59 protein-coding genes (2 of these 59 running past the window's edge) are annotated in these 55,459 nt (G+C 65.6%); 27 read left to right on the top strand and 32 right to left on the bottom strand.

Going from position 1 to position 55,459, the window contains the following annotated elements:
* The 12 genes from BT115_RS18860 to BT115_RS05835 form a co-directional block, all read right to left on the bottom strand.
* Positions 1–354, bottom strand: partial view of an ApeI family dehydratase gene (locus tag BT115_RS18860; protein WP_072321549.1) — the start only. It extends 819 nt beyond the left edge of the window; the window shows 354 of its 1,173 coding nt (coding positions 1–354); its start codon is at positions 352–354; the stop codon falls past the left edge of the window.
* A complete protein-coding gene (locus BT115_RS05885; protein WP_072321548.1) occupies positions 342–611 on the bottom strand; it encodes a phosphopantetheine-binding protein in 270 nt (89 codons plus the stop codon). The genes BT115_RS18860 and BT115_RS05885 overlap by 13 nt, the downstream gene beginning before the upstream one ends.
* Positions 608–1,396, bottom strand: a complete 789-nt coding sequence (locus tag BT115_RS05880) for a lysophospholipid acyltransferase family protein (RefSeq protein ID WP_072321547.1) — start codon at positions 1,394–1,396, stop codon at positions 608–610. The genes BT115_RS05885 and BT115_RS05880 overlap by 4 nt, the downstream gene beginning before the upstream one ends.
* Entirely contained in the window at positions 1,372–2,097 is a 726-nt protein-coding gene (locus BT115_RS05875; RefSeq protein ID WP_072322277.1) for a beta-ketoacyl synthase chain length factor, read from the bottom strand. The genes BT115_RS05880 and BT115_RS05875 overlap by 25 nt, the downstream gene beginning before the upstream one ends.
* Positions 2,094–3,320: a beta-ketoacyl-[acyl-carrier-protein] synthase family protein gene (locus BT115_RS05870; RefSeq protein ID WP_072321546.1), complete on the bottom strand. Its 1,227-nt coding sequence runs from the start codon at positions 3,318–3,320 to the stop codon at positions 2,094–2,096. The genes BT115_RS05875 and BT115_RS05870 overlap by 4 nt, the downstream gene beginning before the upstream one ends.
* Complete coding sequence (locus BT115_RS05865) at positions 3,320–4,546, bottom strand: beta-ketoacyl-ACP synthase (protein WP_072321545.1); 1,227 nt, start codon at positions 4,544–4,546, stop codon at positions 3,320–3,322. Before BT115_RS05865 ends, BT115_RS05870 begins: the two co-directional genes overlap by 1 nt.
* A 31-nt stretch (positions 4,547–4,577) precedes the next feature.
* A complete protein-coding gene (locus tag BT115_RS05860; protein WP_072321544.1) occupies positions 4,578–5,366 on the bottom strand; it encodes a glycosyltransferase family 2 protein in 789 nt (262 codons plus the stop codon).
* 8 nt (positions 5,367–5,374) lie between these two features.
* A complete protein-coding gene (locus BT115_RS05855; protein ID WP_072321543.1) occupies positions 5,375–5,644 on the bottom strand; it encodes an acyl carrier protein in 270 nt (89 codons plus the stop codon).
* Between the two features lie 348 nt (positions 5,645–5,992).
* On the bottom strand, positions 5,993–6,196 hold the full coding sequence (locus BT115_RS05850; RefSeq protein ID WP_072321542.1) for a hypothetical protein: 204 nt from the start codon (positions 6,194–6,196) through the stop codon (positions 5,993–5,995).
* 44 nt (positions 6,197–6,240) lie between these two features.
* Entirely contained in the window at positions 6,241–6,459 is a 219-nt protein-coding gene (locus tag BT115_RS05845) for a cold-shock protein (protein ID WP_072321541.1), read from the bottom strand.
* Positions 6,460–6,625: 166 nt separating this feature from the next.
* Positions 6,626–7,729, bottom strand: coding sequence for a Glu/Leu/Phe/Val dehydrogenase dimerization domain-containing protein (locus BT115_RS05840; RefSeq protein ID WP_072321540.1), 1,104 nt, complete (start codon positions 7,727–7,729; stop codon positions 6,626–6,628).
* Positions 7,730–7,921: 192 nt separating this feature from the next.
* The gene (locus BT115_RS05835; RefSeq protein ID WP_072322276.1) at positions 7,922–8,263 is read right to left on the bottom strand and encodes a YXWGXW repeat-containing protein; all 342 of its coding nucleotides are present in this window, start codon (positions 8,261–8,263) and stop codon (positions 7,922–7,924) included.
* A gap of 172 nt (positions 8,264–8,435) precedes the next feature.
* On the opposite strand from BT115_RS05835, the gene BT115_RS05830 reads away from it, so the two are divergent.
* The 4 genes from BT115_RS05830 (at position 8,436) to BT115_RS05815 (ending at position 14,841) form a co-directional block, all read left to right on the top strand.
* Positions 8,436–9,314 (top strand): alpha/beta fold hydrolase, encoded by an 879-nt coding sequence (locus BT115_RS05830; protein ID WP_083527382.1) that lies wholly within the window; start codon positions 8,436–8,438, stop codon positions 9,312–9,314.
* A 92-nt stretch (positions 9,315–9,406) separates the two neighbouring features.
* A complete protein-coding gene (locus BT115_RS05825; protein WP_072321539.1) occupies positions 9,407–12,859 on the top strand; it encodes a methylmalonyl-CoA mutase family protein in 3,453 nt (1,150 codons plus the stop codon).
* A gap of 46 nt (positions 12,860–12,905) precedes the next feature.
* On the top strand, positions 12,906–13,670 hold the full coding sequence (locus tag BT115_RS05820) for a hypothetical protein (RefSeq protein WP_143144466.1): 765 nt from the start codon (positions 12,906–12,908) through the stop codon (positions 13,668–13,670).
* 91 nt (positions 13,671–13,761) lie between these two features.
* Positions 13,762–14,841: a site-2 protease family protein gene (locus tag BT115_RS05815; protein WP_072321537.1), complete on the top strand. Its 1,080-nt coding sequence runs from the start codon at positions 13,762–13,764 to the stop codon at positions 14,839–14,841.
* A gap of 4 nt (positions 14,842–14,845) precedes the next feature.
* Here the strand turns inward: BT115_RS05815 and BT115_RS05810 are convergent, their stop codons facing one another.
* Complete coding sequence (locus BT115_RS05810) at positions 14,846–15,067, bottom strand: ubiquitin-like protein (protein ID WP_072321536.1); 222 nt, start codon at positions 15,065–15,067, stop codon at positions 14,846–14,848.
* A gap of 263 nt (positions 15,068–15,330) precedes the next feature.
* Between BT115_RS05810 and BT115_RS05805 the strand changes: the two genes are divergently transcribed.
* Positions 15,331–16,158: a DUF3014 domain-containing protein gene (locus BT115_RS05805; protein WP_177257383.1), complete on the top strand. Its 828-nt coding sequence runs from the start codon at positions 15,331–15,333 to the stop codon at positions 16,156–16,158.
* Positions 16,159–16,437: 279 nt separating this feature from the next.
* On the opposite strand, the gene BT115_RS05800 is transcribed toward BT115_RS05805, so the two are convergent.
* Complete coding sequence (locus BT115_RS05800) at positions 16,438–17,349, bottom strand: peptidylprolyl isomerase (RefSeq protein ID WP_072321534.1); 912 nt, start codon at positions 17,347–17,349, stop codon at positions 16,438–16,440.
* A 64-nt stretch (positions 17,350–17,413) separates the two neighbouring features.
* On the bottom strand, positions 17,414–18,832 hold the full coding sequence (locus tag BT115_RS05795; protein WP_072321533.1) for an aldehyde dehydrogenase family protein: 1,419 nt from the start codon (positions 18,830–18,832) through the stop codon (positions 17,414–17,416).
* 99 nt (positions 18,833–18,931) lie between these two features.
* On the opposite strand from BT115_RS05795, the gene BT115_RS05790 reads away from it, so the two are divergent.
* From BT115_RS05790 to BT115_RS05780, 3 genes are all read left to right on the top strand, one after another.
* Positions 18,932–19,819: a LysR family transcriptional regulator gene (locus tag BT115_RS05790; RefSeq protein ID WP_072321532.1), complete on the top strand. Its 888-nt coding sequence runs from the start codon at positions 18,932–18,934 to the stop codon at positions 19,817–19,819.
* Between the two features lie 120 nt (positions 19,820–19,939).
* Positions 19,940–22,171: a DUF5916 domain-containing protein gene (locus BT115_RS05785; protein ID WP_072321531.1), complete on the top strand. Its 2,232-nt coding sequence runs from the start codon at positions 19,940–19,942 to the stop codon at positions 22,169–22,171.
* A gap of 80 nt (positions 22,172–22,251) precedes the next feature.
* Positions 22,252–24,069: a glycoside hydrolase family 15 protein gene (locus tag BT115_RS05780; RefSeq protein WP_072321530.1), complete on the top strand. Its 1,818-nt coding sequence runs from the start codon at positions 22,252–22,254 to the stop codon at positions 24,067–24,069.
* A 7-nt stretch (positions 24,070–24,076) separates the two neighbouring features.
* On the opposite strand, the gene BT115_RS05775 is transcribed toward BT115_RS05780, so the two are convergent.
* Positions 24,077–24,376 carry a hypothetical protein gene (locus BT115_RS05775; protein ID WP_072321529.1) on the bottom strand — a complete coding sequence of 100 codons (300 nt, stop codon included), beginning with the start codon at positions 24,374–24,376 and terminating at the stop codon, positions 24,077–24,079.
* A gap of 96 nt (positions 24,377–24,472) precedes the next feature.
* Here BT115_RS05775 and BT115_RS05770 point away from each other — a divergent pair, with 96 nt between their 5' ends.
* Positions 24,473–25,069 (top strand): methyltransferase domain-containing protein, encoded by a 597-nt coding sequence (locus tag BT115_RS05770; protein ID WP_072321528.1) that lies wholly within the window; start codon positions 24,473–24,475, stop codon positions 25,067–25,069.
* Positions 25,070–25,072: 3 nt separating this feature from the next.
* On the opposite strand, the gene BT115_RS05765 is transcribed toward BT115_RS05770, so the two are convergent.
* Positions 25,073–25,846 carry a CPBP family intramembrane glutamic endopeptidase gene (locus BT115_RS05765; RefSeq protein WP_072321527.1) on the bottom strand — a complete coding sequence of 258 codons (774 nt, stop codon included), beginning with the start codon at positions 25,844–25,846 and terminating at the stop codon, positions 25,073–25,075.
* A 120-nt stretch (positions 25,847–25,966) separates the two neighbouring features.
* Between BT115_RS05765 and BT115_RS05760 the strand changes: the two genes are divergently transcribed.
* A complete protein-coding gene (locus tag BT115_RS05760) occupies positions 25,967–27,538 on the top strand; it encodes a TerC family protein (protein WP_072321526.1) in 1,572 nt (523 codons plus the stop codon).
* 213 nt (positions 27,539–27,751) lie between these two features.
* Here the strand turns inward: BT115_RS05760 and BT115_RS05755 are convergent, their stop codons facing one another.
* Positions 27,752–28,180: an MAPEG family protein gene (locus tag BT115_RS05755; protein WP_072321525.1), complete on the bottom strand. Its 429-nt coding sequence runs from the start codon at positions 28,178–28,180 to the stop codon at positions 27,752–27,754.
* Positions 28,181–28,282: 102 nt separating this feature from the next.
* On the opposite strand from BT115_RS05755, the gene BT115_RS05750 reads away from it, so the two are divergent.
* Positions 28,283–29,152 carry a KPN_02809 family neutral zinc metallopeptidase gene (locus tag BT115_RS05750; RefSeq protein ID WP_072321524.1) on the top strand — a complete coding sequence of 290 codons (870 nt, stop codon included), beginning with the start codon at positions 28,283–28,285 and terminating at the stop codon, positions 29,150–29,152.
* Between the two features lie 3 nt (positions 29,153–29,155).
* The gene (locus BT115_RS05745; protein WP_072321523.1) at positions 29,156–29,497 is read left to right on the top strand and encodes a YkgJ family cysteine cluster protein; all 342 of its coding nucleotides are present in this window, start codon (positions 29,156–29,158) and stop codon (positions 29,495–29,497) included.
* Positions 29,498–29,679: 182 nt separating this feature from the next.
* On the opposite strand, the gene BT115_RS05740 is transcribed toward BT115_RS05745, so the two are convergent.
* Positions 29,680–31,539 carry a DEAD/DEAH box helicase gene (locus tag BT115_RS05740; protein ID WP_072321522.1) on the bottom strand — a complete coding sequence of 620 codons (1,860 nt, stop codon included), beginning with the start codon at positions 31,537–31,539 and terminating at the stop codon, positions 29,680–29,682.
* A gap of 146 nt (positions 31,540–31,685) precedes the next feature.
* On the opposite strand from BT115_RS05740, the gene fghA reads away from it, so the two are divergent.
* Both fghA and rimJ read left to right on the top strand, forming a co-directional pair.
* Positions 31,686–32,534, top strand: coding sequence for an S-formylglutathione hydrolase (fghA, locus tag BT115_RS05735; protein WP_072321521.1), 849 nt, complete (start codon positions 31,686–31,688; stop codon positions 32,532–32,534).
* Complete coding sequence (rimJ, locus tag BT115_RS05730) at positions 32,531–33,085, top strand: ribosomal protein S5-alanine N-acetyltransferase (protein ID WP_072321520.1); 555 nt, start codon at positions 32,531–32,533, stop codon at positions 33,083–33,085. Before fghA ends, rimJ begins: the two co-directional genes overlap by 4 nt.
* Here the strand turns inward: rimJ and BT115_RS05725 are convergent.
* From BT115_RS05725 to BT115_RS05705, 4 genes are all read right to left on the bottom strand, one after another.
* Complete coding sequence (locus BT115_RS05725) at positions 33,069–33,509, bottom strand: hypothetical protein (RefSeq protein ID WP_072321519.1); 441 nt, start codon at positions 33,507–33,509, stop codon at positions 33,069–33,071. The two genes, rimJ and BT115_RS05725, sit on opposite strands and share 17 nt — an antisense overlap.
* Before the next feature lie 87 nt (positions 33,510–33,596).
* Positions 33,597–34,973, bottom strand: a complete 1,377-nt coding sequence (locus BT115_RS05720; RefSeq protein ID WP_072321518.1) for a DEAD/DEAH box helicase — start codon at positions 34,971–34,973, stop codon at positions 33,597–33,599.
* Between the two features lie 549 nt (positions 34,974–35,522).
* Positions 35,523–36,182 carry a class I SAM-dependent methyltransferase gene (locus BT115_RS05710; RefSeq protein ID WP_072321516.1) on the bottom strand — a complete coding sequence of 220 codons (660 nt, stop codon included), beginning with the start codon at positions 36,180–36,182 and terminating at the stop codon, positions 35,523–35,525.
* A gap of 51 nt (positions 36,183–36,233) precedes the next feature.
* A complete protein-coding gene (locus BT115_RS05705; protein ID WP_072321515.1) occupies positions 36,234–36,536 on the bottom strand; it encodes a hypothetical protein in 303 nt (100 codons plus the stop codon).
* A 122-nt stretch (positions 36,537–36,658) separates the two neighbouring features.
* On the opposite strand from BT115_RS05705, the gene BT115_RS05700 reads away from it, so the two are divergent.
* Both BT115_RS05700 and BT115_RS05695 read left to right on the top strand, forming a co-directional pair.
* Positions 36,659–37,915 (top strand): MFS transporter, encoded by a 1,257-nt coding sequence (locus tag BT115_RS05700; protein ID WP_072321514.1) that lies wholly within the window; start codon positions 36,659–36,661, stop codon positions 37,913–37,915.
* A gap of 31 nt (positions 37,916–37,946) precedes the next feature.
* Positions 37,947–38,435: an FKBP-type peptidyl-prolyl cis-trans isomerase gene (locus BT115_RS05695; RefSeq protein WP_072321513.1), complete on the top strand. Its 489-nt coding sequence runs from the start codon at positions 37,947–37,949 to the stop codon at positions 38,433–38,435.
* A 76-nt stretch (positions 38,436–38,511) separates the two neighbouring features.
* Here BT115_RS05695 and BT115_RS05690 read toward each other — a convergent pair whose 3' ends face one another.
* Positions 38,512–38,964 (bottom strand): organic hydroperoxide resistance protein, encoded by a 453-nt coding sequence (locus BT115_RS05690; protein ID WP_072321512.1) that lies wholly within the window; start codon positions 38,962–38,964, stop codon positions 38,512–38,514.
* 123 nt (positions 38,965–39,087) lie between these two features.
* Complete coding sequence (locus tag BT115_RS05685; protein ID WP_072321511.1) at positions 39,088–39,660, bottom strand: C40 family peptidase; 573 nt, start codon at positions 39,658–39,660, stop codon at positions 39,088–39,090.
* Positions 39,661–39,817: 157 nt separating this feature from the next.
* Between BT115_RS05685 and gorA the strand changes: the two genes are divergently transcribed.
* Entirely contained in the window at positions 39,818–41,179 is a 1,362-nt protein-coding gene (gene gorA / locus BT115_RS05680; protein WP_072321510.1) for a glutathione-disulfide reductase, read from the top strand.
* Between the two features lie 16 nt (positions 41,180–41,195).
* Positions 41,196–41,987, top strand: coding sequence for an N-formylglutamate deformylase (gene hutG, locus BT115_RS05675; protein ID WP_072321509.1), 792 nt, complete (start codon positions 41,196–41,198; stop codon positions 41,985–41,987).
* Between the two features lie 36 nt (positions 41,988–42,023).
* Here the strand turns inward: hutG and BT115_RS05670 are convergent, their stop codons facing one another.
* The 6 genes from BT115_RS05670 to asnS are packed head-to-tail and all read right to left on the bottom strand — an operon-like array spanning position 42,024 to position 47,289.
* On the bottom strand, positions 42,024–42,446 hold the full coding sequence (locus tag BT115_RS05670) for a RidA family protein (RefSeq protein WP_072321508.1): 423 nt from the start codon (positions 42,444–42,446) through the stop codon (positions 42,024–42,026).
* Complete coding sequence (locus tag BT115_RS05665) at positions 42,436–43,887, bottom strand: aldehyde dehydrogenase (protein ID WP_072322274.1); 1,452 nt, start codon at positions 43,885–43,887, stop codon at positions 42,436–42,438. The genes BT115_RS05670 and BT115_RS05665 overlap by 11 nt, the downstream gene beginning before the upstream one ends.
* Positions 43,888–43,894: 7 nt before the next feature.
* Positions 43,895–44,683 carry an SDR family oxidoreductase gene (locus tag BT115_RS05660; protein WP_072321507.1) on the bottom strand — a complete coding sequence of 263 codons (789 nt, stop codon included), beginning with the start codon at positions 44,681–44,683 and terminating at the stop codon, positions 43,895–43,897.
* Positions 44,684–44,715: 32 nt separating this feature from the next.
* Entirely contained in the window at positions 44,716–45,048 is a 333-nt protein-coding gene (locus BT115_RS05655; RefSeq protein ID WP_072321506.1) for a hypothetical protein, read from the bottom strand.
* Positions 45,049–45,051: 3 nt separating this feature from the next.
* Positions 45,052–45,870, bottom strand: coding sequence for a MalM family protein (locus BT115_RS05650; RefSeq protein ID WP_072321505.1), 819 nt, complete (start codon positions 45,868–45,870; stop codon positions 45,052–45,054).
* A gap of 15 nt (positions 45,871–45,885) precedes the next feature.
* Positions 45,886–47,289, bottom strand: a complete 1,404-nt coding sequence (asnS, locus tag BT115_RS05645) for an asparagine--tRNA ligase (protein WP_072321504.1) — start codon at positions 47,287–47,289, stop codon at positions 45,886–45,888.
* A gap of 120 nt (positions 47,290–47,409) precedes the next feature.
* Between asnS and BT115_RS05640 the strand changes: the two genes are divergently transcribed.
* The 9 genes from BT115_RS05640 to radA all read left to right on the top strand — a co-directional run bounded on the left by BT115_RS05640 (position 47,410) and on the right by radA (position 55,345).
* A complete protein-coding gene (locus BT115_RS05640; protein WP_072321503.1) occupies positions 47,410–47,736 on the top strand; it encodes a HesB/IscA family protein in 327 nt (108 codons plus the stop codon).
* A 224-nt stretch (positions 47,737–47,960) separates the two neighbouring features.
* A complete protein-coding gene (gene rpsF, locus BT115_RS05635; RefSeq protein ID WP_072321502.1) occupies positions 47,961–48,383 on the top strand; it encodes a 30S ribosomal protein S6 in 423 nt (140 codons plus the stop codon).
* A gap of 15 nt (positions 48,384–48,398) precedes the next feature.
* Positions 48,399–48,629: a 30S ribosomal protein S18 gene (gene rpsR / locus BT115_RS05630; RefSeq protein ID WP_029214018.1), complete on the top strand. Its 231-nt coding sequence runs from the start codon at positions 48,399–48,401 to the stop codon at positions 48,627–48,629.
* A 104-nt stretch (positions 48,630–48,733) separates the two neighbouring features.
* Complete coding sequence (gene rplI, locus BT115_RS05625) at positions 48,734–49,180, top strand: 50S ribosomal protein L9 (RefSeq protein ID WP_072321501.1); 447 nt, start codon at positions 48,734–48,736, stop codon at positions 49,178–49,180.
* A 164-nt stretch (positions 49,181–49,344) separates the two neighbouring features.
* Positions 49,345–50,760, top strand: a complete 1,416-nt coding sequence (locus BT115_RS05620) for a replicative DNA helicase (protein WP_072321500.1) — start codon at positions 49,345–49,347, stop codon at positions 50,758–50,760.
* Positions 50,761–50,815: 55 nt separating this feature from the next.
* Positions 50,816–51,565 carry an SGNH/GDSL hydrolase family protein gene (locus BT115_RS05615; RefSeq protein ID WP_072321499.1) on the top strand — a complete coding sequence of 250 codons (750 nt, stop codon included), beginning with the start codon at positions 50,816–50,818 and terminating at the stop codon, positions 51,563–51,565.
* Positions 51,566–51,722: 157 nt separating this feature from the next.
* Complete coding sequence (locus tag BT115_RS05610) at positions 51,723–52,691, top strand: CsgG/HfaB family protein (protein ID WP_072322273.1); 969 nt, start codon at positions 51,723–51,725, stop codon at positions 52,689–52,691.
* Between the two features lie 98 nt (positions 52,692–52,789).
* Positions 52,790–53,878 (top strand): alanine racemase, encoded by a 1,089-nt coding sequence (alr, locus tag BT115_RS05605; protein WP_072322272.1) that lies wholly within the window; start codon positions 52,790–52,792, stop codon positions 53,876–53,878.
* 78 nt (positions 53,879–53,956) lie between these two features.
* Positions 53,957–55,345 (top strand): DNA repair protein RadA, encoded by a 1,389-nt coding sequence (gene radA, locus BT115_RS05600; RefSeq protein ID WP_072321498.1) that lies wholly within the window; start codon positions 53,957–53,959, stop codon positions 55,343–55,345.
* Positions 55,346–55,402: 57 nt separating this feature from the next.
* Here the strand turns inward: radA and BT115_RS05595 are convergent, their stop codons facing one another.
* A protein-coding gene (locus BT115_RS05595; RefSeq protein WP_072321497.1) for a sterol desaturase family protein crosses the window boundary here: on the bottom strand, positions 55,403–55,459 show its end. The gene runs 771 nt beyond the window's last position; the window shows 57 of its 828 coding nt (coding positions 772–828); its start codon lies beyond the right edge, outside the window; it ends in the stop codon at positions 55,403–55,405.

Raw genomic sequence — 55,459 nt, 5'->3', positions numbered from 1 at the left:
TACGGCGACCGGCGGCAGGTCGGGCTCGGTGACACGCGCGATGCGCTCGATCATCGGCGGACCGAATTTCAGGCTCAGGCCGAAGGCAGCGAGCAGCAGCGCGCAGATGAGGCTGGGATACCAGCGCAGCAGATGCTCCTCGCCACCGAAGGCCAGCACCGCGCAGTACACGAGGGTTATGCCGAGCATCCAGCGGCCGCCCGGCTGGCGCATCAGCGCGGGGGCGCGCACGAGCCACAGTGCGCCGAGGATCAGGCCGAACAACGGCGTCGACACGTGGTCCATGCCGAAATACACGATGAAGGGGTAGAGCACCCCCACCACCAGCAGGATGAGATCGCTCAGCTTGCGCATGACGACTCGCTCGCCTGCACGTAAAGGGCGAGGCTGCGTACGGTTTCGAAATGGCGGCGCGCCTCGCGGGAGTCCGACGCGATGGCGAGGCCGTAGCGGTTCTGCAACGCCAGTGCCAGTTCCAGCGCATCCACGGAATCCAGCCCCAGGCCCTGGCCGAACAGCGGCTGGTCCGGGGCGATGTCGTCGACGGAGAGATGTTCCAGCGCGAGCGTATCGATGATGAGGCGGGCGATGTCGCGTTCGAGATCGGTCATGCCTGAAGTTCCCTGGCGTAGAGCGCGTGGAGATGTTCGTTGATGCGGCGCGAGGCTATCGGCGCGGGAGCGCCTTCGCTGAAGGCCTCCACTGGAATGTCGTCGCCGACGCGCAGATGCATGCGCACGCGGCGATGCGGCACGCGATACCACGGCTCGGCCTTGGTCAGCGTCGTGGGCCGCACGGTGATGAAGACCGGCGTGATGACGCGCGCGCCACGCACGGCGATGGCCGCGGCACCACGGTGAAATACGGGCGGCTCGCCGGGCGTGGTGCGTGTGCCCTCGGGAAACACGATCAGCGTCTGGCCTTCCCGCAGGACGTCGGCAGCGCGGTCGAGCATCTCGGCGCTGCCGTCGTTGCTGATGTACTGCGCCACCGTCACCGGTCCGCGCATGCAAGGGTTCTTCCACAGGCTGTGCTTGACGATGCAATTGGCGTCGGGCACGTGGCCGAGCAGGAACACCACGTCGATGAGCGACGGGTGGTTGGCGACGATCATCTGCCCCGGGCGTCCCAGGCGTTCGAGCCCTTCGAAACGGTAGTCGAGCACGCCAGTGCGATACATAAACTGCGAATGCAGCCAGAAGGCGCGACCTACCGTGCGCCGCGCGCGGCGGCGCCGACGTGCCGGCGGACCGGGCCAGTGCAGCACGACCGGCAGGATAAGCACACGCAGCAGCACGCCACCGATGCCGAACAGCGCGAAGCTCAGTGCCGTGAAAACGAAGCGCCACGCCCAGGCGTCGCGGCGGCGGGTCACGCTATCGGCTGCCAGGTCCATCGTCGTGTTTTCCACGGGTGGTCGAGGGGCGCGCCGTGATGCATGGCGCGGACGAAGCGCAGGGCGTGCGGCAGGTCGTCGCCCGCCGCGCTGCCGTCATGGGCGCGCAGCGACAGCCGCCAGCGCGGGCCGGGCCCCGCCAACGACAGCCGCAACGCCAGCGTATACGAGAACGGCACGTCGTCGATCCATCCGTCATAGGCGGTGGCAGGCCGTTCTTCGGCGATGACGGCGAGCACGGATGGCGCACCGTCCGCCAGCAGGGCGGCGGCCTCGACGATGGCGTGCTCGAACGTGTCGGCCTCGCCGGCCAGGGCGATCGATTCCCCGCGCTGGCCGCGCAGGATCGACCATTGGCCTGCAATGGCATTGTGGACGGACAGGCCGAACTGCGTCGGCGAGAGCGGCGCGCCTCGTCCGATCTCGTCGAGCATCGCGAAGGTGCGGGTGGTCTCGCCGTGGCGGGACGCGAACACGAAGGGCAGTTGCTCGTCGTCGTCGCACAGCGGCCAGGCGGTGTGCATCACGATGCGCGCCAGGCGGCTCAGCCGGCGGCGCTGCATCGGCGGGACGAAATCGCAGGCCGGTTGTTCGCCGTGATCGACGATGGCGTACGGTGCATCCGCCCAGGCGGCCCAGGCGGCGGCGTCTTCCACACCGGGTGCCCAGGCGCGCCATGCGTCGATGCAAAGCTCGATCACGTGGCTTGCTCGTCGAAACGGCGGAGGGTAAGCGCGGCGCAACTGCCACCGAAGCCGAAGGTGTTGGACAGGATGGTGTCGACGGCAAGGACGCGTTCGCCCTCGATCAGTGGTGCGTCCGCAAACGCAGGATCGCGCCGAACCGGCGTCGCACCGCCCAGCAGCACGCCCTCGGTCAGCATGGCGATGGAGGCGATGGCATCGAGTGCGCCCGCCGCGGCTGGCGCGTGACCGATCAGGCCCTTGATCGAAGACATCGGCGGCACGGGTGCGCCGCGCTCGCCGAACACGCGGCGCAGCGCCTCCCATTCGGCGAGATCGCCTGCCACGGTGGCACATGCATGCGTGTTCACGTAGTCGGGCAGGACGCCCGCGAGATCGATGGCCTGATGCATCGCCTCGGCCATGCCATCGGCTGCCGGGCTGATCATGCCGTCGGGGTCGGAGGCTGCGCCGTAGCCGGCCATCTCGGCCAGGATGTGGGCGCCGCGCGCCAGCGCGTGGTCCAGCGATTCCAGCACGAGCACGCCGGCACCGCCGCCGAGCAGGATGCCGTCGCGATCCGCGGCATACGGCGTGGACACCCGCTGGCCCGCGACGCTCGTCGTGGACAGCGCGTTCATCACGTCGAAGCACATGGCGGCCTTGTCGTGCAGTTCCTCCGCGCCGCCGCAGACGACGATCTCCTGGCGGCCGAGCTGGATCCATTCCATCGCCTGGCCGATCGCATGAGCGGCGCTGGTGCACGCGGAGCCGACGGTGAAACCGCGACCGCCGAAGCCGAATGCCTGAGTCAACGTGGCGGTAATGGCGCTCCCCATGCTTCGCGGCACGATGAACGGCGAGAGCCGACCGATGCCCTTCGCGTGGAAGACGTCGAGGCCTGCCTCGTATTCGCTGAGCGCCGCGGCACCGCCCATCACCACGCCCACGTCGCGTTCGCGCACGCGTACCGCGTCGAGGCCGGCTTCGGCGAGCGCTTCGCGTGTGGCGTGCCAGGCGAACTCGCCGGCTTGCGGCAGATAGCGGCGGAGCTTGCGCGGCGGTGGTTCGAGGTCGGCGATATCGGCCGGCGCACCGACCTGGCAACCCATGCCGAGCGCGGTGAACTCCGGCATGGCACGAAAACCCGCGCGTCCCGCGCGCAATCCGTCGAACAGCGCGCGCCGGCCTGCACCGAGGCAGGACACCGCGCCCATGCCGGTGACGACCACGCGCCGCATCAGGCGTACGCCTTGAAGACCAGCGAGGTGTTGATGCCGCCGAAGGCGAAGTTGTTGCTCATCACGTACTCGGTGCGGATCTCGCGGCCCTCGCCGGTGAGATAGTCCAGCGCGGCGCATTCGGGATCGGGCGTGTCGAGGTTGATCGTCGGCGCGAACCAGCCGCCGCGCATCATTTCGATAGCCCACCATGCTTCCAGCGCGCCGCACGCACCCAGCGTGTGGCCTACGTAGCTTTTCATGGAGCTGATCGGTACGCCGCCGCCGAGCACATCGGCCGTGGCGTGGCTCTCCGCGACATCGCCGCGGTCGGTGGCCGTGCCGTGTGCGCTGACGTAGCCGATCGCCGTGGCGGGCAGATGTGCGTCGGCGAGCGCCATGCGCATCGCGGCCGCCATCGTCTCGCGCGTGGGCTGGGTGATGTGTGCGCCATCGGAATTGGTACCGAAGCCGACGACTTCGGCCAGGATGCGCGCGCCGCGCGCCACGGCGTGCTCGTACTCTTCAAGCACGAGCGTGGTGGCGCCTTCGCCGACCACGAGGCCGTCGCGTCCGGCATCGAACGGGCGGGGCGTGAGATCCGCCGTGTCGTTGCGCGTGCTGGTGGCGAACAAGGTGTCGAACACGGCTGCGCCGGGACCGGAGAGTTCTTCCGCGCCACCGCACAGCATGAGCAACTGCTTGCCCTGCTGGATCGCCTCGTAGCCGTAGCCGATCGCCTGGCTGCCCGACGTGCATGCGCTGGACGTGGTGATGACACGGCCCTTGAGGCCGAAGAACACGCCGACGTTCACCGCGGTGGTGTGCGCCATCATCTGGATGTAGCTGGTGGCGGTCACGCCCTGCATGGACCCGGTTTCCAGCATGTGACCCACGGTACGCGCCGGTTCGATGCTGCCGCCCGAGGAGCCGTAGGCCACGCCCATGCGGCCATCGCCGATGCGCTCGTCGCCCAGCAGGCCGGCATCGGCCAGTGCGCGTTCGCTGGCCGCCACGGCCAGTTGCGCCACGCGACCCATGGAACGTACGTGCTTGCGCGACCAGTGCGGCGGCAGGGTGAAATCGTCCACGGGGACGCCGAGCCGGCCGTTGAGCTTGTCGAAGTAATCCCATTCGCCCATGCGGCGCACGGCGTTGCGGAAGCGGCGCAGCCGCGTCTCGATGGTGGCCCAGTCGTGGCCGAGCGGCGTGATGCCGCCGATGCCGGTGACGACGACGCGCTTCATGCCGCGTGCTCCCTTGAGACGATGGGTCGATTCATGCGTTGGTTCTTTGCCGCGGAAATTTGCGAGCGATCAGGCGTGGCACGCGCGGCAGCATGCCGAGCACGAGTCGCGTATGCATGGCGGTGATGCGAGCGTTGTCGCGCCACATGCGGAAGTGCGAAAGGCCGTTCTCCGGGTAGATGACCCGGGTAGGCAGGTTACGCACCGGCACGCCGCGCCAGAAGAGCCGCACTGCGATCTCGGTGTCGAAGTCCATGCGCGAGGGCAGGGGCTTGCGCGCGATTTCCGCCCGCGTCTCGTCCAAGGGATAAAGACGGTAACCGCACATCGAATCGTCGATGTCGAAGGACAGCGTCTCCAGCCAGACGAACGCGTGGGTGAGGTAGCGGCCATAGAGGCGCGCGCGGGGCACGGAGTCGTCGTAGATCGGTCGGCCACAGACCATCGCGTTCGGTACCGCACGGCCGGCCTCGAGAAAGCGAGGCACGTCATTGGTGTCGTGCTGTCCGTCGGCGTCGATCTGCAGCACGTGGCTGTACCCGGCCGCATGCGCCGCGATGAAGCCCGCGGTGAGCGCCTTGCCCTTGCCGCCGTTCACCGGCAGGCGGATCAGGCGCAGGTCATCGCGTCCTTCGACCAGGCGGTCGAGCGCGTCGCGCGTCTCAGCGTCGGACCCGTCGTCCACCAGGAACACGGGAAGGCCGTGCGCGACGAGCGCATTCGCCGTGGCGCCGACGGTGCGGCCATGGTTGTAGACCGGTATGACGGCGCAGGGCGCGAACGTTCGCGCCGCATCGCGCGGTCCGGGCCTGCCCCCCACGGGTCCGCTCAGCGAACGAGCAGTGCCTGCACGGTGGCGACCACGTCGCCTACCGTACGCACGCTCTTGAAGTCTTCCGGCTTGATCCGGGTGCCGGTCATGTCCTGCACCTGGATGGCAAGATCGATCGCGTCGATGCTGTCCAGCTCCAGATCCGTGAACAGATTGGCATCAGGAGTGACCTTGGCAGGGTCGATCTCGAAGGTCTCATGGAGGACGGAGCGCAGGCGCGCGAGCACGTCATCGGAGGTGAAGGTTTCGGCTGGGATCGCGCTCATAGCTCGGTAAGTCCATTTCATCCCCGGACGGGCGTGTCCACGTCCCGAAGGACAGCGGCGCCACGCGCCACCACCGAGGCGACGAAGTGATCGGAATGCGTTGGTTGTCGCCGCCCCCTCGGGCGACTCCCCTGACCCAAAAGCATCGCGTAGGCAAAGCCTTACATGAGCATTCGGGCTCGGAAAGTGTAACAGATCACGATCGCGAGCAACGGGTTCTTCACATTTGCGTCTCGCGTACGGAGGCGCGTCCGCTCGGACAGTGGTTGTCCTCGGACGTCCTGCCGGGGCCGGGATGCCCCGAGGACCCCCGGCCCAGCGCGCCAGGGGACCGCTAACGCGTTCCGCTCAATCGTCGTCGATCAGCCGCACGTTCATGGCATACGGCGGCCCATCGACGCCCTGTCCGATGTCGAATTCGACGCGGTCGCCTTTCCTCAGGCGTGGGGCGCCGGGAGGCATGCGGAACGTCGGCTCGGAGGAGGTCGTATCGTCCGGGGGGACATGCGTCTGGCCCGGATCGTTTCCCTCTCGCGATTTGCGCTTGCTCATTGCAGCATCCTCCCTTGCCGTTGGGGATGATGGCGTCTGCCCGGTCAGCTCACCTTGGTGACTTCTTCGGCTTGCAGGCCTTTCTGGCCCTGAACCACCTTGAACTCCACCTTGTCGCCTTCCGCCAGGCTCTTGAAGCCGTTCCCCTGGATAGACCTGAAGTGAACGAATACATCCGTTCCGCTTTCTCTGGAGATGAAGCCAAAGCCCTTCGCATCGTTGAACCACTTCACCGTACCCGTCTCACGTGCACCGCTGTTCATGACCGCCTTTGCTCCTTCGATGAATGACCGTGGCGGTGCAAAACACGGCAACGCCGAGATCACGCTGCGCCGACTCGCATACACCGTCAATCAGCCAAAAGACCAGGCGCAAAAACGGAAAAAGCCGCCGGTTTCCCGGCGGCTTTCGTTGTCCACTGCGTGGCGATTACTGCCCGCGCATGCGGCCCTGGAAGCGCGGTGCGCCGTTGCCCATGTGCGGCAAGCGGATCTTGCCGATCGCGCTGATGCGCTCTTCGGCCATGCGGTCCGCCGCCTTGTAGGTCGGGATGCTGTCGCGCGCGGCGATCTCGAAGATGCGACCGACGTTGTAGTAGATCGTGCGCATCATGCGCATGGCGCGCTCGCGGTTGTAACCGTCGATTTCCAGCGAGACGTTCATCACGCCACCGGCGTTCACGGCGTAGTCCGGGGCGTAGACGATGCCGCGGCGAGCCAGTTCGTCGCCGATCGCGTCCGTGGCGAGCTGGTTGTTGGCCGCGCCGCAGATGATCTTCGCCTTGATCCGGTCGATGGTCTGCTCGTTGACCGTGCCGCCCAGGGCGCACGGGCTGTAGACGTCGGCGTCGACGTCGTAGATCTCGTCCAGACCCACGGCCTCGCAACCCAACTCGTCGACGCAGCGCTGCACGGCGTCCTTGTTGATGTCGGTGACGAACACCTTGGCACCCTGCTCGCGCAGCAGCTTGATGAACTCGCTGCCGACGTGGCCGCAGCCCTGCACGGCGTAGCTGTACTTGCCGACGTCTTCATTGCCGTGCTTGTGCTGCAGCGCGGCCATCAGGCCCTGCAGCGTGCCGAACGCGGTGAACGGCGACGGATCGCCCGAACCGCCATGCACCTGGTGCACGCCGGTGACGTATTCGGTTTCGCGGTAGACGTATTCCATGTCGTTGACGTCGATGCCGACGTCTTCGGCCGTGATGTAGCGGCCGTTGAGCGAATTCACGAAGCGGCCGAAGGCGCGGAACAGCGCTTCGGACTTGTCCTTGGAGGGATCGCCGATGATCACCGCCTTGCCGCCACCGAGGTTGAGGCCGGCCACGGCGTTCTTGTAGGTCATGCCGCGCGACAGGCGGAGCACATCGTTGACTGCATCCTGCTCGGTCTTGTACGGCCACATGCGCAGGCCGCCCAGCGACGGACCCAGCACGGTGTTGTGGATCGCGATGATGGCCTTCAGGCCGGCGTCTTTGTTATGGCAGAAGACGACTTCTTCGTGGCCCGTGTTGGCGATGGTTTCGAAAATCATCGAACGCGTTACTCCGGTGACAAGCGGCGGCAGCACCGCCTTTAGGTGGAAACCGGCGGTGGGGACCACCGGGTGGATGGTGACCGTCCAAAAAAATCGCCCCGGCCTTGGAGGCGGGGGCGATATGTCGTGTCAGCTACCTAGTTTAAACCGTTGCGGGGCTCCGTGTGGGTGCGGCGCAACAGAGCGTGGTCAACGGTGCCAATGCGGGTCGCGGTACCAGGTCTCACGCTCGATGCGCCAGCCGTGGCCATAAGGGCGCCACACGGGCGGGCGATAAACGTACCCGGGGCGGCCGGCGTACCAGTGGCCGCCGACCCATACGTAGCGACCGCCGTACCAGTTCCAGTAGCCCGGCGCCCAGACGTAGCCGGCGCGCGGCGGCGGTACGCGCTCCCAGCGCGGCGGAGGCGGGCGCGTGCCGACGGTCACCGAAACGTACTCCCGCGCAGCGGCGGGCGGCGTATAGGTCGCGGCGCCAAAGGCCAGGCCAGCGGCGGCCAGGGCGGCGAGGGTGCGGATGGGAAAGGTCATGGCGTGTGCCTCCTTCGGCGAGCCCGCGATCGCGAGCGGTTCGCGAGCCAAAACGCGATGCCTTGCGACGGGTTGACCTCGCTACGCCTGGACGATTCAGCTTCGTGAAGGGCGTGGCATCGGGTACGCCTCGGCTACCATGGGCCGTCTCATCAGCGCATCGTCTGCCTCCATGAAACCTCCTCGCCGTTTCGGCGTGCGCACCGTCGCGACCCTCCTGGGCCTCCGTCTCGCCTACCGCATGGGCAGCCGGTTCGCCCCCGCGCGCACCGTGGCGCATGCGGCGCGCGTCTTCCAGACGCCGCTACCCAGCAGTCGCGAGCGCGCGGCTCATGCCTTGAGGACGACGTCGGCCCGCCGGGAAACGGTCGAGGTGGACGGCGACGCTGTCGCCACTTATGTATGGGGCGACCCTGCGAACCAGCCGTATGTGTTGCTGGCCCACGGTTGGTCGAGTCTCGGCCTGCGTTGGGAATCCTGGGTGCCGCACCTGCTCGCCCGAGGCTGGGCTGCGGTGGCCTTCGACCAGCCGGCGCATGGACACAGTGCGGGCGGGTTATGCACGCTGCCGGACTTCGTGCGCACGGTGCAAGCGATGGGACGGCACTACGGGGACGCGGAAGGCGTGGTCGGCCATTCGCTCGGTGGCGCTGCGGTGACCCTGGCGCTCGATCACGGCTGGACAGCGAAGCAGGTGGTCCTGATTGCGGCCGCGGCCGATCCACAGGGCGCGACGCAACGCTTCGCGCGTTTCGTGCGTCTTCGTGAGACCTTGCGTCCCGCATTGCACGACGCGCTGGCCGCGCGTACGGGCATCGCCATCGACGAGCTGCACATTCGGCACCACGCACCGCGGCGAGGGCAGCCTTTGCTCGTCATCCACGACGCGCAGGACCGCGAGGTACCGGTGGAAGAGGCACGCGCGTACGCGGCGCACTGGCCGGGCGCACGCCTTCTGATCACGCAAGGCCTGGGTCACCGCGCCATCGTGGACGACGATGCGGTGATCGAGACGGCGCTCGCGTTCCTCTCAGGAAGCGAGGCTGCATGAGCGCTCGCGTTGCGCCGCAGCATGGGGCGGTGACGCCCGCGCAGTAGAATTCCGGGGTTCCCAACGCCGTTGCCGTCTTCCCCGGAGTTCCCATGAGTTCGCAGCCCAAGCACATTCCCGCCAGCAGCACGGACGCGGAGGCAACGCCGCTGCGCTTTGTCACGGCGGCGAGCCTGTTCGACGGGCACGATGCCGCCATCAACATCATGCGGCGGATCATTCAGAGCCAGGGCGCAGAGGTGATTCACCTCGGCCACAACCGCTCGGTGGAAGATGTGGTGCGTGCAGCCCTCCAAGAAGACGCCGATGCCATCGCGTTGTCGTCGTATCAGGGCGGCCACGTCGAATACTTCAAGTACATGGTGGACATGCTGCGCGAACGCGGCGCGGGCCATGTGCGCGTCTTCGGCGGCGGTGGCGGCACGATCACGCCGGAAGAAATCAGGGAACTGCAGGCGTACGGCGTGGAACGCATCTATCACCCGAACGACGGCATGAAGCTCGGTCTGACGGAAATGATCGAGGACGTGATGGCCCGCACGCGCGAGGCGGCCAGCCGTCGCGTCACGGTGGCGCCGCCTGCCGCCTCTGTGGATGACGAGATTTCCATCGGCGCGATGCTCTCTGCCATCGAGGAGGATCGCCTTGGCGACGAGGAACTGGCCCGCCTGCGCAAGGCGTGGAAGCTCGCCGGTGGCAAGACGCCCGTGCTGGGTCTCACCGGTACCGGCGGTGCGGGCAAGTCGTCGGTCGTGGACGAACTGCTGCTGCGCTTCCTGCAGGCCTTCCCGCAGATGCGCATTGCCGTGCTCGCCGTCGATCCGACGCGCCGTCGCAGCGGCGGCGCGTTGCTGGGTGACCGCATCCGCATGAACTCGCTGCGCAGCCCGCGCGTCTACATGCGTTCGATGGCGACGCGTCGCCAGCATGCCGCCACGTCCGTTGTGCTGCACGACTGCATCGATTTCCTCAAGTCACAGGCCTATGACCTGGTGATCGTGGAGACCGCCGGTATCGGTCAGAGCGATTCGGAGATCGTGGACCTCGTCGATTTCCCGGTCTACGTGATGACCAGCGAGTACGGCGCGGCCAGCCAGCTCGAAAAGATCGACATGCTCGACTTCGCCGAGCTGGTGGTCCTCAACAAGTTCGACAAGCGCGGCGCCGAGGATGCCCTGCGCGACGTGCGCAAGCAGTGGAAGCGCAACCGCGTGGCGTTCCAGCTCGCCGACGACGCCGTGCCGGTGTACCCGACGATTGCGAGCCAGTTCAACGATCCGGGCGTGACCTGGATGTTCGCCAATCTGTGCCGTCTGCTGCGCGACAAGCTCGCCTTGCCGGAGTCGGCGTGGACGCCCGATGTCGACACGACCCTGCGCGAGCCGCGGGCCACGGTGCTGATTCCCGGTCAGCGCGTGCGCTACCTCGCCGAGATCGCGGAGCAGGGGCGTGGCGTCAACGGCGCCATCGCGAAGCAGGCCGAGGCGGCCAGCAAGGCGCAGCATTACTACGAATCACTGAAGGACATCGGCGACGAGGCGCTGCCGCGTGCGCTCGATCTCTACGATCACGGCCTGCTTAACGTCAGCGGCGACCGCTCGCTGGCGACCTTGCGCCAGCGCTACAACGAAGCGGTGCGCGAGCTGTCGAGCGAGGCCATCGGCCTGCTGCGCGAGTGGCCGGCACGCTTCGAATCGGTCACCGCCGAATTCAACGAGTATCAGGTGCGTGACAAGGTGATCCGCGTGGAGAACTACCGCGAATCGCTGAGCCACCAGAAGATTCCCAAGGTATCGCCGCCGAAGACGAAGGACTGGGGCGACCTCTTGTCGTTCCTGATGCGTGAGAACCTTCCGGGGCATTACCCGTACACCGGCGGTGTGTTCCCGTATCGTCGCGCAGGCGAGGATCCCACCCGCATGTTCGCGGGCGAGGGCACACCGGAACGGACCAATCGCCGTTTCCATTACTTGTCGCTGGGCGGTGGCGCAGCACGCCTGTCCACGGCCTTCGATTCGGTCACGCTCTACGGCGAAGATCCGGCACCGCGCCCCGACATCTACGGCAAGATCGGCAACTCGGGCGTTTCCATCGCCACGCTCGACGACATGAAGAAGCTGTACTCCGGCTTCGATCTCTCGGCGCCGACGACCTCCGTGTCGATGACGATCAATGGTCCCGCGCCGATCATCCTCGCCATGTTCATGAACACGGCGATCGACCAGAACGTCGAGAAGTACCTCAACGAGGATGCCTCGCGCTGGGAAGCGGCGAACAAGCGCATTGCCGAGCTGTATCCGGACGGCAACCGTCCGCGCTATCACGGTGAGCTGCCGAAGGGTAACGATGGCCTCGGTCTTGGCCTGCTCGGCGTGTCGGGCGCGGAAGTGGTCGATGCCGAGACCTATGCACGGATCAAGGCGTACACCCTTGCGACCGTACGCGGCACGGTGCAGGCGGACATCCTGAAGGAAGACCAGGCGCAGAACACCTGCATCTTCAGCACTGAATTTGCCCTGCGCATGATGGGCGATATCCAGCAGTACTTCGTCGATCACAAGGTGCGCAACTTCTACTCGGTGTCGATCTCCGGCTACCACATCGCCGAAGCCGGCGCGAACCCGATCAGCCAGTTGGCCTTCACCTTGTCGAACGGCTTCACCATCGTCGAGTACTACCTCGCACGTGGCATGAAGATCGACGACTTCGCACCCAACCTGTCGTTCTTCTTCTCCAACGGCATGGACCCGGAATACACGGTCATCGGTCGCGTGGCCCGCCGCATCTGGGCCCGCGCCATGCGCGAGCGCTACGGCGCCAGCGCGCGTAGTCAGATGCTGAAGTACCACATCCAGACGTCGGGCCGTTCGCTGCACGCGCAGGAGATCCAGTTCAACGACATCCGCACGACCTTGCAGGCGCTGTACGCGCTGTTCGACAACTGCAACAGCCTGCACACCAACGCATACGACGAGGCGATCACGACGCCGACCGAGGAAAGCGTGCGCCGCGCGGTGGCGATCCAGCTCATCATCAATCGCGAGCTGGGCCTCAACTTCAACGAGAACCCGTGGCAGGGCAGCTTCGTCGTCGACGAACTGACCGACTTGGTGGAAGAGGCCGTGTACAAGGAGTTCGAGGCGATCAGCGAACGCGGCGGCGTGCTCGGCGCGATGGATACGATGTACCAGCGCGGCAAGATTCAGGAAGAATCGATGTACTACGAGCACCTGAAGCACGACGGTACGCTGCCGCTCATCGGCGTGAACACGTTCCTGCCGAAGGACCATGGCGGCGAGATCGCTACGGAAATCGAGCTGATCCGTTCCACCGAGGAAGAAAAGGGCCAGCAGATCGACAACGTGCGCCTGTTCGGCAAGGCCCGCAACGACCTCGCTCCCGAGAGCCTCAAGGTTCTGCAGAAAACCGCACGCGACCGCCGCAACGTCTTCGAGCAACTGATGCAAGCCGTGCAGAACAACTCGCTCGGCCAGATCAGCCACGCGCTATACGACGTGGGTGGCGAGTATCGGCGCAATATGTGACGGTCAGGGTTCCCGCGTCGATCGGGAACCCTACTCAGGCGTTCGCGTGAGTCGACGTTTGCTCGCTTTTTTCCTGGCTGCGTTGACGGTCTCTACGGCATGGGCCGATGAACGGGTACGTCGCGTGCTCTTCATCGGCAACAGCCTCACCTATGTCAACGACCTGCCCAATGCGTTTGCCTCTCTTGCGCCACCGGGGACACATATCCAGGTCGACATGATTGCCAGTGGCGGCGCCACGCTGGGGGATGCAACGGGCAATCCGTCGGTCAGTCGCGCGCTGGCCGAGGGCGGCTACACGGACGTGGTCCTTCAGGAGCGGGGTGGCGAAGCGTTCTGTCCGTCGGTCTGCCAACAGAACGCCGCTGCCAGCTTGCCGGCGATGCAGTCGGCGAGAGACCTCTCGCGCAGGGCGCGCGCCAGCGGCGCGCACGTGTTCTACCTCGGCACATGGCAATCCAGCAAAGAGACGAACGAAGCGCTGGAATTTGGGGAGAGGGCCATTGCCAAGGCGAACGACGCTACGTACATCGAGATCGCCGAGCCGCGCCGGAAGCTCATGTTGACGCGTCCTGAGATGGCGTGGACACATGCGGACCGTCAGCATCCCGGTTATGCCACCACGGCCATGATGGCGTTGCGCACATGGCGTGCCGTGTTCCATGCGATGCCTGCGGCCGCACCGTGCGTCGCGGGCGAGGTGCATTATCACGCGCCGAAGCCGGACGGCGTGTTGCACATCGATACGTCGGCGACGCCGCGGACCTGTCTCGTCGCCGAGGATGAAGTGCCCGTGCTGGCGGGCGGCTGACGCAAGGGCGCTTCCGCTCAGTCCGTGCTGCTAGGCTAACGGCCGGGCAAGCAGGGGCGGATGTATGGCGGAGGACGGGTCGGCGGTGTCTATGTGGCAGCCATCAGCGGCGTGGCGGCTGTTCTTTACGGTGGTGATGTACCTCTATCTGGGGATGATCTTTGCCTTCATCGCCGCGCTGCTCGGGTTTGGATCGCTACATCGGTTTCATGCCTTGCTGTTGCTCATCGGCGCGTTCGTCGTCTCGATCGTGGTTCATGAAATCGGCCATTACGTCGCGGCGCGACAGCTCGGCATGCAGGTGTTGCGCCTGCGTCTGTGGTGGCTGGAGATTGCTCCTCTGCGGCGCGGCTGGCGATGCCGGATCAAACGCTACGCGCACAAGATGCCGACGGGCAGCGTACTGGCCCTGCCGGCCGTGGACAGGCCATGGCGTCGCGCCTTCATCGTCTTTGCCCTGGGCGGCGTTGCGGCGAACGTGCTGCTGTTGTCGATACTTGGCGCGGCGCTGGCTTTCGTGCGCAGCGATGGGGCCGCCATCGCGCTATGCTTGGTGTCGTGCATATGCGCCATGCCGTTGGTGAACCTGCTTCCCATAAAAGCCGTGGTGGACACCGACGGCATCGTCGCGTGGCGCTGGTGGCGCCATCCGCCCGCCGAGTCGGATCTGCTCGGTATGCGCGCCTTGTCGCGGCTGATCTCGGGCACGCTATTGTCCGCCTTGCCACAGGACGAGGCGGCGGCCTTTGCCAGGCTGAGCGAGGCGCATGCCGTGTATTACGCGGTGGTCCTGCATCAGGAGCGGGGCGAATGGCGCGAGGCAGCGGCGCTGGGCGATGCTCTGGACGCGGCCGTGCCAAAGAATGCCGCACTTCGATCCGCCTATGCGGAGCTGATCCTGTACGTACGCGCGGAAATCGCTTTTTCGCGCGCTGCTGCGGATCGGGACGCCTCGTTTTTGCCGGATAGTAAAATGCTGCGACAGGTGCGTTGGGCCCACGACTGCCTGCCGGCGCGCTGCGGCGCATTCCGCGCCTGGTTGCAGGGAGACGCCGGGAAGGCCGACGTGATGGTGCGTGAGACCCTGCGTCGAGCCGCGTTGAGTATCGAACGCGCGTCGCCACAAAGAGAGCGCCTCCTGCTGGAGACGCTCTTTGGCAGGGCTGTCTGATGCATTAGGGGAGGACGACGTGCAGCGTGCTTTCCCCTTGGATGTTGTAATCGGACAGCGTGCGCTTGTCCTCGAGTTGCTTGCCGGCGAAGATGAGTCGCTGGCTCTCAGGAGGAGGCAGGCCTTCCTGGTCGGAGAGCTTCTGTTTGACGTTGTCGATTGAATCGGTTGGCTCGACCTGTAGCGTAAAAGTCACGCCTGTCAGCGCCTTTATGTAGATGTTCATATCGCTTCCTTGCAGTGATGCTCCGTTTCGTCTTCTTACGCCAGTACCCGTTAAATCACGGTAATCCAGTACCAGCGTCGCCGATAATTACAGGGCCAGAGGCAAAACTTGCGATTCGGCTGCGCCAAACGCCAATTTGCCCTCTGAAGGTGCTCATCCTGGCCATTATTGTGTGGTCCCATGAGGGCGCTGCGTCGGCGTTAGTTTGAACTCGATCCGCCATTCGTAGTCCCATGGGCCTTGGTCGTTGCGGGAGCGGTACGTTGAGCAGTCAGTCGTCGGGTTCGAAATGGGTTGCGGGTTTGCTGGTCGTGGCGATTGCGGTCGCCGTGGGCATTTTCGTCTACCGCGAGAAACAGGCGCGGGATGCCGCGGCTGCACCGACCGCGGAAGTCGCGCCTTCTGCCGCGGCACCGCAAACGCCAGGGCACGACGCGACGGCGCCGCTGCATCCGGTCGATCCGGCCTCCGCGGGTTCCACGTCACTGCCGACGCTTGACCAGAGCGACGACGCGATCCTGTCGGGTTTGCTCGCGCTTACCAGCGACGACGCGTTGAAATCATTGCTTCGCCAGGACGCCATCGTGTCGCGCATGGTGTCCACGATCGATGCGCTGCCCAAGCAGACGGTCGGCATGAACGTGCTGCCGCTGCGTACGCCCACGGGACGTTTCCAGGTGCAATCCGACGATGGCATGTTCGTCGAGTCGAAGAAGAACCTCGATCGCTACGAGACTTATATGTATGTCGCGGATCGGATCCATCCGCAGGCCGCTGCCGCCTGGTACAAGCGCAACTATCCGCTGTTTCAGCAGGCCTATCGCGACCTCGGCACGGGTGGATATTTCAACGACCGCCTGATCGAGGTGATCGATCACCTGCTGGCCGCGCCGGAGCCCAAAGGCAAGCTGCAACTGATTCCGGCGAAAGTGGGTTACGTGTACGCGGATCCGAACTATGAGCAACTGTCGGTGGGACAGAAATTCATGATTCGCGTGGGTAAAGCCAATGAGGCGAAGCTGAAGGAGAAGCTGCGGGCGCTGCGCGAGGCGATTGTGGCCGACGCGCCTGCTGGCGCGTCGGCGGGGTAGTTGTGTGGGAGCCGCCATGGCGGCGAGGGGAGCTTGCTGGTGGGAGCCACCCTGGTGGCGATGGGAATCTGCATCGGCCGCTTCATCGCTCCGTTGGCTTATCGCCAGCAGGCTGGCTCCCACCGGTGCTTTGGCTTATCGCCAGCGGGCTGGCTCCCACCGGTGATTTGGCTTATCGCCAGCAGGCTGGCTCCCACCGGTGATTTGGCTTATCGCCAGCGGGCTGGCTCCCACCAGTGCTTTGGCTTCTCGCCGCTATAGCGGCTCCCACAACAGGTATCAGGGTTTCTTCGAGGGGTCGCGCACCGGCACGCTGATGTTGCACAGGTCGATCTTGCCGGCGGGGCGGGTGTAGAAGTCGTCGCGGCGGTTGCGCTTGGCTTCGACCACGGCGGCGAAGGTCTTGCTGTCCGTGCGCAGCACTTGAATCGGCGTGCGTTCGGCTTCGGGCACATCCGCCGCGAGACGCACGCTCTTGATCGTCACGCGTTGCTCGGGCTTGTCGTAGAAGCCCATGGGCTCGCCGCCGCGCGGGTAGGCCGAAAGAATCTCCATGCCCTTGATGACCTTGCCGGCCACGGCCAGGTTGCGGTCGAGGTTGCGCGGCGCCTGGCCGATGATTGCGTAGAGCGAGCTGCCGTTGCCGCTCTCGGCTCCGGTGTCGCGAGCGACGCCCACCGTGCCGTAGCAGTGCGTGATCCACGCCTCGCCCTTGCCGTCTCGTGCCACGGGGAAGCCATCCGAGAATCCGACCTCGGGTGCGTACACGTCGCCGTCCGGCAGCTTCGTGAAGGGATAGGGTTTGCCATCCTTGCGGGTGAACTCGGGGGCGAGGGTTTCCTTCGCGGTACCGAGGCTCTTCGCTTTCTTCTTGTCGTCCCCGTCGGGGTCGCCCCATTGGGTAACGAAGTTGTCCTGCACGCGGATGATCTGCGTGCCGTCGAAGTAATGCTCGCGGACCAAGGTGCGGATGTTCGCGGCATGCAGCGGCGACCAGTCCTGCGCCAGTTCGATGACGACGCGGCCCTGCGGCAGGTCCATGTAGACCAGGTTCTGCGGATCGGGCGTTCGCCATTCGGCCGGAGTGGACTTCGCCAGCAGTTCCTTGGGCGTGGGCGATTTCTTCGCTTCGTCTGCCAGCGCGGGCAGGGCGAGCAGGAGAGCGAGAGCGAGACAGGTACGGGCGAGCATGAGATCCCCTGGGCTGATTGACCCAGGGGACGTTATCAGACGCACGCCGGTTGTAGGAGTTCGATCAGAGCCCCAGCACCGCCTTCGGCTCCAGATAGGCCTCCAGCCCAAAGCGTCCGTACTCGCGACCGAGCCCGGATTGCTTGAATCCGCCGAACGGCGCCTTCGGATCGTGGGTCAATGTGTTGACCATGACCCGACCGGCGTCGATGCGCGCGGCCACTCGCGCTGCACGCGCTGCGTTCGTGGAGTGCACATAGGCCTGCAGGCCATAGGACGTATCGTTGGCGATCGCGATGGCGTCCTCTTCGTCGTCGTAGCCAATGATCGACAGCACGGGCCCGAAGATCTCGTCGCGGGCGATGGTCATGTCGTTGCGTACGTCGGTGAATACGGTGGGGCGCACGAGCCAGCCGCGGTCGTAGCCGTCGGGCCGGCCTTCGCCGCCGACGAGCAGCCGGGCACCTTCCTCGATGCCCTTACGAATGTAGCCCTGCACGCGTTCCCACTGCTTCGCACTGACCATCGGTCCGATCTCGGTGCGTGGCTCGGCCGGGTCGCCGGAGACCGTGGCTTCGACCGCCGCCTCGGCCAGTGCCTCGAACTCGCCCATCCGCGAGCGCGGCACGAGGATGCGCGTGCCGGCGATGCAGGCCTGGCCGCTGTTCATGAAGCCTGCAGCGATCACCAGAGGCACCGTGGTCGCAAAGTCCGCGTCGTCGAGGATCACGCTGGGCGACTTGCCGCCGAGTTCGAGCGTCACGCGCTTCAGCGTCTCGGCGCTGGCGCGGACGATGCTCTTGCCGACGACCGTGGACCCGGTGAACGAGATCTTCGCGACGTCCGGGCTGGCGACGAACGTCTCGCCGACCACATCGCCACGGCCCGTCACGATGTTGAACACGCCCGGAGCTGCGCCTGCCTCGTGCAGGGCTTCGGTGACGATCTGGGTTTGCCGTGCGCTCATTTCACTGGGTTTGATCACGGCCGTGCAGCCAGCCGCGATGGCGGCGGCGAGCTTGCCGCAGATGAAACCGGCGTTGCTGTTCCACGGCGTGATGAGAGCAGCGACGCCCACCGGTTGCATCACCACGGTAGCGCTGCCCATGCGCCGTTCGAAGTCGAACTCGCGCAAGGTGTCGATGGCGTCGCGAAACACGTTGGCGGCGTGCGCAGCCATCCAGCGGCCGCGCGACGAGGGAGCACCGTATTCTTCGACGATCGCGGCGAAGAGCTCGTCCTCGCGCGCCGCCACGGCGTCGTGCATGCGTTGGAGCAGGGCAATGCGCTCGTCGATCGATGTGCGGGAAAACGCTGGAAACGCACGCTTGGCCGCGGCAATGGCGCAACGGGCGTCTTCCTCGTCGCCCAGGCGTACGGTGCCGATGACCGCTTCGGTCGCAGGGTTGTGCAGCGGGAAGCGCTCGCTGCCATGGGGCCGGACGAAGGCGCCGTCGATGTAGATCTGGTCGATGGAATACATGGGGGAGTTCCGTGGGAGGGGACCCGACCAAGGATGCGGCCGGGCTATTAGTCTGATAAGAAGGACAAACCTGGATGACCTATTAAGCAGGGGCGGACAATGCGCTCGGGCCTGACCGAACTGGAAGCCGTGGTGGCTGTGGCACGCCACGGCAGTTTTCGTGCCGCGGCGGCAGCGCTGGGCCTCTCCACGTCGGCGTTGAGCCAGGCGGTGGCGTCGCTGGAAGCGCGCATCGGTGCGCGGCTGTTCCACCGGACCACCCGCAGCGTCCGCCTGACCGAGGCGGGGGAGCGCTTCGTGGACGAGGTGGGCCCGGCGCTGGTGGACATCCGCGCTGCGATCGAGCGCGCGGGCGACGACGGTGGCGAGCCCTCCGGCAGCCTGCGCATCAATACATCGGCGGGCGCGGCGCGCTGGGTGATGGAGCCGCTGCTCATACCCTTTCTGCGCCGCCACCCTGACGTGCGCCTGGACCTCGTGACCGAGGACCGCCTGATCGACATCGTGCGCGAGGGCTTCGATGCAGGCTTCCGCACCGCCGACGTCGTGCCCGGCGACATGATCGCCGTCCCGTTCGGGCCACCCGTGCGTTTCGCGGTGGTGGGCTCGCCGGGCTACTTCGCGGAGCGCGGCTCGCCGCGCACGCCCAACGACCTCGCGAGCCACAGCTGTATTCGCGCGCGCATGCCGGCCGGGCATCTGTACCGCTGGGAATTCGAGCGCCACGGCGACGCGTTGGCGGTCGAGGTGGATGGGACGCTGACGTTGGACGAGCCGACGTTGATGCGCGACGCCGCGGAGGCCGGCCTGGGGCTCGCCTACCTCGCCGAATTCCACGTTGCCGGGGCATTGGCGGCCGGCCGGCTCCAGCGGGTGCTCGACGACTGGACGCCACCGTTCGATCGGCTATGCCTGTACTACCCCGGCCGACGCCACGTACCGGCTACGCTCCGTGCGCTGGTCGAGTTCATCAGGGAAACCGGCTGAGCCAACGCGCCGGACGCATCCCACCCTGATCGTGAGAATTTGCGCATGGCCCATGGGTCATGGCAAACCCTTGCGCTTCCGCAGGCATCCTTCCCGCAGGTTTTCACGCCCCGGATCGTCATGCGCTTGCGTTCACTCCTTTTCGTCGTCCTCGGCGCCGTCGTGGCGCTTCCCGTGCAGGCGGAGGTGACGATCGATGGGCATATCGACCCCGCGGAATGGCGTGGCGCTCAGCACATCGTGGACTTCCGGCAGACCCAGCCCTTCACGGGTAAGCCGGGCAGCCAACCGACCGAGGCCTGGGTGTTGTCCACGCCCAAGGGTCTTGCGGTGGCGATACGCGCTACGCAGTCGCCGGACATTCCGCGCTCCCGGCAGCAGGCCCGTCGCGACGAGAGCGCGCTGGTCGATCGCATCAACGTGATGGTCGACTTCAATGGCGACGGCCGCGTTGGCTACGACTTCGAGGTGAAGTCGCAGGGTGGCGTGGCCGACGAGGTCATCACCAACGAATCCGACTTCAGCTACGACTGGGATGGCCGCTGGGACCACGCCGTCAGCGAGGATGCGGATGGCTATTCGGTGGAAATGCTCATCCCCTGGTACATCGCGCCCATGCAGAAGGCGCATGGCGACGTGCGCACGATCGGGCTGTATCTCGATCGCGTCGTCGGCAGCACCGGCGAACGCATGGGCTGGCCGACCATCGCCTTCGATCAGGGGCGATTTCTCTCGAGTTTCCAGCGGGTGGAGTTGCCGGCGTATTCGCAATCGCTGGTCGCGGTCACGCCGTATCTCGTGGGCAGGGTGGATCGTGCCCATGGCGGCACGTCGTTCGAGCAGGGCGCCGACATTCTCTGGAAACCGAACGGGCAGACCCAACTCACCGCCACGATCAATCCGGATTTCGGCCAGGTGGAGAGCGACGACCTCGTGGTGAACTTCTCGCCCGAGGAAACCTTCTTCACGGACAAGCGCCCGTTCTTCACCGAAAACCAGGGCATTTTCGATTTCAGCCTGCTCGATGACGACTCGCAGCTCGTCTACACGCGCCGCGTGGGAGGCGCCTCCGACGATGGCCACGGCGCAGCGGACATCGCTGCCGCGGTGAAGGTGAATGGCAGCGTGGGTTCCACCAACTACGGCATTCTTACCGCGCAGGAAAAAGGCGATGCGGGCCGCACCTTCGGCGCGTTTCGCCTGAGCCAGAACCTGGGCTCGCAGACCTTCGGCATGCTCGCCACGCGCGTGAATCACCCGTATCTCGACCGCGACGCGAACGTGCTCGGCTTCGATCATCGCTGGCAGCCGAACGACGTCTTCACCATCACGAGCAACGTCGTGGGTAGCCGGATCGACCAGCCACAAGCCGACAGCAGCGGGCTCGGCGCCACCAGCATCGCCTATTGGCAAATGGACGACACATGGAGCCAGCAATGGCTCGGGATGTACTTCGGCCGGCGCCTGGAGATCGACGATTTCGGTTACCTCCCCCGCAACGACATGGCCTACCTGCATTGGGAAGCGCGTCGCCGTGTGACGGGACTGCCGGAGGATTCGGCCTATAGCTCGCACCTGTGGCGATACCGGATATCGGCGCTCGACAATACGCGCGGTCTCACCGTGCATCGACGATTCCGCATCCAGCGCGACAGCCGCCGACGCGACGGCGGTAACGAAACCTGGCGCCTGGACGCGTTCACATCCGCGTACGACGATCTGCTCACCCGCGGTGGCAACGCCTTGCATACGCCACCGACGGCCAAGTTGACCTACGAGCGTGAGCGTCCGCGCGTCGGTCGCTGGGCGTGGGAAGCCGAAGGGTTCGTCAAGGGCAATGCGCTCACCGGCTATCACCGGCTCGGTTACTACTTCAAGTTCACGCCGACGTACTTCATCACCGATGCGTTCAGCGTGTTCGCTGGCGCAAGCTACGAGTGGGACCCCAACTGGCTGATCTGGCAGCACGACAATCTGGTCGGCGCCTTCGACGGACGCACCATCGGGATCGACAGTGGCGTGAACTGGAACATCGGGAACAAGCAGGAGCTTCGGGTGAAGCTGCAGACGCTTGCCGTGGGGGCGAAGCTGCGCCGGGCGCTGGAAGTGACGCCGACGGGCGGCGCTGTGCCGAGCGACGAGCCGGTGGACGCGCTGGGCGTGGCTAACCTCGGTTTTCAGATCCGCTACCGCTACGAGATCGCACCGCTGTCGGACCTGTACATCGTCTACAACCGCGGCGGCTACGTGGACGACACCAACGACGACCTCGGATCGCAGTTCCGCCAGGGTTTCAGCCTCAAGGATGTGAACGAGGGCCTTGTGAAAATCGCTTATCGCCTGGAGTTCTAGGAATCCGCGGTCGTCAGTAGAGGAAGGCTTCACGCGGCCTGTGGCATTTCTCCGCGCCACGACGATTGGCGGAGAGGCACGTGCCACAGCGAGAGAACCCGGTGCCGGGGCGGACCATCGGCGAGCACGGCGTCATCGGCAATCTCGACACGGTGGCGTTGATCGCCAGCGACGGCACCCTCGATTTCATGTGCTGGCCGCACCTGGACAGCCCCACCGCGTTCGCGGCGCTGCTCGATCCCGACAAGGGTGGATCGTTTTCCATCACGCCAGCGCTCGATGACACACGTCGCATGCAGTTGTACGTGCCGGAGACGAACATCCTCGTCACTCGCTGGATGAGCGAGCAGGGCAGCGTGGAGTTGACCGACTTCATGCCGCATCCGGAGGCGAAGGTGCGTGTGCCCCGCTGCGTGGTGCGGCGCGTCCGCGTGCCGCGCGGCCGGGTGCGCATCGAGGCATGCTGCCGCCCGCGCCTCGACTACGCCGCCGGTGCCCCCGAGGCGAACGAATACGGCGACACGGTGGTGTTCGTGGACGGTGCGAGCGCGCTGCGCCTGGGTGCGTCGGTGCCGCTGACGACGGGCGACGGCGAGGCGCGAGCGACCTTCGAGCTGGACTCGCGCCAGGAAGCCTGGTTCGTACTCTGCGACGAGGAGTACGATCCGCTGGACGCCGCGGAGTGCAAAGCGGCGCTGGACGCGACCGCGGACGCCTGGCGCCATTGGACCCGACGGTCCAACTACCGTGGTCGCTGGCGCGAATACGTCGAGCGGTCCGCCCTGGTCCTCAAACTACTGACCTCGCGCCGGCATGGCTCGATCGCGGCGGCCGCGACGTTCGGCCTACCTGAAGCGACCGGCGCCGAGCGCAACTGGGATTACCGGGCGACCTGGATCCGCGATGCCTCGTTCACCGTCTACGCCTTCATTCGCCTCGGCTACATCGACGAGGCGGAGCACTTCCGGCGCTGGATCGAAGAGCGGATGGTGAATCTGGATGACGACGCCACCTTGAAGGTGATGTACGCCCTGGACGGGCAGGACGCTCGCGACGAGGACACGCTCGATCATCTGGCCGGCTATGCCGGATCGCAGCCGGTTCGCATCGGCAATGCCGCACGCTCGCAAACCCAGTTGGACATCTACGGCGAACTGTTGGACAGCATCTACCTGTCCAACAAGTACGGCACGGCGATCAGTCATGCGGGCTGGGAGCACGTGAAGCGGCTGGTGGAGCATGTGCGCGCGCATTGGCGCGATCCGGACGAAGGCATCTGGGAAATTCGCGATGCGCCCCGGCATTTCCTCCATTCGCGTCTGATGTGCTGGGTGGCGCTCGACCGAGCCGTAAGGCTGGCGGGCAAGCGTTCGCTACCCGGTCCGCTGGTGGAGTGGGCGCACGAGCGCGATCTCATCGCCGAAGACATCTGGGCGCACTATCGCCATCCGGAACACGGCTACTTCGTGCAGTCGCGCGGCGGTCGCGATCTGGACGCCGCGCTGCTCATGATGCCCCTGGTCCGTTTCGTCTCGGCCACCGATCCAGTCTGGCTGGCGACGCTGGACGCGATCGGCGAACAGCTCGCCGACGATGGTCTGGTGTTCCGCTATCGCAATGCGGACGGACTGGAAGGCGGCGAGGGGGCGTTCACCACCTGCACGTTCTGGTACGTGGAATGTCTTGCACGCGCCGGTCGTCTGCACGAGGCGCGCGAGATGATGGCGCGTGGCGTGCATTACGCGAACCATCTCGGGCTGTTCTCCGAAGAGCTGAGCCTGCGCGCGGAGCCGCTGGGGAACTTCCCGCAGGCGCTGACCCATCTGGCGTTCGTCAGCGCCGCGTATTACCTCGACCGGCAGCTTTCCGATCCGGACGGGCAGGTGTGGCAGCCCTAGCGGCAGATCAGATCTCGTTCTCGTCCGGATCCACGAACTCGATGGCGGCTTCGCGCGTGCCCGCCGTTTCCTCGGCGACCTCTCGCACGCGCTCGCCGATCTTCTCGTTGGGAACCTCGACTTCCAGGACGTAGGTACGCGAACTCATGTCGTCGGACAGGTTCTGCGAGCTCGAGTCGTCACGAAAACCCATCATGAGATCGTCGATTTCCTCCACCCGCTCGACCCTGTTCACGCCGTGGATGGCATTCATCACGTCGTCGAAGATGTCGCGGTCACCGGTGATGCGGAGCTGGATAACGGGCATGAGTGTCTCCTGGGCAATTAACGAACGATGCTGCGGCGGCCTATGTATGCCGGAGGTGTAGGCAGCGGCTACCATGGGTCTTTTCGAGCCGAGCCCATGGCCAAGACCTACGACCAGGCGTACTTCGACAAGTGGTACCGCAGTGCCGAGCACGCGGTGCGCTCCCCGGCCGAACTCCAGCGCAAGGTGGCGATGGTACTTGGACAGGCCGAGTTCTATCTTGGTCGCCCTGTGCGCAACGTGCTCGACGTCGGTTGCGGCGAGGCGCCTTGGCGCGCCGTGCTGCGGCGCCTGCGCCCCGGCATCGACTACCGCGGCCTGGAGGCCAGCGAATACGCGGTGGCCCGCTATGGGCGTTCGCGGAATATCGGTTACGCGCGCTTTGGGCAATTGGCGGAACTGCGTTTCGATACGCGGTTCGACCTGATCGTCTGCACCGACGTGCTGCATTACCTCGCGCCAGCGGAGATCCGCGCCGGCCTGATTGGCATCGGCGAGATGGTGGAAGGCCTCGCGTTCCTTGAGGTCTACACGCGCGAGGACGATCCGGGCGGCGACCGCCAGGGCTTCATCGGCCGGCCGGCACGCTGGTACCGCGAGGCGTTCGCGAGCCAGGGCCTGATCCCGGTGGGTTCGCAGTGCTATGCAAGCCCGCGGCTGGCCCGCCACGTGGCGTCGCTGGAACGACTCTGACCGTTACTGGTTTGCGGTAGCGGTGAACCAGGCGATGGTCGCCAGCGCATTGTTCGCTGCGTGGGCCACGAACGCGGGCCAGAGCGAGCCGCTGCGCACGCGCAGCCAGGCGCAGAACAGCCCCACCAGGATCAGATTGGGCACGGCGTACCAGAGCCAGCCCAGGTCGGGCAGGTGGACCGTGCCGAAGATGACCGCGGAGAGCACGATGGCCCAGTTGTCGCCGAGGCGGGTACGCAGGATGGACAGCAGCGCCCCGCGGAAAAGCAGTTCCTCGACCGCGGGCCCCACTAGAACGACCACGGGCAACAGGGCGATGCGCATGGCGAGATGGGCGTTGTCCGCGATCTCGCTGACCGCCTGGGTAACCTCGTGGTCGCCGGCCAGTAGCTGGGTGAGCAAGCCGCCGAGGACGGGCGCGGCAATGCCCAGCGCGGTGCCGATCGCCACGTAACGACCCTCGGGCTGCGTGAAGCCGAGGCCCTGAGCACCGGCGTCCGTGGCGCGTCCAACGCCCCAGCGCCGCAGCAGCAAGGCGAAGGTCAGGCTCGCCGAGCACAGCAGGGTAACCACGACCACGAGGATCAGGCGATCGGGCGCAGCCGGCACCTGCTCCGGATAGTGCCGCGCGATCAGCATCGAGATCCCGCCGAACAGGCCGCCGAAGGCGAACTGCATCACGAAATACGCCGCGATGCAGAGCACTGTCTCGATGACGCCGGGCGGTGCGCGAAGCGGGCGGGGCAGGGCGGGAGGGAAGGAGTCGTCGTAAGCCATGCGGCACCCTAGCCGACGCACGCGATACGGGCAACGACGCTTCCGACACAGAACGTCACGCCGCCCCTGTATAGTTGATCGCCCCTAAGGAGGAAACCGGGCGCCTCGACGCGCCGACTCATGTTCGCATTCGACTGGCTAGCCGACCCTTCGGCCTGGGCGGGTCTTCTCACGTTGATCGTGCTGGAGATCGTGCTCGGTATCGACAACCTCGTCTTCGTCGCGATTCTCGCGGACAAGCTCCATGCCCGGCAGCGCGATCATGCGCGACTCCTGGGCCTCGGCCTCGCGCTGGTCATGCGCCTGTGCCTGCTCGCCGCCATGTCCTGGCTGGTGACCCTGACTCGTCCCCTGTTCGAATGGAACGGCTTTGGCCTGTCCTGGCGCGACCTCATTCTGTTGATCGGCGGCGCGTTCCTTCTGTTCAAGGCCACGCTGGAACTTCACGAACGCCTCGAAGCCTCCGAGCACGACGACGGCAAGGCCGGGCGCCGGGCCAGTTTCTGGCTGGTGGTGGCGCAGATCGTGGTGCTCGACGCCGTGTTCTCGTTGGACTCGGTCATTACCGCCGTCGGCATGGTGGACCACCTCTCGATCATGATGGTTGGCGTGGTCATCGCCATGGCCTTGATGATCACCGCAAGCAAGCCGCTCACCGCCTTCGTCAATGCACGCCCGACGGTGGTGATCCTTTGCCTGTCCTTCCTGCTGATGATCGGCTTCAGCCTCATCGCGGAAGGCTTCGGGTTCCATATTCCCAAGGGGTATCTGTACGCCGCGATCGGCTTCTCGATCATGATCGAGGTGTTCAACCAGACCATGCGGCGCAATCGCCGCCGTTCGCTGCTGGTCGGGGGCCGGGCCATGCGCGATCGCACGGCCAAGGCCGTGCTGCGTCTGCTCGGCGGTACCACGGACGACGAGGCCGAGGGCGGCAAGGGCGAGGCTGCGCCGGAAGCGACCGAGGCCGCCGTCTTCGGCAAGGACGAGCTGGAAATGGTCCAGGGCGTGCTCGATCTCTCGCAGCGCCCCGTGCGTTCGATCATGACGCCGCGCACGGAGATCGTCTGGGTCGACCCCGACGAGGATCTGCCGATTCTGCTTACCGAGGCCCGCGAGTCCTCGCATCACTGGATGCTGGTGGCGCGCGGCGATCTCGACGCGCTGGTGGGTGTGGTTTCCTCGCGCGACCTGCTGGCGAGTCTCAACGATCACGGGCGGCTTGACGACGCCGTGGTACGCAAGCCGATCACGGTGCTGGAATCCCTCAGCGTGTTGCGGTTGATCGACGAATTTCGCCGTGCGCCGTTACAGGTAGCACTGGTGGTGGACGAGTACGGCAGCATTCTCGGACTCGTCACGCCGGCCGACGTGCTCGAAACCATCGCTGGCGAATTCCCCGACGAGACCCGCGAGGGCGATCCGTCCGCCGTGAGCGAGCCGGACGGAGCGTGGCTGCTCGATGCCAGCCTCGACGTGCGGCGTGTGGAGCACCTGCTGGGTCATCGACTGCCGGGTGCCGGCGAAGGCAACTTCGCCACGCTCGCGGGCTTCGTGCTGCAGCAATTGGGGCGTCTGCCGAGCGTCGGCGACCGCTTCGAAACCGATGGCCTCGCCTTCGAGGTCACGGCCATGGAAGGTGCCCGTATCCAGCGCCTGCGCGTGCTGGCGCTGGAACGCGACGAGGAGTAACGCTGCCTCCGGAAGTTTAGTTTGTGGGAGCCGCTATAGCGGCGAGAAGCCAACGAAGCGGTGTAGCGGTGAGGAAGGCCCCATCGCCAGCAGGCTGGCTCCCACCGGCAAGTAGGTCCCCACCGGCAAGTAGTAGCCCCCACCGGCAAGTAGTAGTTCCCGCCTGCACGTTTCCCTCGCCGCCATGGCGGCTCCCACAAGGAATCGGTGCGGTCAGGTTCCGGCCGCTTCCTCGACGGGCGTGGCGTTGTTTTCCATGATGGCCATGCCCATGCCGCCCGCGGCCATCAGCATCAGTGCCGCCCAGGCGATCATCGACACGATGTAACCCGGGCCGCGTCGCGCAGGGTCGCGAAGGTAGGCTGCGGCGTACCAGACGCGGCCTACCAGCCACACGAGACCCGCGATGCCGGCCCAGAGGGGATCGACGTACTGCGCGGCCAGCCATAGGGCCGGGATGAACATCACGGCGTTTTCCAGCGTGTTCATCTGTACTCGCCAGGCGCGCTCGAACGCCGGATCGCCGGAGATCGAAGGCGCCTTGATGCCATAACGTTCACGGGCACGGCCTACCATCCACACCGTAGCGAACATGAGGAGCAGGGTGAGAAGGGTGACGACGGCGGGGAGTTGGCTGGTCATAAATGATCCGTGGGTCGACTTCGACCGCGGAGTGTACCGGCAACGGTCTGTGCGAACATGCCTACAGCGTCTCGCTTGGGGCGCAACGTGAGGGGTTGAACCATGCTCTGGCAAAAAGGGCGTAGAAGCGACAACGTGGAAGACGCCGGTCAAGGCGGTGGCGGAGGTCCGTCGTTCGGTGGCCGTGGCTTGGGCATCGGCGGCATCATCATCCTCGCCATTCTCGGGCTGGTCTTCTTCAAGGATCCCACCGCATTGCTGGGCCAGGGCGACCCCGGCGCGACGGCGCCGCCGTCGACGCAACAGGCCCCCCATCAGGCGTCGGCCAACGATCCGCAGGTGGACTTCGTCCGCGCGATCCTTGGCGAAACCGAGGACACCTGGGGCGAGATCTTTGCCGCGAATGGGCAGCAGTACGAACAACCGAAGCTGGTGCTGTTCCGCAACGGCGTCCGCACCGCATGCGGGTCGGCATCGTCCGCGGTCGGCCCGTTCTATTGCCCTGGCGACCACCGCGTCTATCTGGACCTCGGCTTCTTCCAGGAGATGCAGTCGCGTTTCCACGAGGCCGGCGACTTCGCCCGTGCTTACGTCATCGCCCACGAAGTGGGGCATCACGTGCAGAACCTGGTGGGCGTCTTCGACAAGGTGAGTGACGCTCGTCAGCGTGGCGCACGCCTTGAGGGCGCTACGGGTTTGTCCGTGCGACAGGAATTGCAGGCGGATTGCTTCGCAGGCGTGTGGGCCAATCATTCGCAGCAACGACAGCACTGGCTGCAGCCGGGTGACATCGAATCGGCAATCAACGCAGCCACGGCCATTGGCGACGATGCCTTGCAGGAGCAGTCACAGGGCAGGGTGGTGCCGGATTCCTTTACGCATGGCACATCAGCGCAGCGCGTGCACTGGTTCCGCACGGGGCTGGACAGCGGTGATGTCGGCAAGTGCAACACGTTCTCGGGACCGATCTGAACCATGCTCCATCCTTGCCTGCGCTGCGGCGCCTGCTGCGCGACGTATCGCGTCGCGTTTCATTGGTTGGAAACCGACACGGCCGGCGGCATCACGCCGGCCGCTCTCACCGAGCATCTCGATCCGCATCGTGTGGCAATGCATGGCACGAACGCGTACGAACCGCGCTGCAAGTCGCTGGTCGGTGAGGTCGGAGTCGCCGCGCATTGCGGCGTCTATGCGGTACGCCCATCGCCATGCCACGAGCTGCAGCCCGCGTGGGAAAACGGTCAGCCCAGTCCGCAATGCGACAAGGCGCGGATCAGGCACGGCATGCAGCCGCTGACGCCTGCGGACTTTTTGTAGAAGCAGGTCTAGAGCTTGCCGGTGGGAGCCAGCCTGCTGGCGATGAGAATCTGACTCACCGCTACACCGCTTCGTTGGCTTATCGCCACCAGGGTGGCTCCCATCCTTGCCTTCCCAACCGTGCCTTCCCGCTCGTGCCGGGGATCAAAATGACAAAGGCCCCGTTTCCGGGGCCTTTGTCGTTACGCGTCGCGCTTCTTGCGAGGCGGTTTGGCACCGCCCGGACGTCCGCCCGACGGGCGGAAGTTGCCGCGAGGACGCGGCGCGCCGCCACCACCGCCACCGCTCTGCGGCGACTCGGTGCCGTCCCATTCGCGGATCTTCAGCTGCTGCTGGGCGACCCACACCTTCTTCAGGTGGTTGAAGGTCTCCGCGGGCATGCCGTCGGGTAGGTCGATCAGGCTGTAGTCGTCGCGAATGCTGACGCGGCCGATGAACTTGGCTTCCACGCCGCCTTCATTGGCGATCGCGCCCACGATGTTGCCCGGCTTCACGCCGTGCTCGTGGCCGACTTCGATGCGGTAGGTGCGCTTGCCGGCCTCGGTGACGTGAGGACGCGGCTGGCGCATGCCTTCGCGCACGGGACGACGATCGTTGAAGTCGCCGCCGTCGCGCGACGGACGCTCGCGATCGAAGTCGCGCTGAGGGCGCTCACGGTCGAACTCGCGCGGCGGGCGTTCGGTGTACTCGCGCTTGGCCGGCGGCTCCAGCAGCAGCGGCTGGTCGCCCTGAGCGATGCGCGCGAGTGCCGCGGCGATTTCGATCGCCGGTACGTTGTGTTCCTGCTCGTACTTTTCCACCAATTGCTGGAACAGGCCGAGATCGCCCGTCGCCAGCGTTTCGGTGATGCGCTCGTTGAACTTGTTGACGCGGGTATCGTTCACCGCTTCGATCGTGGGCAACTGCATCTGTTCGATCGGCTGACGCGTGGCGCGCTCGATCTGACGCAGCAGGTTGCGCTCGCGCGGCGTGACGAAGAGGATCGCCTCGCCACTGCGGCCCGCGCGACCGGTGCGGCCGATGCGGTGCACGTACGACTCGGTGTCGTGCGGGATGTCGTAGTTGAGCACGTGGCTGATGCGTTCCACGTCGAGGCCGCGCGCGGCGACGTCCGTGGCGATCAGGATGTCGAGCTTGCCCGTCTTCAACTGGTCGATGACGCGCTCGCGCTGCGCCTGGGCGATGTCGCCATTGATCGCAGCCGCTGCGAAACCGCGCGCCTGCAGCTTGCTGGCGAGTTCTTCGGTGGCCGACTTGGTGCGCGCGAAGACGATCATGGCGTCGAAGCTCTCGGCCTCGAGGATGCGCGTCAGGGCGTCGAGCTTGTGCACGCCGCTGACCCACCAGTAACGCTGGCGGATGTTCGCCGCCGTGGTGGTCTTGTTCTTGATCGTGACTTCGGCAGGGTCTTTCAGGTAGGTCTGCGCGATGCGGCGGATCGGTGCCGGCATGGTTGCGGAGAACAGCGCCACCTGGCGGCCTTCCGGCGTAGCCTGCAGCAGCTTCTCGACGTCGTCGATGAAGCCCATGCGCAACATTTCGTCGGCCTCGTCGAGCACCATGAAGCGCAGCCCGGACAGATCGAGCGTGCCCTTGTCGAGGTGGTCGATCACACGGCCAGGCGTGCCGACGATGACCTGCGCGCCGCGCTTCAGACCCTGCAACTGCGGGCCGTAGCTCTGCCCGCCGTAGATCGGCAGCACCTGGAAGCCGGGCAGGTAGGTGGCGTACTTCTGGAAGGCTTCCGCGACCTGGATGGCGAGTTCGCGCGTGGGCGCGAGCACCAGGGCCTGGGGCTTGTTGCCGGCACGCAGATCGATCCGTGAGAGGACCGGCAGCGCGAAAGCGGCGGTCTTGCCGGTACCGGTCTGCGCCTGGCCGATCACGTCGCGGCCTTCGAGCAGCGCCGGGATGGTGGCGGCCTGGATGGGGGAGGGGGTCTCATAGCCGACCTCGGTCAGCGCGCGCACGACGTTGGCGTCGAGGGCAAGCGCGCTGAAACCGGGCAGGGCCGGAGCGTTATTTGTATCGGGGGATGACATGGCGACCTCGGGAGGGGCGCGGCGGCGACATTCGGCGCCGGGCAGTAGACGTATTGTAGCAGCGATGGGCGCGTTTCGCCGTGCATCCTGGCCTAGGTCCGTGTCGGCGTTACACTCTTTAGTCAGCTTTTTGTCAGGACGGGCCTATGACGGCGGTGGAAACCATCTCGGAACAACAGTGCTTCGGCGGTGTGCAGGGCTTTTATTCCCATGTGTCGGAGGCCTGCGGCGGGCCGATGCGCTTTGCGGTCTACCTGCCGCCGAAGGCCACGCAGGGCCCCGTGCCGGTGCTCTGGTTCCTCGCTGGGCTGACCTGCACGGCGGAGACCTTCACGATCAAGGCCGGCGCGCAACGCGTCGCGGCCGAACTGGGCCTGGCACTGGTCATGCCGGACACCAGCCCGCGCGACACCGGGATCGAAGGTGCCACGGGCGACTGGGAGTTCGGCGAGGGCGCCGGTTTCTACCTCGACGCCACCGAGGCGCCATGGCGCGAGCGCTTCCGGATGTACAGCTACGTGGTGGACGAACTGCCCCGCATCGTTGCGGGCCGGTTTCCGCTCGACATGGGCCGGCAAGGCATCTTCGGTCATTCCATGGGCGGGCACGGTGCCCTGACCCTCGCGCTCCGCAATCCCGGGCGCTATCGCTCCCTCTCGGCCTTCGCGCCCATCGTGGCGCCGGCCAGTGTGCCCTGGGGCGAGAAGGCCTTTCCGCGCTACCTCGGCGAGGATCGCAAGGCCTGGGCCCGGTACGACGCTACGGCCCTGGTCGCCGACGGCGCACGCTTCGCGGGCACCATCCTCATCGATCAGGGCGAGGCGGATGGCTTTCTCGTGAACCAGTTGCAGCCGCAGCGCTTCGAAGCGGCCTGCGAGGACGCAGGCCAGCCGCTGGAGCTGCGTATGCGCCCCGGGTACGACCACAGCTATTACTTCATCCAGACCTTCGTGGAGGAGCACCTGCGTCACCATGCGGAGATCCTCTGCGCATGAGCGAGCCGATCCGCATGCGCACCGCGCGCGCCGTGATCCGCCTGCTCGACATAGAGGAAGCCGAGCTGCTGCGACGCTATCGTGTGGAAAACCGCGAGCATCTTGCGCCGTGGGAGCCGCTGCGCAGCGACTCGCACTACACGCTGGCGGGATGCCAGCAGGCCATCGAAGCCGGGCTGGAAGCGGCGCGTGCGGATCGGGGCTACCCCTTCGCCGTGCTGACGCCCGATGCCAGCGAGATGATCGCCAGCTTCACGCTGGCGAACGTGGTGCGCGGCGTGTTCCAGGCGTGCCATCTCGGCTACGGTATCGGGCGCCGACACGAAGGGCAGGGGCTGATGTACGAGGCGCTGGACGCCGCCATTCGCTACGCGTTCGGCCCGCTGGATTTTCATCGCGTGATGGCGAACTACATGCCGCGCAACGACCGCAGCGGACGTCTGCTGGAACGGCTCGGTTTCGAGAAGGAAGGCTACGCGAAGCGCTACCTGAAGATCGATGGCGTCTGGGAGGACCACGTCCTCACCGCGAAGATCAGAACGCAGGCCTGAGCGGCGCCGGTTCCGCCGGTTCGCGCGACTTCCGTTCCGCATCGAACATCGCACGCCATGCGGCCCGTTCTTCCCATGCCAGCAGCAGGTATACGGCGAGCAAGGGGATGTGCGGTCCGAGCGTGTGACCCTCGGTGACGAAGTGATAACCGAAGATCGTCACCACGGGGGCGGCCAGCAGAAGCAGGGCCAGCGGCACGAGGCGTGCGGCGATCAACGCCACGCCGGCATAGACGAACAACACGCCGAGCAACGGCATGACGAAGCCACTGGCTTCGAGACCTGCCATGAAGGTGCGTCCCGCGATCGTCAGCGGTTCGGGCGGCTGCCAGAAGCCGAAGATGTGATTCAGTCCGGAGAAGGTGAAGAGCGCACCAAAAGCCGTGCGCAACACGACGACGCTGTAGCGGTGAATGCGGGACATGCGGAATGGATACCTGATGGAGTGGCCTGCCACCCCGCATCATCCGGATTGCCGCATGGGTCAGCTATCGCCCATGCGGCTAGGCCGTCAGGCCTTGTTCGTGGCCGGACCGCGACGCTGGCGACGACGCTTGTGGCTGCCGGTGCTCTCGCCGGTGCCTGCCGCGGCGTGACCATGCGGGCGATGCGAGGGCGAACGCCCGCCACCGTTGCCACCCTGGCGACCCTGGCTGCTGCCACCCGGACGACCCTGACCGCCACCGCTCTGCGAACGCGGTTGGCGTTGCTGCTGCTTCGGACGAGGCGCGCCGGCATCGAGACGCAGCGGGGTGCTGGGTTCGAAGCCTTCGATGTTGCGGATCGACAGATCGGTCTTGAGCAGGCGGCCGATGTCGCGCAGCAGGCCCGACTCGTCGTGACTCACGAGCGAGATGGCCTGGCCTTCCGCACCCGCACGGCCGGTACGACCGATGCGATGCACGTAGTCTTCCGCGACCATCGGGAGGTCGAAGTTGATCACGACCGGCAGCTGATCGATGTCGATGCCGCGTGCAGCGATGTCGGTGGCGACCAGCACGGTGACGCGACCGGTCTTGAAGTCCGACAGGGCGCGCGTGCGCGCGTTCTGGCTCTTGTTGCCATGAATCGCGGCGGCACGAATGCCGGCCTGTTCCAGATGGCGTACAAGCTTGTCCGCACCGTGCTTCGTACGACCGAACACCAGCGTCTGGCGGCGGCTGTCCTGCGCAAGGATGTGCAGCAGCAGGTCGCGCTTGGCGGCGGCATCCACCGGATGCACCACGTGGGTCACGGTGTTGGCGACGGTATTCGCAGGCGTGGTGGACACTTCGTGCGGATCGCGCATGAACTGCTGCGCCAGCGCCTTGATCTCCGGTGCGAACGTAGCCGAAAACAGCAGCGTCTGACGCTGGCGCGGCACGGCGGCGAGGATGCGCTTCAGCGCGGGCAGAAAGCCCATGTCGAGCATGCGATCGGCCTCGTCGAGGACGAGCATGTCCACCTTCGACAGGTCGACGGAGCGCTGCTGCATGTGGTCGATCAGACGGCCCGGCGTGGCGACGACGATGTCGACGCCGCGACGCAGCGCCTGCAACTGGTTGCCCATGCCGACGCCGCCGAAGATCACGGTGCTGGAGAGACGCACGTACTTGCCGTAGTCGCGCAGGTTTTCCTGCACCTGGGCGGCGAGTTCGCGGGTGGGCGTGAGGATCAGCGCGCGGATGGGCCGACGGCCCTCGGTGCGATCTTCACGCGCCAGGCGATGAAGAAGAGGAAGCGAGAACGCGGCGGTCTTGCCCGTACCGGTCTGGGCAGCGGCCATGAGATCGTGGCCGGCGAGGACTTCGGGGATGGCGGCGGCCTGGATGGGCGTCGGCTTTTCGTAACCGGCTTCGGACAGCGCACGCAGCAACGCGGGCGCAAGGCCCAGCGAATCGAAAGACATGGAGGAACTCCTGCTTGACCCGAGCGTTCCCTGGAACCGCGCTGCGAGTTATGGATTGGCGGCCGCTCGCCATGACGAAGACAGCAGGCTGGCCGGTGTCGAGCGCGCGTCCGGGGGTGGGGGAACGGGCGGGAAACTTTCCACGCCGAGGGTCCGCAAGGGAGTCGGAGCGCAGCACGACCCGCCGAGTATACCTTATTGCGCCGCACAATGGGGTTGGCCTGCGAGAGTCGCTATCGCCAGCAGGCTGGCTCCCACCAGTGCCGCGGTCGGAGCCAGCCTGCTGGCGACGGGGAGTAGCAACAACCCTCAGGAGCCGGTGGGAGCCAGCCTGCTGGCGATGGGGAGCAACAGAATCGATACCGACCGGCTGGAGACTCTGTAGCGGTCAGAAGCTGACGGGGCGACGATGCGGTGGGCGGTTTTCCTCGCCGCCATGGCGGCTCCCACACGGAGGTTCGCCGGTCGACATGATGGTGTGTTGTGGGAGTCGCTACAGCGGCGAGAAGCCGACGGAGCAGTGAAACGGCGAGGCTGCTCTTCTGCGGCCTACCTGCGCGAAGCCGTCATCAACCAACTGTTGTACGGCGTGCGGCCGAACAGCGGGCGAAAGTCGACGTGGATGCCACGGGGTTCCAGTACCTGGCGGATGTCGTCCTCGGTCGGAAAATACTGCGCGCCGCCAGGAATCCAGCCCACCGCCTCGATGAATTTTTCTTCCCACACCGTGGCGCGATAGCGCCAGGAACCGTCGCGGATCACGTTGCGCAGGACCAGCACGCCGTCGTCGGCCAGATGATCCACCGCAAAGGCAAGCAGTTCGCTCTGACGTTCGCGCGGCAGGTAATGCAGCACGTCGAGCATTGCCACGTGCCCGCGTACGGGTTGTGGCGTGGCGGCGTCCGCTTCGCGCAGGGCGATGGCATCGCCAAGACCGGCCCGTTCGGCCGCATCGCGGCCCATGGCGATCTTGCGCTGGTCGTGGTCGAGGCCGACGTATTCGTCGAGCGCACCGCATGAGTGCAGGTAATGACCGAGCAGTCCCAGACCGCAGCCGATGTCGAGCAGCGGAAGACGGCGGCCGGCGATCGCGCGAGCGGTGGCGGCGTAGACGGGGTCGGTAGCGAGCTTGCCGTGGATGTAGATCCGATCGCCGCGACGGCGGAACCGGGCGGCGATGCGTCGCCTCGTGCGGCTATCGGGAATCATGGCGGCTGTCCCTGCGAGGATGGCCGGGGCGCATGCACCCCGGCCGAACGATTACTGCTGCGACTGCGGCCGCTGACTATTCTTGTTGATGTAGGCGTCGTATTCGCTCTTGTCGACGCGCCCATCGTGATTGAGGTCCGCTTCCGGGAAATGCGCTCGCAGTTCCTTCAGTGCATCGACGTCCTTGGGGATATCGCTGCGCTTGATGGATTTGCCGTCCTTGCTGATGTCCGAGAAGGCGGGAGCGCCGCTGTCGCCCGATGCATCCTGCGGTGCGATGCCGTGAGCGAGGGCGGCACCGGAAACCAGCGTGCCGAGCAGGGCGAATGTAACGAACGATCGGGAGTGCTTCATCGATTCCTCCGTGTGTCGTGGTGGCGGCCAGTGTAGTGCCGCAGCGTTATGGCGCCGTGAGGCGCGTGTCGGATAGTAGCGCTGTGCTAGCCTCGGCGCGGCCCGAGTTTGAGGAAATTCTCATGCAGCTTCCCGCCGCCCTGCGCGACCTGGATTCCACGCAGCGGCACACTGTCGTCGCGAGTTTTCTAGGCTGGACGCTCGACGCGTTCGATTACTTTCTGTTGACCTTTGTGATCCTCGCCGTGGCTCACGAGTTCGGTGCGTCGAAACAGGAGGTGACCTACGGTTTGTTTCTGACGCTAGCCGCCAGACCGATCGGTGCGTTGATCTTCGGACGGCTCGCCGATCGCTATGGACGCCGTCCCGTGTTGATGGTCGACATCGTGTTGTTCTCGGTACTCGAAGTGGCCTGTGCGTTTGCGCCTAGCCTGGCCGTGCTGCTCGGCCTGCGCTTTGCGTTCGGTATCGCCATGGGGGGCGAGTGGGGCATTGGCGCGTCGCTGGCGATGGAGTCCATCCCGGCGAAGTCGCGCGGCATGGTTTCCGGCTTGCTGCAGAGCGGTTATCCCTGTGGCTTCTTCTTGGCGGCGCTCGTCAACTGGCTGCTCGTGGATCACATCGGGTGGCGCGGTCTGTTCGTCGTCGGCGCGCTGCCCGCGCTGCTGGTGCTCTACATCCGCCGCAAGGTGCCGGAGTCGCCGGTGTGGGAGTCGCGCCGTCATCACGCGCGGGAAAGCGTCTTCGTATCGATGCGCGGGCACTGGAAGCTGTTCGTCTACCTCATGCTGCTGATGGCAGCGTTCAACATGTTCAGCCATGGCTCGCAGGATATGTATCCGACGTTCGTGCAGTCGACGCTGAAGCTCCCCGCGGGGTCGAGCACAGCGTTCCTGCTGACGGCCCTTCTCAATCTCGGTGCGTTGGTCGGTGGCCTGAGCTTCGGTGCGCTTTCGGAGCGAATCGGCAGGCGCCGCGCGATCATCATTGCCGCGCTGCTCGCGCTACCGGTCATTCCGCTGTGGACCTACGGGGGTTCGCTTCTGCTGCTGGGTTTGGGCGCCTTCCTCATCCAGGTGATGGTGCAGGGCGCCTGGGGTGTGGTTCCCACACATCTGAACGAGCTGGCGCCCGACGCCGTGCGCGGCACGTTGCCGGGATTCGCCTACCAGATGGGCAACCTGCTCGCGGCGATCACCGCCACGGCGCAGACCTGGGTGGCGGAGCGTCGTGGCGGCGATTTCGCCTTTGCGATGTCCTCATGGATCGCCGCCGTGGCGGTGCTGCTGGCGTTGCTTACGTGGCTGGGCCCGGAAGCCCGCGGTGTGGGCTTTGGCCGCCACAGGGCCGCGCGTGACGCCGGGGCCGGCCGCGGCTAAAATCCCCGGTTTTCCTCCGTTGGAAACCAACATGCAGGCTGGCAAGGACAAGGTCGTTTCGTTCCACTACACGCTCACCGTCGACGGTGAGAAGGTCGAAAGCTCGGTCGAGGGCGGCGAACCGCTGTGGATCCTGCTCGGCCACGGCCAGCTCATCCCGGGTCTGGAAGCCGGTCTGGAAGGTAAGTCGGTTGGCGACACCTTCGATGTCGAGATCGCACCGGAGCAGGGCTACGGCCCGCGCCAGGAAGGCCTGACCCAGCGCGTGCCGAAGAAGTACTTCCCGAAGCAGGGCAAGGGCCTCAAGGCGGGCGACAGCACCGTGCTTTCGCTCAAGGAAGGCGGCAATCGCGTCGTGGTGGTGCAGAAGATCGGCTCCAGCGTGGTGGACGTGGACCTCAACCATCCGATGGCCGGCAAGACCTTGAACTTCCACGTCGACGTGCAGACGGTGCGCGACGCCTCGGAAGAGGAAATCGCCCACGGTCATGCTCACCCGCAGGGTGACGGCGCCCACTGAGCCGCCGTTCCTTCCGTGCAAACGAAACAAGGCGCCTCACGGCGCCTTGTTTCGTTTCCGGCCTGGGGATCGTGAATTACACGACCTTCTTGCCGTTGACCGAAATGTCCACGTCGATGTTGCCGCGCGTGGCATGCGAGTACGGGCAGACGTCTTCGTGCGCAGTCTTCACGATCTCCTGCGCGGTGGCGTCATCGACGCCCGGCAGGGTGACTTCGAGCTTGGCCTGAATCGCGAAGCCGGAGCCCTCGCGCGGACCGATGCCGACGCTGCTGGCGACCGACGCGCCGTCGACCTTCACCTTCTTCTGGCCGGCGACGAAGCGCACGGCGCCTTCGAAGCAGGCGGCGTAGCCGACCGCGAAGAGCTGCTCCGGGTTGCTGCCGCCACCGTTGCCGCCCATTTCCTTCGGCAGGCGCAGATCGAGCTTGATGAGGCCGTCGTCGGTCTCGGCGTGACCTTCGCGCCCACCGGACACCTTGGCGTGGGCGGTGTAGAGGATCTTCTGTACTTTCGAGATGTTGCTCATAGTCGTGAGTCCTTCGGTGAGGTGAGGGAAGGTCCGGCGATACCGGCCTTGAACATATGAAAGCACACAATTAAATCGCGCGCAATTGAATTATTCTGAGTGACGCCTGGCGTTGGCATCCATTCAGTTAAGGACGCGGCGTCCGTAGACGAAGTTGTCCTTCCAGTAGGCACCATCCAGGTTGTCCAACCGTACCGTGCCGCCTGAGTTTGGCGCGTGGACGAAACGACCCTCGCCCACATACACGCCCACGTGGGTCACGTGGCCGCGGCCAAAGAAGACGAGATCGCCGCTGGCGAGGTCCGCTTCACCCACCTTGGGCTTGTCGAGCGCGGCCATCTCCGCCGAGGTGCGCGGCAGGCGCATGCCGGTGGACGTCAGATAGATGTAGTTGATCAGCCCGCTGCAGTCGAAGCCACCTTGCGGGGTGTTGCCGCCCCAACGGTAAGGGGTGCCGACCAGACCGATGGCGCGGAACAGCACGTCGTTGGCCGCATCCGCAGGAGGCGCGGCGGCAGGTTTCATCGACCAGCCAAGGTTTTTGGCAATCGGCACGGCGGAGGCGGGGTTGCGCTGCTGCGAGGTGGATGGTTTGCGCGGGGCGCTGCCGCAGGCGGCAAGCAACGAGAGCAGCGCGGCGATGGCCAGGTGGCCAAGCCATGCCAGCGGGCGAGGATGGCGGTCGATGGGCAACATCGGCAAGTCCGATCGATGAACGGCGGGTCGAGGTTATCAAATCAATGGCTTGCAAGGAATACCTGGGAAACCGCACGAGCTGGGTGGCCGGGGCGCGCTACCGGGGCTTCGCATGGCCTTCTGTTACGGTGACGCCTCCCCAACCCAGGAGCGATGCATGACCGTGGAAACCTTCGACCTCATCGTGATCGGCGGCGGATCGGGCGGCCTGTCGGCGGCGATCCGGGCGTCGAAACACGGCGCGAAGGTCGCGCTCGTCGAGCCGAAGGCCCTGGGCGGTACGTGCGTCAACGTCGGCTGTGTGCCGAAGAAGGCGATGTGGTACGCCGCGCAAATGGCCGAGGCGCAGTACATCGCCGTGGACTACGGGTTCCACGACAAGCCTGGCAGCCTCGACTGGCCCCGTTTCATCGAGCGACGTCAGGCGTACATCGAACGTATCCATGGGAAATACCAGCAACTGCTCGATACGGGACACGTCACGCTGGTGCACGAAACGGCCCGTTTTCTGGCGCCCGACCGCGTGCTGGCCGGTGGGCGCGAACTGACCGCGCCGCACGTCATCGTCGCCACCGGGTCCGCGCCGAACCGGCTGGACAAGCCGGGCTTCGACCTCGGCATGACCTCCGACGGTTTCTTCGACCTGCGCGCCTGCCCGAGGCGCACGGCCATTGTCGGAGGCGGCTATATCGCGGTCGAACTGGCCGGCGTGCTGCGTGCCCTGGGCAGCGACGTGGACATGTACGTGCGCGGTCGCCTCATGAGCGACTTCGACGAAGAAATGGCCTACGGTCTGGGCGAAGAAATGCGTCAGCACGGTATCCGAGTGCATTACACCTGCCAGATCGAGGCCGTACACGAGAAGGACGGCATGCTCCTGCTCGACTGTGACAAAGGCGACCATCCCGGCCCCTACGATGCCTTGATCTGGGCCGTGGGAAGGCACGCGAACACTGCGGCGCTCGACATCGACCGCATCGGCCTGCGCATCGGAGGCGAGGGTCACATCGAGATCGACGACTACCAGAACACCAACGTGCCGGGCGTCTATGCCGTCGGCGACGTGACCCAGAGGCTGGCGCTCACGCCGGTCGCGGTGGCGGCAGGGCGCAAGCTGGCAGACCGGCTTTTCGGCGGCAAGCCGGAGGCGAAGCTCGACTACCAGAACATTCCCAGTGTGGTGTTTTCGCACCCGCCGCTCGGCACCATCGGCATGTCGGAGGGGCAGGCGCGCGAGCGCTATGGCGCGGACGTGCACCTGTACAAGCAGGCCTTCGTGCCGATGCAACTGGCGCTCGCGGGGCGGCCCATGACCACGCGGTTCAAGTTGATCTGCGTGGGCGCAGAGTCGCGCATCGTCGGCATGCAGATGCTGGGCCCGGGCGTGGACGAAATCCTCCAGGGCTTCGCCGTGGCGATAAAGATGGGGGCGACCAAGGCGGACCTGGATGCGACGCTCGCGATCCATCCGACCTCCGCCGAAGAGATGGTGCTGATGGGGGATCGCGTGCCCGGTTGAGCGTTACACTGCGGCCATGAGCCCGTATACCCTGCACCGCGGCACTGCACCGCTTCTGATCAGCCTGCCGCATAACGGCAGCGCCATTCCCGACGATCTGGCCGCGCGCATGAAGCGCCCCGCGCGGCGCTCACCGGACACCGACTGGCACGTGGCCGAACTCTACGATTTCGCGCGCGGTCTGGGCGCCAGCGTCATCAAGCCGTTCGCCTCGCGCTATGTGGTCGATCTGAATCGCCCGGCGGATGGACACGCGCTGTATCCCGGGCAGAGCGAAACGGGTCTCGTTCCCACGGTGCAGTTCAGTGGTGAGCCGATCTACCGTGGCGGTGCGGAACCCGACGCTGAGGACATCGGGGATCGGGTCAAGCGCTGGTGGAAGCCTTATCACCGCGCGCTGGCCGACGAGCTGGGTCGCCTGCGGAAGGAATTCGGTCGGGTGGTGTTGTGGGAAGGTCACTCCATCCGCAGCCACGTGCCCATGTTGTTCGAAGGTCGCCTGCCGGACCTCAACCTGGGCACGGCCGACGGCGCGAGTTGCTCCCCCGGTTTGCAGGCCGCGCTCGCGGCCGTGCTCGAAAGCCAGGACGACTATTCGTTCGCAGTGAACGGGCGTTTCAAGGGCGGCTACATCACGCGCCATTACGGCCGGCCCGACCAGGGCGTGGATGCCGTGCAACTCGAACTCGCCCAGCTCAACTACATGGACGAAGAATCATTCGAATATCTGCCGAAGAAGGCAGCCAACGTGCAGGTGCTCATCGGCGAGATGCTGAAGCATTGCCTGGATCACGCCCGCGCGGGTTGAGCATTGCGGGCTCGGCGCATGGCATGCAACGTGTCGTCAGGAGCCCAGTGCGGCGATGCACTTCAACTCGATGGCGATCGGCGTCGGCAAGGCGTTGATCTCCACCGTGGTGCGGCAGGCATCGACGCCCGCGAACGCTTCTGCATATAGGCGGTTATAGGTCGGAAAATCGCGCGCCATGTCGGTCAGGTAGACGGTCACGTCGACCAGGTCTTCGAACCTTGCACCGCTGCCTTCCAGCACCGCGCGCACGTTGGCGAAGACCTGCCGGCATTGCGCCTCGATGTCGTAGGAAAGCAGTGCGCCTTCCGCATCGAGCACGTTGCCGGGAATGGCATTCGTGGCGGGGTCACGCGGGCCGATGCCTGAGAGAAACAAGAGCGCCCCAACGCGGCGGGCGTGCGGGTAGGCGCCCACGGGTGCAGGGGCGCCGTCGACGCGAATGACGTCAGTGTCCATGATCGATGCAGATGTTCCTGGCTTCGGTGAAGAAACGCATGGCCTCGACGCCGCCTTCGCGACCGACGCCCGATTGCTTCGTGCCGCCGAACGGCGTTCGCAGATCGCGCAGCATCCAGCAGTTGACCCAGACGATGCCGACATCGAGGCGCGCGGCGAAGCGGTGCGCGAGCGACACGTCGCGGGTCCACACGGAGGCGGCCAGGCCATAAGGCGTGCCGTTCGCGATGGCGAGGGCTTCCTCTTCGGTATCGAAGGGAATGAGGCTGACCACCGGACCGAAGATTTCTTCCTGGTTCGTGGCAGCGTCCGGCGGCAGGCCTTCGATCACGGTGGGAGCGACGAACCAGCCATCGGCACAGCGGCCCTCGACCACCACCCGTTCGCCTCCGATGAGGATGTGCCCACCTTCGCGGCGAGCGCGCTCGATGCAGGTGATGACCTTGTCGAAGTGCGCTCGCGAGACAAGCGCGCCGAGATCGCTGCCGGCGTCACGTGGATCGCCTACGCGCAGCGCGCGCACGCGTTCGAGGTAAAGCTCGCGAAAGCGCGCATAAATCGATCGCTGCACCAGCAGACGCGATCCGCAAAGACAGATCTCGCCCTGATTGGCGAAGCCGGAGCGGACGATCGTCGCCATCGATGCGTCGCTGACATCGAAATCGTCGAAGACGATCGTGGGATTCTTGCCGCCGAGTTCCAGTGACACCTTCTTCAACTGGGGCGCTGCCGCCGCAGCGATGGCGAGACCGGTGCGCGTGCTGCCCGTGAACGAAACGGCCTTGACCCGCGTGTGCGTGACGATGGCTTCGCCGACCGTGGGACCGTTGCCGTGCACGATGTTGAGTACGCCAGCAGGAAAACCGGCTTCCTCGGCGAGTGTGCCGAGCAGCCACGCCGTATACGGCGTCACCTCGGAAGGCTTGGCTACCACGGCATTGCCCGCCGCGAGGGCCGGCGCAATCTTCCACGTGAAAAGGTACAGCGGCAGATTCCATGGGCTGATGCAGCCCACGACACCGAGAGGCAGCCGCAGCGTGTAGTTGATCGCACCGTGTTCCATGGCGTGCGATTCGCTGCTCCATTGGCCGGCAGCCGCGGCGAAGAAACGCAGATTGGCAATGGCGCGCGGGATGTCGAGCGAGCGGGCGAGGGCGATGGGCTTGCCGCTGTCCTGCGATTCCGCTTCGGCGAAGGTATCCAGGCGCGCCTCGATCGCGTCCGCAAGCCGATACAGGCAGCGCGCCCGCGCCTCGGCCGGCAGGGCGGCCCAGCTGGGCGCCGCGCTTGCGGCAGCCGCGACAGCGTCGCTTACGTCGTCGCTGCTGGAGTCCGGGCACTGAGCGAACGGGCTTCCCAGCGCCGGGTCGACGACGTCGAGATACCGGCCGTCGCGCGGCGCACGCTGCCGGCCGTCGATGAGGTTGGCCAGAATGTGCATGGCGACCTCAGCTGAGGCCGCGGGTGCGGCCACCGTCGACGGCAATACTGGTGCCGTTGATGTAACCCGCCGCCGGGCTGGCGAGAAACGCGATCAACGCAGCGACCTCCGACGGTTCCGCGAAGCGTGCGGCGGGCACGCTGGCAAGCAGCCCGCGTTCCACTTCCTCACGCGTGCGGCCCGCTTTCACGCTGGCGTCCACCAGTGACTGCAGCCGCGGCGTGCGGGTGTAGCCGGGCAGCACGTTGTTGACGGTGATGCCGTCGGGCGCCACTTCGCTCGCGAGGGTCTTTGCCCAGCCGGCCATCGCGGCCCGCGTCGTGTTGGAGACGCCCAGGTTCGGGATCGGTTCCTTCACGGAGGTTGAAATGATGTTGACGATACGGCCGTATCGGGCCTCGCGCATGCCGGGAAGGCACGCTTGCGTCAGCACCTGGGCGGCAATCACGTGCTGCCGGTAGGCGGTGAGGAAGGCCTCCGGCTCTGCATTCCACAGGGGGCCGGGCGGCGGGCCGCCGCTGTTGTTCACCAGCACATGGACGGCGTGATCTCCGATCACCTCGCCCACGGTCGCCGCCAAGGCGTCGGTGTCGAGCATGTCGGCCACGACGTGGCTGTGCGTCTGTCCGGGTTGGCGTGCGGGCAGTTCGGCCGCGAGGGCTGCGAGGGCATCGGCGGAACGCGAGAGCAGGGTGACGCTGGCGCCGAGTTCGGCCAGTTCGAAGGCCGTGGCCCGGCCCAGGCCCTGCGAGGCGCCGCAGACCAGCGCGTGACGACCGGTGAGACGTAGATCCATGCAGCGCTCCCCTCGAACGGTGGGCGGGCGGGTCAGCCCTGTTTCATCGCCCACCACTGTATCGCCATTGCGGCGAACCAGCACGGCCAGGCAAACCAGGGCGTGAGCCGCCAGACGCGCTGCCAGCGATTGAGGTCATCGTCATTGAACAGGGCCGGTGCATCCGAGCGCAGCACACGACGCACGCGCAGCCAGTTCGCCATACCGTTGGGTCGTCCGGTGTCGGCCTCGACGATGGTCTTCCACTGGTCGGGATAGCGCTTGCGCAGCAAGCTCGTAAAACGCCACTGCGCCGCGAAGTGCAGGAGGAAGAACGCGACGGCGCCGAGCAGGAGCAGCAGATAGAGGTAGACCGCGATCTGCATGGATCAGGAGCCCTTTTCCTTGCTCTTGTTCTTCTTCTGTTCCGGATCGTCGCCGAGGATGTCGGTCGTGACCACGCTGCGGATCGTGGAGATCACGCCGTTGCCTTGCTCGGCTTTCGAGCACACGGCGTTGTTGATGGCTTTTTTGTACGTGTCGTTCTGCATGCCGACGAACAGCACGCCATCGGGGCCATGCGGGATCTTGAAGCTGCCTGCGGAGTTCATCTTCACCGGCGCCTCGGCCGAGAACGTGGTGGGCGACTGCTCCCAGTAGGTCTGGCCCTGCTGCTGCTTCGCCGACGAATACACCACGAGGTAGCGTGCCTTGTCGTCCATCACCTTGAACTTGCCGAAGGCACCGGTCGTCTCGCTGGTCCAACCGATGTACTCGCACAGCGAGATATCTTCCGAATGCAGCGGCTGGAAGGCATCGTCGAGCAGCACGACGGTGGGAGCGAAAAGATAGCTGGCACTGAGCCAGCGTCCGTTGAGTTCCGACTTGAACGCGATGGTGTACGGCACCTGCGCGCCCTGGGGCAGTCGGAACGCAAGGAAATAGCTGCGGTCGCCGTTGAGATTGGCGACCGGGCTGTCCTTGCTCAGCTCGAACCGTTTCGGCTGCCAGGGCAGCATGTCCTGATAGGAAAGGTCGGCGAAGCTGCCGCAGCACGGTGCGGCCCCTTCGAGCGTCTTCCGCGCGATGACGACCGTGTTCGTCGGACTCTCCGGCGGGCGGAGATTCGGCGGCACGATGGCGTTGCAAGCGCCCAGCGTGACGAGCGCGAGGGCGAGCGGAAGAAGGCGGGACGGGGAAGGGGGCATGATGGTTTCGCTGTACTAGAACTCGGCGCTCCCCGCCGCACGGGGGTAGGGGATGGCGTCGCGGATGTTGGACAGACCACAGACGTAGACCAGGAGGCGCTCGAAACCCAGGCCGAAACCGGCATGCGGCACCGTGCCATAGCGGCGCAGGTCGCGATACCAGTCGTAGGTAGCCTTGTCGAGGTGGAACTGGTCCATGCGTCGGTCGAGGTAGTCGAGGCGTTCCTCACGTTGCGCACCGCCGATGATCTCGCCGATGCCGGGCGCGAGCACGTCCATGGCCGCCACGGTCTTGCCGTCGTCGTTGAGGCGCATATAGAACGCCTTGATCTGTTCGGGGTAGTTCATGACGACCACGGGGCGACCGATATGTTCCTCGGCCAGGTAGCGCTCGTGCTCGGTCTGCAGATCGATGCCCCAGGCGACGGGGTGCTCGAATTTCTTGCCGGACTTCTGCAGGATCGACACCGCTTCGGTGTAGTCGATCCGCTCGAACGGCTTGGCGACGAAGGCTTCCAGTCGCGTGATCGCGTCGGGCTGCACGCGCTCGGCGAAGAAGGCCATGTCGTCGGGACGCTCGTCGAGCACCGCCTTGAAGATGCCCTTCAGGAACAGCTCGGCGAGATCGGCGTTGTCGTTGAGGTCGGCGAAAGCCACCTCGGGCTCGACCATCCAGAACTCAGCCAGATGGCGTGTGGTGTTGGAGTTCTCGGCGCGGAAGGTGGGGCCGAAAGTGTAGACCTTGCTCATCGAGAGCGCGTACGCCTCGACGTTGAGCTGGCCGGACACCGTGAGGAAGGCTTCGCGTCCGAAGAAGTCCTTGCGCCAGTCGATGCCGCCCTTGTCGTCGCGCGGCAGGTTGGCGAGGTCCAGCGTGGACAGGCGGAACATGTCGCCCGCGCCCTCGGCGTCGGAGGTGGTGATGATCGGCGTGTTGATCCAGAAGAAGCCCTGTTCGGTCAGGATCCGGTGGATCGCCGTCATCATGGTGTGGCGCACGCGCGTGACTGCACCGAACAGGTTCGTGCGCGGACGCAGGTGAGCCACCTCGCGCAGGAACTCCATCGAGTGCTGCTTGGGCTGGATGGGGTAGGTGAGCGGGTTCTCGACGAAGCCGGTGACCTCGATCCGGGTCGCCTGGATCTCGAAGGCCTGGCCTTTGCCCTGCGAGGGCACGAGCTTGCCGGTGGCGATCACCGCAGCGCCGGCCGTGAGGTGCTTGACCTCGGTCTCGTAATTGGCGAGATCGGCGGTGGCGACGACCTGGATGGGCGCGAAGCAGGAGCCGTCGCTCACGTTCACGAAGGAGAGTCCACCCTTGGACTCGCGCAGGGTGCGTACCCAGCCGCGAACCGTTACTTCGTGCTCGCCCGTTGCCGTGCCCCCCGCGAGGGCCTGCTTGACGCTTACCACCGTCATCGATTGAAACTCCAGAAAAGGCGCCGCATGTCAGGCGCGTAAGACGCGACCTCGCATGATAGTGTAAGGGTCGCGTGAACGGCACCGTTCGTCGGTATACCACGGCTAGAAAACGTTTTCATGACCATTCAGATCACTTCCGCCGCCTCCGACCGGATGCGCGCCTTCCTCGATCGGGCTCCCGCGGCTGCCGGCGTGCGTTTCGCCGTCAAGCGCATGGGCTGTTCGGGGTTCGGCTACGTCGTCGACCTCGCCGACCGCATCGCGGAAGACGACCAAGTGCTCGACATCGACGGCATCCGCGTGGTGGTGGACCCCAAGAGCTTGCCCCTGGTGGACGGCACCTTGATCGATTTCCAGCGTCAGGGGCTCAACGCCTCGTTCGTCTTCCACAACCCCAACGCCACGGGCGAATGCGGTTGCGGGGAGTCGTTCACCGTCGCCTAGTTGTGGGAGCCGCTATAGCGGCGAGAAGCCGACGGAGCGATGAAGCGGTGAGGCAGGTTCCCCTCGCCGCTATAGCGGCTCCTACAGGGCTGTCCCTATTGCCCTAACCTCCGATTTCTCCTTACAATGCGCGGCTGGCCCTCTCTCAGGAGGGTCTTCTTGCCTCACCGCCACTGCGCGGGAGGCTGCCATCCCCGTCAGGGGTGCATCCACAAGGAGCCACCATGCGTCATTATGAAGTCGTGTTCCTAGTCCATCCGGACCAGAGCGAACAGGTGCCCGCCATGATCGAGCGTTACAAGACGCTGATCGAAGGCGACAACGGCAAGATCCACCGCCTCGAAGACTGGGGCCGTCGTCAGCTGGCCTATCCCATCGAGAACCTCGCCAAGGCTCACTACGTGATGCTGAACATCGAGGTTTCGCAGAACGTCCTGAACGAGCTCGAGACGGGCTTCCGCTTCAACGACGCCGTCCTGCGCCACCTCGTGATCCGTCGCGACGAGGCCGACACCGAGCAGTCCTTCATCCTGAAGAGCAAGGAAAAGGACGAGCAGAAGGGTTCGCGTCGCCGTGACGACGACAGCGACGGCGACGACCGCCGTGGCGGTCGCGACAACGACAACGATCGCGACAGCGACGACTAATCGGGGATCACAGCCATGTCCAAGTTTTTCCGCCGCCGCAAGTTCTGCCGCTTCACCGCCGAGGGCGTGAAGGAGATCGATTACAAGGATCTCAACACCCTCCGCCAGTACGTCACGGAGAACGGCAAGATCGTCCCGAGCCGCATCACCGGCACGAAGGCCCGCTACCAGCGTCAGCTGGCGACCGCGATCAAGCGCGCTCGCTTCCTCTCGCTGCTGCCGTACACCGACAACCACGACGTCTGATCGTCACGCGCCCTCCTTACCGGGAGGGCGCGCCGTGAAAGATATTTCGGACAACCGTCCTGGCTGCACGGGGCCCATTCCGTGCTAACGAAAAGGAACATCCCATGGAACTCATCCTTCTTGAGAAGGTGAAGAACCTCGGCAATCTCGGCGACAAGGTCAACGTCAAGCCGGGCTACGGCCGTAACTTCCTCCTTCCGACCGGCAAGGCCGCTCGCGCCACCGCCGACAACCTCGCCGCGTTCGAAGCGCGTCGCGCCGAATACGAAGCCAAGGCCAAGGAGCAGCTCTCCGGTGCCGAGGGTCGTGCCGCCAAGCTCGAAGGCGCGGAAGTCACGATCGAAGTGAACGCTTCGCCGGAAGGCAAGCTGTTCGGTTCGGTCACGCCGCGCGACGTCGCCGAAGCGCTGACCGCCAAGGGTTTCGAGGTCGACAAGAGCGAAGTGATTCAGGCCGAAGGCCCCTTCCGCAACGTGGGCGAGTACGAGGTCGTCATCGTCCTCCACGCCGACGTGCAGCAGACGGTCAAGGTCAAGGTTATCGGCGCGTAAGCCCGAGTCACCTGCGATCCGGACGGGCGCCGCAAGGCGCCCGTTTTCGTTTATACGCACAGGTTATCCACAGACTTATCCTCTCAACGGGTGAGACAGGTGCGCGTATGATCGCTCCACGGCCCGCCGTTCCGGTCGGCGCCGTCCGCAACACGAGGTAATCCATGTCCTTCAATCCCGAGCGAAGCGAGCGCGGCGACCGCAAGCGCCGACGCGAACCCTCCGCCATCGACGCATTGCGCATTCCGCCCCATTCCATCGAGGCCGAGCAGGCTGTGCTGGGCGGTCTGATGCTGTCGCCGGATTCCCTGGACAAGGTCGCGGACAAGCTGGTCGACGACGATTTCTATCGGCGCGATCACCGCCTCATCTGGCGTGCCATCAACGAGCTCGCCAACAAGGGCATGCCCTGCGATGCCATCACCCTCGGCGATTGGTTCGTCGCCAATGAAATGGCGGAAATGGTCGGTGGTGCCACCTACCTCATGGAACTGGCGAACTCCACGCCCAGCGCCGCCAACATCGCCGCGTACGGCGACATCGTTCGCGAGAAATCGGTGCTTCGCCAGTTGATCGACGCCGGTACGTTGATCACCGAGGACGGCTTCCGTCCCGAAGGCAAGAGCGTGCAGGAAGTGATGGAACTCGCCGAACAGCGCGTGTTCCGCATCGCGGAGTCCGGCGCGCGTGGCAAGAAGGACATCGTCTCCGTGCGCGAAGCCACGGCCGAGGCCTTCCGCATGCTCACGGAGCGCTACGAGAAGCGCGGCCAGCTCACCGGCCTGTCTACGGGCTTCACCGACCTCGACGAACTCACCTCGGGCCTGCAGCCGTCGGATCTGATCATCATCGCCGCGCGACCGTCGATGGGTAAGACCGCGTTTGCCTTGAACCTCGCTGAAGCCGCGGCGATGCGCGGCAAGAAAGCCGTCGCCGTGTTCTCGATGGAAATGTCGGCATCGCAGCTGGCGTTCCGTCTGATCTCATCGCTCGGTCGCGTTCACGCGCAGCACCTGCGCAACGGCGATCTTGCGGAAGAAGACTGGCCGCGCGTCACCTCCGCGATCACCATGCTTTCCGACGCCAAGATCTTCATCGACGACACGCCCGCGATGTCGCCCGTGGAAATGCGTTCGCGTGCGCGACGCCTGCAACGCGAACACGGCCTGGGCATGATCGTGATCGACTACTTGCAGCTCATGCAGGTGCCGGGCAATTCGGAAAACCGTGCGACGGAAATCTCGGAGATCTCACGCGGGTTGAAGGCGCTGGCCAAGGAACTGAACGTGCCGGTGATTGCGCTCTCGCAGTTGAATCGCTCGCTGGAACAACGTGCCGACAAGCGGCCGATGATGTCCGACCTGCGCGAATCCGGTGCTATCGAGCAGGACGCGGACGTGATCATGTTCATCTACCGCGACGAGTACTACAACAAGGAATCGGCAGACAAAGGCCTGGCCGAGATCATCATCGGCAAGCAGCGAAACGGTCCGACCGACACGGTAAAGCTGGCCTTCCTCGGTCACTACACCAAGTTCGAGAACTGGGCGCCCGATTCCTACGTCGGCAGCTTCGACTGAGCATCGGCGGCAGTACGGGCAACGTGGTTTCGCATCGTCCAGACAGAGGATTCCCATGGCCCGTCGTTACCTGATCCTCGCGGCCTGCATGGTCATGACTCAAGCAGGCGCGGCGACGCGTATCGAGATCCCGGAGCGCCCCACAGCCGAGCAACGGAGCGGTATCGAAGCGCGGCTCAACGATTGGGCCGAGCTGGGTCGCTACGCCGCGGACAACGCACGGTTGCCCGCGCCAAAGGCCGGCGAACGGCGTGTCGTGTTCATGGGCGATTCGATCACCGATTTCTGGGGTCGCCCGACCGGTACCTTTTTTCCGGGGAAGCCGTATATCAATCGCGGCATCAGCGGGCAGACCACGCCACAGATGCTCGTGCGCTTCCGCGCGGACGTCATCGCGCTGAAACCGTCGATCGTGGTGATTCTGGCCGGTACCAATGACATCGCCGGCAACACGGGCCCTTCGTCGCTGGCGATGATCGAAGACAATCTCATGTCGATGACGGAGCTGGCCCGTGCGCACGGTATCCGCGTCGTGCTGGCCTCGCTGTTGCCGGTGGCTGCGGATGCCGAGCAAACAACGCGTCGACCGCCCGAGAGCATCCGTGCATTGAATGCATGGATGCGCAGCTATGCCGCGAGAGAGCACCTGGGTTTTATCGACTACTACGACGCCATGACCGACGCGCAAGGCGCGCTGCGGAAAGATCTCACCGATGACGGGTTGCACCCGAACGCGGCGGGGTATGCGGTGATGGCGCCGCTGGCGCAGACGGCCATCGACCACGCATTGCACGACGATCACTGACGATCTGGCGTGGCAAATCGCTCGCCCATTTTAGGATGACATCCTAAAGACGTCCCTGTTGGCGTTACCTAGCATGGACCGCTGCGTGACGGCCTTCGTGCGCATGCGCCCGGGCGCGCGAGGGCACGACGAATCGGGCCTTTCAGGAACCACCAACATGGACTTTTCCCTTAAAGCGGTTGCCGTCGTGGCAGCCTCGGCTTTCTGCGCTTCGTTCTGCACGCCGGCCTCCGCGGGCCTTCCATTCTTCAACAAGAAGAACAAGGCGCATGACGAAAAGGTCGCGCAGATTCCCAAATGCGCGAAGAAGCTTGGTTCCCTCTCGGTCATCGAGCCGGAGGCGTCGCAGAACTGGTGGTCGGGGCGCCAGCTTCCCGCGCCGACGAAGCTCATCAAGGTATTCGTCGCAAAGTCCGGTTGCTTCACCCTGGTCGATCGCAACGCGGGCATGGATGCGGCCATGCGCGAGCGCGCGCTGGCGTCGGGCGGTCAGCTTCGCGGCGGCTCCAACGTCGGCAAGGGACAGGTGAAAGCCGCGGACTACGTACTCGTGCCCGATCTGGTGGACAGCAACAATGATGCGGGCGGTGGTGGCATCTCCGGGCTGGCGCAGAGCCTCCTCGGCGGCGCCGCGGGGCGCGTGGCCGGCGCGGTCAAGTTCGATTCGAAGACGGCGGACGTCACGCTGACGGTCACGGATGTGCGCTCCTCGGAGCAGGTGGCCCTGGTCGAGGGACACGGTGAGAAGAACGACATCAGCTTCGGCGGGCGTGGGCAATTGTGGGGCAGCGAAAGCCTCGGCGCGGCCGGTCTCGGCGGCTACACGAATACGACGCAGGGGCAGGTCATCACGATGGCGTATCTCGACGCTTACACGAAACTCGTCGCCGAGTTGGGTGGGATGCCCGGCGACGCGTCTGCGGCGAACAGTCGTCAGTCCGGTACGGTGGCCGTCGCAACGCGCCTGTGGGCGCAGTCCAGCGGCAAGGGCAAGGTCGTGCGCGGGTTGGAACCGGGCATGACGGTCTATCCCACCGGCGACAAGATCGGTCTCATGTGGGAAGTGGAGGACGAGCACGGCAATCGCGGCTGGGTTTCCTCTGCGGACTTCGATCTAGCGAAATAGTCGCGCCACGCCTGCCGAGGTCGGCCATGCCGTTGCCACGCGATTGCCCGGCCGTTGCGGATAAACTGTGGGGTCGCCACTTTCCGCCAGCCAACGCCATGAGCCGTACCACGGTTGCCACGATCCACCTCGGCGCGCTGCGTCACAACCTGGCTCGCGTACGCGCCATGGCGGGTACGGCCAAGGTGATGGCCGTCGTCAAGGCGGATGCCTATGGCCACGGCCTCGAGCGCGTCGCGCGTGCGCTGGACGCGGACGCCGAGGCCTTTGCCGTGGCCGCCATCGCGGACGGACTGCGTCTGCGAGCGGCGGGACATCGGCAGCGAATCGTCGTGCTGTCCGGTCCCGATACGCCGTTCGACATCGCTGAAATGCAGCGCCTCCGCCTGGAGGCGCTTATTCACCACGATGTGCAGCTGCCTTGGCTGGCAGCCGCCGATCCGGCACGCGGGCCGCTGAGAGTCTGGCTCAAGATCGACACGGGCATGCATCGCCTGGGTTTTGCGCCCGAACGCGCGCGCGAGGTCCACGCCGCCCTGCTGGCGATGCCGGCGGTCGATCGGGACATTGGTTTCATGACCCATTTCGCCTCGTCGGAGGAGTTCGAGGGGCGCGAGACGGCCTTGCAGATCGCGCGCTTCAAGGATGCCACGGCGGATCTGCCGGGGGACCGCGCGCTGTCCAATTCCGCAGCGCTGCTTGGCTGGCCGGATGCACGCGCCGACTGGGTGCGCACGGGTGGCTTGCTGTACGGCCTTTCGGTGGTCGAGGGTCGCTCGGGCATCGATTTCGGCTTTCGCCCCGCCATGTCGCTCGCCACCCGGCTGGTGGCGATCAATCACCTCGTGAAGGGCGAGCGGGTCGGCTACAACGGTACGTATGAATGCCCCGAAGACATGCCTGTCGGTGTGGCTGCCATCGGCTATGGCGACGGCTATCCGCGCAGCGCCGTGGCCGGCACGCCGGTGCTGGTCAACGATCGTCTCGCGCCGCTGGTGGGACGCGTGTCGATGGACCTCATCACGCTCGACCTGCGTGACGTGCCCAACGCCCGCGTCGGCGACAAGGTAACGCTATGGGGCGAGGGCCTGCCGGTGGAAACCGTCGCCGCCTCAGCCGGCACGATCTCCTACGACCTCACCTGCGGCATGACCCGACGCGTACTGTTCGTCGAAGACGAGAACTGAACTGCGCCACGGTGACGCGTATCGCACTGTGCGACACGCCCGCGCTATATATCGACCTTCGCAACAGGAATCTCCCCGATGGCCAAGGCCAAGACCGCCTACGTCTGCACCCAGTGCGGCGCCGAGCACAGCAAATGGCAGGGTCAATGTGCCGAGTGTGGCGAATGGAACGTGCTATCCGAGTTCGTCGTGCAGCCGGCGAAGCCCGCCGCGGTATCGACCGGCGCGCGTCGTGGCGGCTATGCGGGTGAAGCGGCCGGCGCGCCGCGTATCACGCCGCTCACGGAGGTGCTGCTGACCGCGGAAGCGCGTACCAACACCGGCATCGGCGAGCTCGATCGCGTGCTGGGCGGCGGTCTGGTCGATGGCTCGGTGGTGCTGATCGGTGGCGACCCCGGGATCGGCAAGTCCACGCTGCTGCTGCAGATGCTGGGCACGCTGGGCGCCAGCCTGCCGAGCCTCTACGTCACCGGCGAAGAATCGCTGGGGCAGGTGGCCGGTCGCGCCCAGCGTCTCGATCTTCCATTAGGGCCGTTGCATGCGTTGGCCGAGACCTGCATCGAGCGCATTCTGGAACAGGCTGCGTCGGCGCGGCCGCGCGTGCTGGTGATCGATTCGATCCAGACTATCTGGACGGAAATGCTGACCGCAGCACCGGGCTCCGTGAGTCAGGTGCGCGAGTCCGCCGCGAAGCTGACGCGGTTTGCGAAGGAGACCGGCACCTCGGTCTTCCTCGTGGGTCACGTGACGAAGGAGGGCGGCATCGCCGGTCCGCGCGTGCTCGAGCACATGGTCGATGCCGTGCTGTATTTCGAAGGGGAATCCGGAAGCCGCTTCCGCGTGCTGCGCGCGTTCAAGAATCGCTTTGGCGCGGTGAACGAACTCGGCGTGTTCGCCATGTCCGAGAAAGGACTGCGCGAAGTGCCCAATCCTTCTGCGATCTTCCTCTCCGCGCACGCCGGACCGACGCCGGGGAGTGCGGTCATGGTCACGCGCGAAGGCACCCGCCCGCTGCTGGTGGAGGTGCAGGCGCTGGTGGATCAGTCGTCGCTGGGCAATCCGCGCCGAGTGGTGCTCGGCCTTGAACAGAACCGTCTCGCGATGCTGCTTGCCGTGCTTCATCGGCATGGTGGCGTGGCGGCGTACGACCAGGATGTGTTCGTCAACGTGGTGGGCGGCATCCGTGTGCAGGAAACCGCGTCCGATGTACCGGTGATCATGGCCGTGTTGTCGAGCTTGCGCGATCGTCCGCTGCCCGAAAAGACCATCGCCTTTGGCGAGGTCGGTCTGTCCGGTGAGATCCGCCCCGTGCCCAACGGCGAAGAACGCCTGAAAGAAGCGGCCACGCACGGTTTCCGTCGCGCCGTGGTGCCAGCGGCGAACGCGCCGAAGCGTGGCCGCGTGGGCGAGATGGAAGTGATCGGTGTCGAGCGCTTGTCCCAGGCGATCGACGCCAGCCGCGAGTGATTCCGGCGCGGCCGTGGCGGTAAGCCGCCACGGCCGCATCGCACGGCGGAGCACCCGCTATTGCGGTGGCCCGAACAACACCACCGCGCGTTCCTTCCAGGTCCGCGCGGATTT

It is taken from the genome of Luteibacter sp. UNCMF366Tsu5.1, from assembly GCF_900119235.1.
Classification (GTDB): Bacteria; Pseudomonadota; Gammaproteobacteria; order Xanthomonadales; family Rhodanobacteraceae; genus Luteibacter; species Luteibacter flocculans.
This window is presented reverse-complemented; position numbering and strand designations above follow the sequence as displayed.

Coding starts and splice junctions, on each gene's coding strand:
- BT115_RS05885 (WP_072321548.1), bottom strand. CDS start 611: ATGACCGATCTCGAACGCGACATCGCCCGCCTCATCATCGATACGCTC.
- BT115_RS05880 (WP_072321547.1), bottom strand. CDS start 1,396: ATGGACCTGGCAGCCGATAGCGTGACCCGCCGCCGCGACGCCTGGGCG.
- BT115_RS05870 (WP_072321546.1), bottom strand. CDS start 3,320: ATGCGGCGCGTGGTCGTCACCGGCATGGGCGCGGTGTCCTGCCTCGGT.
- BT115_RS05865 (WP_072321545.1), bottom strand. CDS start 4,546: ATGAAGCGCGTCGTCGTCACCGGCATCGGCGGCATCACGCCGCTCGGC.
- BT115_RS05855 (WP_072321543.1), bottom strand. CDS start 5,644: ATGAGCGCGATCCCAGCCGAAACCTTCACCTCCGATGACGTGCTCGCG.
- BT115_RS05850 (WP_072321542.1), bottom strand. CDS start 6,196: ATGAGCAAGCGCAAATCGCGAGAGGGAAACGATCCGGGCCAGACGCAT.
- BT115_RS05845 (WP_072321541.1), bottom strand. CDS start 6,459: ATGAACAGCGGTGCACGTGAGACGGGTACGGTGAAGTGGTTCAACGAT.
- BT115_RS05840 (WP_072321540.1), bottom strand. CDS start 7,729: ATGATTTTCGAAACCATCGCCAACACGGGCCACGAAGAAGTCGTCTTC.
- BT115_RS05835 (WP_072322276.1), bottom strand. CDS start 8,263: ATGACCTTTCCCATCCGCACCCTCGCCGCCCTGGCCGCCGCTGGCCTG.
- BT115_RS05830 (WP_083527382.1), top strand. CDS start 8,436: ATGAAACCTCCTCGCCGTTTCGGCGTGCGCACCGTCGCGACCCTCCTG.
- BT115_RS05825 (WP_072321539.1), top strand. CDS start 9,407: ATGAGTTCGCAGCCCAAGCACATTCCCGCCAGCAGCACGGACGCGGAG.
- BT115_RS05815 (WP_072321537.1), top strand. CDS start 13,762: ATGTGGCAGCCATCAGCGGCGTGGCGGCTGTTCTTTACGGTGGTGATG.
- BT115_RS05810 (WP_072321536.1), bottom strand. CDS start 15,067: ATGAACATCTACATAAAGGCGCTGACAGGCGTGACTTTTACGCTACAG.
- BT115_RS05800 (WP_072321534.1), bottom strand. CDS start 17,349: ATGCTCGCCCGTACCTGTCTCGCTCTCGCTCTCCTGCTCGCCCTGCCC.
- BT115_RS05795 (WP_072321533.1), bottom strand. CDS start 18,832: ATGTATTCCATCGACCAGATCTACATCGACGGCGCCTTCGTCCGGCCC.
- BT115_RS05790 (WP_072321532.1), top strand. CDS start 18,932: ATGCGCTCGGGCCTGACCGAACTGGAAGCCGTGGTGGCTGTGGCACGC.
- BT115_RS05785 (WP_072321531.1), top strand. CDS start 19,940: ATGCGCTTGCGTTCACTCCTTTTCGTCGTCCTCGGCGCCGTCGTGGCG.
- BT115_RS05775 (WP_072321529.1), bottom strand. CDS start 24,376: ATGCCCGTTATCCAGCTCCGCATCACCGGTGACCGCGACATCTTCGAC.
- BT115_RS05770 (WP_072321528.1), top strand. CDS start 24,473: ATGGCCAAGACCTACGACCAGGCGTACTTCGACAAGTGGTACCGCAGT.
- BT115_RS05765 (WP_072321527.1), bottom strand. CDS start 25,846: ATGGCTTACGACGACTCCTTCCCTCCCGCCCTGCCCCGCCCGCTTCGC.
- BT115_RS05760 (WP_072321526.1), top strand. CDS start 25,967: ATGTTCGCATTCGACTGGCTAGCCGACCCTTCGGCCTGGGCGGGTCTT.
- BT115_RS05755 (WP_072321525.1), bottom strand. CDS start 28,180: ATGACCAGCCAACTCCCCGCCGTCGTCACCCTTCTCACCCTGCTCCTC.
- BT115_RS05750 (WP_072321524.1), top strand. CDS start 28,283: ATGCTCTGGCAAAAAGGGCGTAGAAGCGACAACGTGGAAGACGCCGGT.
- BT115_RS05745 (WP_072321523.1), top strand. CDS start 29,156: ATGCTCCATCCTTGCCTGCGCTGCGGCGCCTGCTGCGCGACGTATCGC.
- BT115_RS05740 (WP_072321522.1), bottom strand. CDS start 31,539: ATGTCATCCCCCGATACAAATAACGCTCCGGCCCTGCCCGGTTTCAGC.
- fghA (WP_072321521.1), top strand. CDS start 31,686: ATGACGGCGGTGGAAACCATCTCGGAACAACAGTGCTTCGGCGGTGTG.
- rimJ (WP_072321520.1), top strand. CDS start 32,531: ATGAGCGAGCCGATCCGCATGCGCACCGCGCGCGCCGTGATCCGCCTG.
- BT115_RS05725 (WP_072321519.1), bottom strand. CDS start 33,509: ATGTCCCGCATTCACCGCTACAGCGTCGTCGTGTTGCGCACGGCTTTT.
- BT115_RS05720 (WP_072321518.1), bottom strand. CDS start 34,973: ATGTCTTTCGATTCGCTGGGCCTTGCGCCCGCGTTGCTGCGTGCGCTG.
- BT115_RS05710 (WP_072321516.1), bottom strand. CDS start 36,182: ATGATTCCCGATAGCCGCACGAGGCGACGCATCGCCGCCCGGTTCCGC.
- BT115_RS05705 (WP_072321515.1), bottom strand. CDS start 36,536: ATGAAGCACTCCCGATCGTTCGTTACATTCGCCCTGCTCGGCACGCTG.
- BT115_RS05700 (WP_072321514.1), top strand. CDS start 36,659: ATGCAGCTTCCCGCCGCCCTGCGCGACCTGGATTCCACGCAGCGGCAC.
- BT115_RS05695 (WP_072321513.1), top strand. CDS start 37,947: ATGCAGGCTGGCAAGGACAAGGTCGTTTCGTTCCACTACACGCTCACC.
- BT115_RS05690 (WP_072321512.1), bottom strand. CDS start 38,964: ATGAGCAACATCTCGAAAGTACAGAAGATCCTCTACACCGCCCACGCC.
- BT115_RS05685 (WP_072321511.1), bottom strand. CDS start 39,660: ATGTTGCCCATCGACCGCCATCCTCGCCCGCTGGCATGGCTTGGCCAC.
- gorA (WP_072321510.1), top strand. CDS start 39,818: ATGACCGTGGAAACCTTCGACCTCATCGTGATCGGCGGCGGATCGGGC.
- hutG (WP_072321509.1), top strand. CDS start 41,196: ATGAGCCCGTATACCCTGCACCGCGGCACTGCACCGCTTCTGATCAGC.
- BT115_RS05670 (WP_072321508.1), bottom strand. CDS start 42,446: ATGGACACTGACGTCATTCGCGTCGACGGCGCCCCTGCACCCGTGGGC.
- BT115_RS05665 (WP_072322274.1), bottom strand. CDS start 43,887: ATGCACATTCTGGCCAACCTCATCGACGGCCGGCAGCGTGCGCCGCGC.
- BT115_RS05660 (WP_072321507.1), bottom strand. CDS start 44,683: ATGGATCTACGTCTCACCGGTCGTCACGCGCTGGTCTGCGGCGCCTCG.
- BT115_RS05655 (WP_072321506.1), bottom strand. CDS start 45,048: ATGCAGATCGCGGTCTACCTCTATCTGCTGCTCCTGCTCGGCGCCGTC.
- BT115_RS05650 (WP_072321505.1), bottom strand. CDS start 45,870: ATGCCCCCTTCCCCGTCCCGCCTTCTTCCGCTCGCCCTCGCGCTCGTC.
- asnS (WP_072321504.1), bottom strand. CDS start 47,289: ATGACGGTGGTAAGCGTCAAGCAGGCCCTCGCGGGGGGCACGGCAACG.
- BT115_RS05640 (WP_072321503.1), top strand. CDS start 47,410: ATGACCATTCAGATCACTTCCGCCGCCTCCGACCGGATGCGCGCCTTC.
- rpsF (WP_072321502.1), top strand. CDS start 47,961: ATGCGTCATTATGAAGTCGTGTTCCTAGTCCATCCGGACCAGAGCGAA.
- rpsR (WP_029214018.1), top strand. CDS start 48,399: ATGTCCAAGTTTTTCCGCCGCCGCAAGTTCTGCCGCTTCACCGCCGAG.
- rplI (WP_072321501.1), top strand. CDS start 48,734: ATGGAACTCATCCTTCTTGAGAAGGTGAAGAACCTCGGCAATCTCGGC.
- BT115_RS05620 (WP_072321500.1), top strand. CDS start 49,345: ATGTCCTTCAATCCCGAGCGAAGCGAGCGCGGCGACCGCAAGCGCCGA.
- BT115_RS05615 (WP_072321499.1), top strand. CDS start 50,816: ATGGCCCGTCGTTACCTGATCCTCGCGGCCTGCATGGTCATGACTCAA.
- BT115_RS05610 (WP_072322273.1), top strand. CDS start 51,723: ATGGACTTTTCCCTTAAAGCGGTTGCCGTCGTGGCAGCCTCGGCTTTC.
- alr (WP_072322272.1), top strand. CDS start 52,790: ATGAGCCGTACCACGGTTGCCACGATCCACCTCGGCGCGCTGCGTCAC.
- radA (WP_072321498.1), top strand. CDS start 53,957: ATGGCCAAGGCCAAGACCGCCTACGTCTGCACCCAGTGCGGCGCCGAG.